This window comes from Pantoea sp. SM3 (assembly GCF_000963995.1).
GTDB classification, from domain to species: domain Bacteria; phylum Pseudomonadota; class Gammaproteobacteria; order Enterobacterales; family Enterobacteriaceae; genus Pantoea; species Pantoea rwandensis_B.
The window spans coordinates 1-57,671 of the sequence record NZ_JZRD01000040.1; the positions used below are offsets into that span (position 1 = coordinate 1).

Annotated in this window: 51 protein-coding genes and 3 tRNA genes; 38 read left to right on the top strand and 16 right to left on the bottom strand. The window is 54.4% G+C overall.

Annotated features, from left to right (window positions below; genetic code table 11):
- Positions 1–43: 43 nt before the first annotated feature.
- The 3 genes from aroQ to msrP all read right to left on the bottom strand — a co-directional run bounded on the left by aroQ (position 44) and on the right by msrP (position 2,336).
- Positions 44–496, bottom strand: coding sequence for a type II 3-dehydroquinate dehydratase (gene aroQ / locus VI01_RS21120; RefSeq protein WP_038644361.1), 453 nt, complete (start codon positions 494–496; stop codon positions 44–46).
- A 232-nt stretch (positions 497–728) separates the two neighbouring features.
- Positions 729–1,331 carry a protein-methionine-sulfoxide reductase heme-binding subunit MsrQ gene (gene msrQ / locus VI01_RS21125; protein WP_045816531.1) on the bottom strand — a complete coding sequence of 201 codons (603 nt, stop codon included), beginning with the start codon at positions 1,329–1,331 and terminating at the stop codon, positions 729–731.
- Entirely contained in the window at positions 1,332–2,336 is a 1,005-nt protein-coding gene (gene msrP, locus VI01_RS21130; RefSeq protein ID WP_045816532.1) for a protein-methionine-sulfoxide reductase catalytic subunit MsrP, read from the bottom strand. It lies immediately after the preceding gene.
- A 324-nt stretch (positions 2,337–2,660) separates the two neighbouring features.
- Here msrP and csrD point away from each other — a divergent pair, with 324 nt between their 5' ends.
- The 8 genes from csrD to tldD all read left to right on the top strand — a co-directional run bounded on the left by csrD (position 2,661) and on the right by tldD (position 15,063).
- Positions 2,661–4,607 (top strand): RNase E specificity factor CsrD, encoded by a 1,947-nt coding sequence (gene csrD, locus VI01_RS21135; protein WP_038644366.1) that lies wholly within the window; start codon positions 2,661–2,663, stop codon positions 4,605–4,607.
- A gap of 310 nt (positions 4,608–4,917) precedes the next feature.
- On the top strand, positions 4,918–5,961 hold the full coding sequence (gene mreB / locus VI01_RS21140; RefSeq protein WP_007891976.1) for a rod shape-determining protein MreB: 1,044 nt from the start codon (positions 4,918–4,920) through the stop codon (positions 5,959–5,961).
- A 145-nt stretch (positions 5,962–6,106) separates the two neighbouring features.
- Positions 6,107–7,141 carry a rod shape-determining protein MreC gene (gene mreC / locus VI01_RS21145; RefSeq protein WP_045816533.1) on the top strand — a complete coding sequence of 345 codons (1,035 nt, stop codon included), beginning with the start codon at positions 6,107–6,109 and terminating at the stop codon, positions 7,139–7,141.
- Entirely contained in the window at positions 7,138–7,626 is a 489-nt protein-coding gene (gene mreD / locus VI01_RS21150) for a rod shape-determining protein MreD (protein ID WP_034830875.1), read from the top strand. The genes mreC and mreD overlap by 4 nt, the downstream gene beginning before the upstream one ends.
- Before the next feature lie 8 nt (positions 7,627–7,634).
- Complete coding sequence (locus VI01_RS21155) at positions 7,635–8,228, top strand: nucleoside triphosphate pyrophosphatase (protein WP_038644368.1); 594 nt, start codon at positions 7,635–7,637, stop codon at positions 8,226–8,228.
- Positions 8,218–9,687, top strand: coding sequence for a ribonuclease G (gene rng, locus VI01_RS21160; protein WP_038644369.1), 1,470 nt, complete (start codon positions 8,218–8,220; stop codon positions 9,685–9,687). Before VI01_RS21155 ends, rng begins: the two co-directional genes overlap by 11 nt.
- A gap of 47 nt (positions 9,688–9,734) precedes the next feature.
- Positions 9,735–13,553, top strand: coding sequence for an AsmA2 domain-containing protein YhdP (yhdP, locus tag VI01_RS21165; RefSeq protein WP_045816534.1), 3,819 nt, complete (start codon positions 9,735–9,737; stop codon positions 13,551–13,553).
- Positions 13,554–13,617: 64 nt separating this feature from the next.
- Positions 13,618–15,063: a metalloprotease TldD gene (tldD, locus tag VI01_RS21170; RefSeq protein WP_038644371.1), complete on the top strand. Its 1,446-nt coding sequence runs from the start codon at positions 13,618–13,620 to the stop codon at positions 15,061–15,063.
- Positions 15,064–15,300: 237 nt separating this feature from the next.
- On the opposite strand, the gene aaeR is transcribed toward tldD, so the two are convergent.
- A complete protein-coding gene (gene aaeR, locus VI01_RS21175) occupies positions 15,301–16,218 on the bottom strand; it encodes an HTH-type transcriptional activator AaeR (protein WP_045816535.1) in 918 nt (305 codons plus the stop codon).
- Between the two features lie 258 nt (positions 16,219–16,476).
- On the opposite strand from aaeR, the gene aaeX reads away from it, so the two are divergent.
- From aaeX to VI01_RS21200, 5 genes are all read left to right on the top strand, one after another.
- The gene (gene aaeX / locus VI01_RS21180; protein ID WP_021508145.1) at positions 16,477–16,680 is read left to right on the top strand and encodes a p-hydroxybenzoic acid efflux pump operon protein AaeX; all 204 of its coding nucleotides are present in this window, start codon (positions 16,477–16,479) and stop codon (positions 16,678–16,680) included.
- A gap of 9 nt (positions 16,681–16,689) precedes the next feature.
- Positions 16,690–17,619, top strand: coding sequence for a p-hydroxybenzoic acid efflux pump subunit AaeA (gene aaeA, locus VI01_RS21185; RefSeq protein WP_045816536.1), 930 nt, complete (start codon positions 16,690–16,692; stop codon positions 17,617–17,619).
- An 11-nt stretch (positions 17,620–17,630) separates the two neighbouring features.
- Positions 17,631–19,583 carry a p-hydroxybenzoic acid efflux pump subunit AaeB gene (aaeB, locus tag VI01_RS21190; protein WP_038644377.1) on the top strand — a complete coding sequence of 651 codons (1,953 nt, stop codon included), beginning with the start codon at positions 17,631–17,633 and terminating at the stop codon, positions 19,581–19,583.
- Between the two features lie 111 nt (positions 19,584–19,694).
- The gene (locus tag VI01_RS21195) at positions 19,695–21,149 is read left to right on the top strand and encodes an NAD-dependent succinate-semialdehyde dehydrogenase (protein ID WP_082082085.1); all 1,455 of its coding nucleotides are present in this window, start codon (positions 19,695–19,697) and stop codon (positions 21,147–21,149) included.
- Between the two features lie 31 nt (positions 21,150–21,180).
- Entirely contained in the window at positions 21,181–21,450 is a 270-nt protein-coding gene (locus VI01_RS21200; protein WP_034831139.1) for a hypothetical protein, read from the top strand.
- 59 nt (positions 21,451–21,509) lie between these two features.
- Here VI01_RS21200 and yhcN (VI01_RS21205) read toward each other — a convergent pair whose 3' ends face one another.
- The 4 genes from yhcN (VI01_RS21205) to argR all read right to left on the bottom strand — a co-directional run bounded on the left by yhcN (VI01_RS21205) (position 21,510) and on the right by argR (position 23,464).
- Complete coding sequence (yhcN, locus tag VI01_RS21205) at positions 21,510–21,776, bottom strand: peroxide/acid stress response protein YhcN (RefSeq protein ID WP_045816538.1); 267 nt, start codon at positions 21,774–21,776, stop codon at positions 21,510–21,512.
- Positions 21,777–21,882: 106 nt separating this feature from the next.
- Positions 21,883–22,149, bottom strand: a complete 267-nt coding sequence (locus VI01_RS21210) for a YdgH/BhsA/McbA-like domain containing protein (protein WP_034831135.1) — start codon at positions 22,147–22,149, stop codon at positions 21,883–21,885.
- Positions 22,150–22,239: 90 nt separating this feature from the next.
- Positions 22,240–22,503 carry a peroxide/acid stress response protein YhcN gene (gene yhcN, locus VI01_RS21215; protein ID WP_034831133.1) on the bottom strand — a complete coding sequence of 88 codons (264 nt, stop codon included), beginning with the start codon at positions 22,501–22,503 and terminating at the stop codon, positions 22,240–22,242.
- Positions 22,504–22,993: 490 nt separating this feature from the next.
- Entirely contained in the window at positions 22,994–23,464 is a 471-nt protein-coding gene (gene argR / locus VI01_RS21220; RefSeq protein WP_034831131.1) for a transcriptional regulator ArgR, read from the bottom strand.
- A gap of 420 nt (positions 23,465–23,884) precedes the next feature.
- On the opposite strand from argR, the gene mdh reads away from it, so the two are divergent.
- A complete protein-coding gene (gene mdh, locus VI01_RS21225) occupies positions 23,885–24,820 on the top strand; it encodes a malate dehydrogenase (protein WP_038644384.1) in 936 nt (311 codons plus the stop codon).
- Positions 24,821–24,866: 46 nt separating this feature from the next.
- On the opposite strand, the gene mscM is transcribed toward mdh, so the two are convergent.
- The 3 genes from mscM to rsgA all read right to left on the bottom strand — a co-directional run bounded on the left by mscM (position 24,867) and on the right by rsgA (position 30,253).
- Positions 24,867–28,202 carry a miniconductance mechanosensitive channel MscM gene (mscM, locus tag VI01_RS21230; protein WP_045816539.1) on the bottom strand — a complete coding sequence of 1,112 codons (3,336 nt, stop codon included), beginning with the start codon at positions 28,200–28,202 and terminating at the stop codon, positions 24,867–24,869.
- A gap of 14 nt (positions 28,203–28,216) precedes the next feature.
- A complete protein-coding gene (asd, locus tag VI01_RS21235; protein ID WP_038644387.1) occupies positions 28,217–29,113 on the bottom strand; it encodes an archaetidylserine decarboxylase in 897 nt (298 codons plus the stop codon).
- Positions 29,114–29,206: 93 nt separating this feature from the next.
- Positions 29,207–30,253 (bottom strand): small ribosomal subunit biogenesis GTPase RsgA, encoded by a 1,047-nt coding sequence (gene rsgA, locus VI01_RS21240; RefSeq protein WP_045816540.1) that lies wholly within the window; start codon positions 30,251–30,253, stop codon positions 29,207–29,209.
- A 103-nt stretch (positions 30,254–30,356) separates the two neighbouring features.
- On the opposite strand from rsgA, the gene orn reads away from it, so the two are divergent.
- The 4 genes from orn to VI01_RS21260 all read left to right on the top strand — a co-directional run bounded on the left by orn (position 30,357) and on the right by VI01_RS21260 (position 31,475).
- Entirely contained in the window at positions 30,357–30,905 is a 549-nt protein-coding gene (orn, locus tag VI01_RS21245) for an oligoribonuclease (RefSeq protein WP_038644391.1), read from the top strand.
- A 293-nt stretch (positions 30,906–31,198) separates the two neighbouring features.
- Positions 31,199–31,274, top strand: a tRNA-Gly gene (locus tag VI01_RS21250).
- Positions 31,275–31,298: 24 nt separating this feature from the next.
- Positions 31,299–31,374 (top strand) — tRNA-Gly (locus VI01_RS21255).
- Between the two features lie 25 nt (positions 31,375–31,399).
- Positions 31,400–31,475: transfer RNA gene (locus VI01_RS21260), tRNA-Gly, on the top strand.
- A gap of 435 nt (positions 31,476–31,910) precedes the next feature.
- Here the strand turns inward: VI01_RS21260 and queG are convergent.
- Entirely contained in the window at positions 31,911–33,050 is a 1,140-nt protein-coding gene (queG, locus tag VI01_RS21265; RefSeq protein WP_045816541.1) for a tRNA epoxyqueuosine(34) reductase QueG, read from the bottom strand.
- Between queG and nnr the strand changes: the two genes are divergently transcribed.
- From nnr to VI01_RS21340, 15 genes are all read left to right on the top strand, one after another.
- On the top strand, positions 33,049–34,566 hold the full coding sequence (gene nnr, locus VI01_RS21270) for a bifunctional ADP-dependent NAD(P)H-hydrate dehydratase/NAD(P)H-hydrate epimerase (RefSeq protein WP_075564125.1): 1,518 nt from the start codon (positions 33,049–33,051) through the stop codon (positions 34,564–34,566). The genes queG and nnr overlap by 2 nt on opposite strands.
- A 3-nt stretch (positions 34,567–34,569) precedes the next feature.
- Positions 34,570–35,046 carry a tRNA (adenosine(37)-N6)-threonylcarbamoyltransferase complex ATPase subunit type 1 TsaE gene (gene tsaE / locus VI01_RS21275; RefSeq protein ID WP_045816542.1) on the top strand — a complete coding sequence of 159 codons (477 nt, stop codon included), beginning with the start codon at positions 34,570–34,572 and terminating at the stop codon, positions 35,044–35,046.
- Between the two features lie 8 nt (positions 35,047–35,054).
- The gene (amiB, locus tag VI01_RS21280) at positions 35,055–36,692 is read left to right on the top strand and encodes an N-acetylmuramoyl-L-alanine amidase AmiB (RefSeq protein ID WP_369800323.1); all 1,638 of its coding nucleotides are present in this window, start codon (positions 35,055–35,057) and stop codon (positions 36,690–36,692) included.
- A gap of 42 nt (positions 36,693–36,734) precedes the next feature.
- Positions 36,735–38,606 carry a DNA mismatch repair endonuclease MutL gene (gene mutL / locus VI01_RS21285; RefSeq protein WP_045816543.1) on the top strand — a complete coding sequence of 624 codons (1,872 nt, stop codon included), beginning with the start codon at positions 36,735–36,737 and terminating at the stop codon, positions 38,604–38,606.
- Positions 38,599–39,540 (top strand): tRNA (adenosine(37)-N6)-dimethylallyltransferase MiaA, encoded by a 942-nt coding sequence (miaA, locus tag VI01_RS21290; protein WP_045816544.1) that lies wholly within the window; start codon positions 38,599–38,601, stop codon positions 39,538–39,540. The genes mutL and miaA overlap by 8 nt, the downstream gene beginning before the upstream one ends.
- 110 nt (positions 39,541–39,650) lie before the next feature.
- Complete coding sequence (gene hfq, locus VI01_RS21295) at positions 39,651–39,968, top strand: RNA chaperone Hfq (protein WP_034829366.1); 318 nt, start codon at positions 39,651–39,653, stop codon at positions 39,966–39,968.
- Between the two features lie 80 nt (positions 39,969–40,048).
- Positions 40,049–41,329 (top strand): ribosome rescue GTPase HflX, encoded by a 1,281-nt coding sequence (hflX, locus tag VI01_RS21300; protein ID WP_038644406.1) that lies wholly within the window; start codon positions 40,049–40,051, stop codon positions 41,327–41,329.
- A 228-nt stretch (positions 41,330–41,557) separates the two neighbouring features.
- On the top strand, positions 41,558–42,796 hold the full coding sequence (hflK, locus tag VI01_RS21305; RefSeq protein ID WP_034829354.1) for an FtsH protease activity modulator HflK: 1,239 nt from the start codon (positions 41,558–41,560) through the stop codon (positions 42,794–42,796).
- A gap of 3 nt (positions 42,797–42,799) precedes the next feature.
- Positions 42,800–43,804 (top strand): protease modulator HflC, encoded by a 1,005-nt coding sequence (gene hflC / locus VI01_RS21310; protein WP_034829352.1) that lies wholly within the window; start codon positions 42,800–42,802, stop codon positions 43,802–43,804.
- A 60-nt stretch (positions 43,805–43,864) separates the two neighbouring features.
- Entirely contained in the window at positions 43,865–44,065 is a 201-nt protein-coding gene (locus VI01_RS21315) for a DUF2065 family protein (protein WP_038644411.1), read from the top strand.
- Between the two features lie 176 nt (positions 44,066–44,241).
- A complete protein-coding gene (locus VI01_RS21320; RefSeq protein ID WP_034829348.1) occupies positions 44,242–45,540 on the top strand; it encodes an adenylosuccinate synthase in 1,299 nt (432 codons plus the stop codon).
- Between the two features lie 192 nt (positions 45,541–45,732).
- On the top strand, positions 45,733–46,176 hold the full coding sequence (gene nsrR, locus VI01_RS21325; protein ID WP_034829346.1) for a nitric oxide-sensing transcriptional repressor NsrR: 444 nt from the start codon (positions 45,733–45,735) through the stop codon (positions 46,174–46,176).
- A gap of 16 nt (positions 46,177–46,192) precedes the next feature.
- Positions 46,193–48,643 carry a ribonuclease R gene (rnr, locus tag VI01_RS21330; protein WP_045816545.1) on the top strand — a complete coding sequence of 817 codons (2,451 nt, stop codon included), beginning with the start codon at positions 46,193–46,195 and terminating at the stop codon, positions 48,641–48,643.
- 337 nt (positions 48,644–48,980) lie between these two features.
- Complete coding sequence (gene rlmB / locus VI01_RS21335; RefSeq protein WP_038644417.1) at positions 48,981–49,715, top strand: 23S rRNA (guanosine(2251)-2'-O)-methyltransferase RlmB; 735 nt, start codon at positions 48,981–48,983, stop codon at positions 49,713–49,715.
- Positions 49,716–49,804: 89 nt separating this feature from the next.
- Positions 49,805–51,433 carry an isovaleryl-CoA dehydrogenase gene (locus VI01_RS21340; protein WP_045816546.1) on the top strand — a complete coding sequence of 543 codons (1,629 nt, stop codon included), beginning with the start codon at positions 49,805–49,807 and terminating at the stop codon, positions 51,431–51,433.
- Here the strand turns inward: VI01_RS21340 and bsmA are convergent.
- Positions 51,407–51,733, bottom strand: coding sequence for a biofilm peroxide resistance protein BsmA (bsmA, locus tag VI01_RS21345; RefSeq protein WP_045816547.1), 327 nt, complete (start codon positions 51,731–51,733; stop codon positions 51,407–51,409). The two genes, VI01_RS21340 and bsmA, sit on opposite strands and share 27 nt — an antisense overlap.
- A 55-nt stretch (positions 51,734–51,788) precedes the next feature.
- Positions 51,789–53,720 (bottom strand): methyl-accepting chemotaxis protein, encoded by a 1,932-nt coding sequence (locus VI01_RS21350; protein WP_045816548.1) that lies wholly within the window; start codon positions 53,718–53,720, stop codon positions 51,789–51,791.
- 160 nt (positions 53,721–53,880) lie between these two features.
- Here VI01_RS21350 and yjfP point away from each other — a divergent pair, with 160 nt between their 5' ends.
- Positions 53,881–54,630 carry an esterase gene (gene yjfP / locus VI01_RS21355; protein ID WP_045816549.1) on the top strand — a complete coding sequence of 250 codons (750 nt, stop codon included), beginning with the start codon at positions 53,881–53,883 and terminating at the stop codon, positions 54,628–54,630.
- Positions 54,631–54,677: 47 nt separating this feature from the next.
- Here yjfP and VI01_RS21360 read toward each other — a convergent pair whose 3' ends face one another.
- On the bottom strand, positions 54,678–54,884 hold the full coding sequence (locus VI01_RS21360; protein WP_038644432.1) for a hypothetical protein: 207 nt from the start codon (positions 54,882–54,884) through the stop codon (positions 54,678–54,680).
- A 383-nt stretch (positions 54,885–55,267) separates the two neighbouring features.
- On the opposite strand from VI01_RS21360, the gene rpsF reads away from it, so the two are divergent.
- Genes rpsF through rplI form a run of 4 tightly spaced genes read left to right on the top strand, consistent with a single transcriptional unit; the run spans position 55,268 to position 56,708 of the window.
- Positions 55,268–55,663 (top strand): 30S ribosomal protein S6, encoded by a 396-nt coding sequence (rpsF, locus tag VI01_RS21365; protein WP_034829324.1) that lies wholly within the window; start codon positions 55,268–55,270, stop codon positions 55,661–55,663.
- Positions 55,664–55,669: 6 nt separating this feature from the next.
- A complete protein-coding gene (gene priB / locus VI01_RS21370) occupies positions 55,670–55,987 on the top strand; it encodes a primosomal replication protein N (RefSeq protein ID WP_034829319.1) in 318 nt (105 codons plus the stop codon).
- Positions 55,988–55,991: 4 nt separating this feature from the next.
- Entirely contained in the window at positions 55,992–56,219 is a 228-nt protein-coding gene (gene rpsR / locus VI01_RS21375; protein WP_002210155.1) for a 30S ribosomal protein S18, read from the top strand.
- Between the two features lie 39 nt (positions 56,220–56,258).
- The gene (gene rplI, locus VI01_RS21380) at positions 56,259–56,708 is read left to right on the top strand and encodes a 50S ribosomal protein L9 (RefSeq protein WP_038644435.1); all 450 of its coding nucleotides are present in this window, start codon (positions 56,259–56,261) and stop codon (positions 56,706–56,708) included.
- Between the two features lie 177 nt (positions 56,709–56,885).
- Here the strand turns inward: rplI and VI01_RS21385 are convergent, their stop codons facing one another.
- Positions 56,886–57,542 (bottom strand): LysM-like peptidoglycan-binding domain-containing protein, encoded by a 657-nt coding sequence (locus tag VI01_RS21385; RefSeq protein ID WP_156102775.1) that lies wholly within the window; start codon positions 57,540–57,542, stop codon positions 56,886–56,888.
- Positions 57,543–57,671: the final 129 nt, after the last annotated feature.

Here is a 57,671-nt window from a genome sequence, read left to right on the forward strand (position 1 = left end):
TCTTAATTTTACGAATATCCATGAGTGTGGTTCCGTACTCTGTTTAATTGGAATGTGACAGGCGTTTTACTGCCGTTTGTAAAGCCCATGAGTATCCATCAGCGCCAAGTCCACAGATGACGCCAGCAGATACATCAGAAAGATAGGAGTGATGTCGGAACGGTTCGCGTGCATGCACGTTTGAGAGATGCACCTCAATAAAAGGTATGCTGACCGCCAACAGGGCATCACGCAGTGCAACGCTGGTGTGCGTGAACGCAGCCGGATTGATGATGATGTAATCCACATTGCCACGGGCTTCGTGAATACGATCAATCAACTGAAACTCTGCGTTCGATTGCAAATGACTTAATTTCACATCGTGCTGTTCAGCCTGTTGCGTCAGATCGCCGACAATTTGCGCCAGCGTGGTATGACCATACTTATCAGGCTCGCGCGTTCCCAACAGATTCAGATTGGGACCGTTCAAAAGCAGTATGTGAAATTTGTGCGCCATCTTGCTGCTATCTCCTGCAATCAGTGAGGCATCGCGTAAAATACCGCGACATCTGCCGTTTGTCACTCCTGAGAGTGAAAAAGGCGACTTCGCTTGCAATAAAGCCGGGCATTATATCCGTTTCGTCGCAATTCGCAGCAAAATACTGGTCTTATCTGCGAAGTTGATCGGATGCGGCCCTTAGGCCACACCTTTTAACAGATCTCGTGACAGGAAAACAACCGTGCGGGGATTATCGACGCAGAAGATTACGCAACTTATTGTAACGCCAGCCTAACAACACTAAAGCCAGCAGCGCATAAATCCAGGGCTGCGGCGAGAAGACTTTCACCGACCAAAGATAGTGGATAGGTGCGAGGATCGCGACAAGATAGATGCCGTTGTGCAGGGTTTGCCAGCGACGACCCAATTTACGTTGCGCACGCTGAAACGAAGTGATGGCCAGCGCAAACAGTACTATCCAGCAGATCATCCCCAGTAACAGATAAGGGCGTGAAACAATCTCTTTACCCAACAGTTGCAGGTGGTTGTACCCCAACTCCAGCAAGTAATAGCTTGTCAGATGCAAACAGGCCCACACAAAACACCACACACCCAGCATGCGGCGGGTGCGGATCAGCAAGGGTTGCTTCAGGTAGCGTGTTAAAGGGCTGACCAACAGCGTAGCCAGCAACAACTTCAGCGCCATCCTGCCGGTAAAATGCTGAATGTCTTTGGCTGGGTCTGCGCTCAGCCAACCCTGGCTGGCTGCCATAAACAAATAGACGAAGGGCAAGAAGGCAGCCAGATGCAGCACCACTTTCAGCAGGGTGATATGACGTAACGTCAGTCGCACTCAGTAGTTCTCCCGTAAATCGAGCCCGCGATAGAGCGATGCCACTTCTTTAGCGTAGCCGTTAAACAGCAGCGTTGGCTGACGTTCCACATTGAGAATGCCGCCAGAACCAATGAAACGCTCCGTCGCCTGTGACCAGCGCGGATGGTCAACGTGCGGATTCACATTGGCGTAGAAACCATATTCATTAGCAGCGATCTGGCTCCATGTCGTCGGTGGTTGATCGCGGGTCAGCGTGATCTTGACGATCGATTTGATCCCTTTAAAGCCATATTTCCACGGCACCGTCAGGCGAATCGGGGCGCCATTCTGTGGTGGCAGCGCTTTACCGTACACGCCGGTGCTTAATAGTGTGAGAGGGTGCATGGCTTCATCGAGGCGTAATCCTTCCACATAGGGGTAATCCAGCCCACCGCCGATAAAGCGATCTTTCTGCCCGGGCATTTGATCCGGCGCATATAACGTCTGAAAGGCGACAAAGCGGGCATTGCTGGTGGGTTCAGCCAATTTGAGTAATTTATTCAGCTCGAAGCCCACCCAGGGGATCACCATCGACCACGCTTCAACACAGCGCATGCGATAAATACGCTGTTCCATGGCAAAACGCTTAAAGATGTCGTCCATATCCAGCGTGATCGGTTTCGCCACTTCACCTTCAATGCGCAACTGCCAGGGTTCGGTTTTCAGCGTGCCGGCGTTGGCGGCAGGATCGGCTTTATCCAGGCCAAACTCATAAAAGTTGTTGTAGCCGGAAACCTTGTCAAACGGCGTCATGGGCAAATCAGCTTGCCACTGCGCGGGTTTGGTAAATTGCAGATCGCGACCTGCGGGGGCAGGTGGGCGGTCATTGCCTTTGAACCAGCTCAGCACATCTGCCTGCGCCGCGCCGGGCAAACTTGCCGCAGCTGCGCCTAATCCTAGCGCTTTCAACACCTGACGGCGGCGCATATTAAAGATGCTCTCGGGCGTCACGTCGGATTCGGTAAGGTATTGCTTCAGCTTCATGACATTCTCCGGCGAAAAAGGTGTGGTACTCAGCATGATCAACTCACGCTGGACACGCCACTTTGCCCGGAAAAATATGAAATTTCCTGGCGAAAGCGCTCTGTTGAGAATAGGACGAAAAAGCCCGTGTGAAACGCAAGCCATCACACTTTGCGGCTATACTCGCGCCGCAGGGCCGATTAGCATGGCGCACCGCCTAATTTGATGCGCGTCTGGCGCTGATTCAGACGATGTTTTGTGCTATTTTGCTCAGGTTTACGCCAATGAGCAGGTTGGCGCCGTTGGATGGCGACCGTTCAGAACCGCAGTGATACAGGCACAGGGATGCGATTAACAACTAAGTTTTCTGCGTTTATTACATTATTAAGCTTACTGGCAATGTTATTGATGCTGGTCGGATGCGCTTTTAGTTTTATCTGGCTATCGCAACAGCGCGTAGAAACACGCGTCAATACGCTAGCGACCGAAGTCGATAAAGCGCTGACAACGCAATCGCCACAAGAACTGACGCAGTGGTTGACGCGCATCATGCCGGTGATCAATGCGGAACAGATTGAGATGCATAACGGCAATACCGTGGTGTTTCAACTCGCTCGCCATGAAAATCCTATGCTCGAAGATGAGCCGAATCGTTTTATCCAGTTCGATCTTCCGTTGGTACACTCTCCCGGCCTTGAACTGCGAGTAGTGGTACTCGATCCTGCGAAAACCTGGTTCCGCTCCTTTACCGGTGCCTATACGCTGATTGTCCTGCTCAGCGTGGTGGCCATTATGTCCGCTTTATTGGTGATGACGCATCGTTGGATCAATCGTCGCTGGCAGCACATGGAGCGTTTAGAAGCACGCTCCGAGCGCATTCTGGCGGGTGAGCGCGTGCCCTCCGTCGGGCATTATGCCGAATGGCCGCCAAAAGCCAGTCGCGCCATTGACACATTACTTAACGATCTTCAGGAAGCGGGCGAGCAGCGCCTGCGCATTGATACGCTTATCCGTACGTTTGCCGCACAGGATTCACGCACCGGCCTGAATAACCGCCTATTCTTTGATAACCAGTTAGCCACGCTGCTGGAAGATCAGGAAGATGTGGGCACGCATGGCGTGGTGATGATGGTGCGTCTGCCCGATCTCGACACGCTGCATGAAACGCTGGGCCAAACGCTGGTGGATGAATACCTGTTTGACCTGATTAATATGCTGTCGACTTTTGTTCTGCGCTATCCAGGCGCTTTACTGGCACGCTACTTCCGCAGCGATTTTGCTGTGTTATTGCCGCACCGCACGCTTAAAGAGGCCAACAGTATCGCCGATCAGTTGATCAACGCGGTCGACTCATTGCCGCCGATGCGTATGGTCGATCGCGATGATTTAATCCACATTGGCATCAGTGCGTGGCGCAGCGGAGAAACCGTGCCGCAGGTGATGGAAAATGTCGAGATGGCGACCCGTCGTGCCGCTTTGCAGGGCGGTAACAGTTGGTCAGTCGGTGAAGGCAATACCTTAGACATGGGGCGTGGTAGCGTGCGCTGGCGAACGCTGCTGGAAAACACCCTTAATCGCGGCGGCCCACGTCTTTACCAAAAACCGGCCGTATTGCTGGATGGCAAAGTACACCACCGTGAAATGCTGGCGCGCGTGTTCGATGGCGACAAAGAAGTGGTGTCGGCCGAGTATATGCCGCTGGTGCTGCAACTTGGTTTGACCGACAGTTGGGATCGCCAACTGGTGACGCGAATCGCGGCACTTTCTGAAGTGTGGCCTGATGAAACACTGGCTTTACCCGTCAATATTGACTCCTTATTACAGCGCCCATTCCAGCGCTGGCTGCAAAAGCTTTTGTTGCAATGTACAAAATCGCAAAGAAAACGTTTTTTATTTGAACTTGCTGAGGCGGATGTTTGTCAACACATCAATCGCTTAGTACCGGTTTTCCAAATGTTGACCGCGTTTGGTTGTCGTGTGGCGGTGGATCAGGCGGGTATGACCGTGGTGAGCAGTGCTTATATCAAGCAGTTCCCAATCGAAGTGATCAAACTCGATCCGGGGCTGGTACGTAATATTGAACGTCGTACTGAAAACCAGTTATTTGTGCAAAGTTTACTGGAAGTATGCAAATCCACCTCGACACAAGTTTTTGCTGCGGGCGTGCGCACGCGCGCGGAGTGGCAAACGCTGGCGAATCTGGGCGTGGCAGGTGGGCAGGGCGACTTCTTTGCCCCATCATTGCCGGTGAACAGTAACGTGAAAAAACATTCACAACGTTATCGAATTTAGGTCTTCAGCCAGTAAAGCGGCGCTGAGTCGCTTTTTTCTGCCATTTGGTGGATAACGTCCGCGCTTATGATGGCTGGAAATGTTAGATTTTATGTCGAAATTCGCCCGGTGATTGAGGGTGAATTTACGTTTAATAGGGCGGCTTAGCGCTATTTAACGGCGGCCAGGGATAAGCGAATCGGCCCAAAAAATTATTCAGCGTATTTTTTCACCGAAGCAGAACGTTTTTGCGCCTTGTAGCGGCTTCGCGTGGTTGGTAAAGTAGGCGGATTTTATTTTCCGCCCCCAGCTTGCAGGATTATCCCTTAGTATGTTTAAAAAATTTCGTGGCATGTTTTCCAATGACTTGTCCATTGACCTGGGTACCGCGAATACCCTGATTTACGTAAAAGGACAAGGCATCGTGCTGAACGAGCCTTCCGTGGTTGCCATTCGTCAGGATCGTGCCGGTTCGCCAAAGAGCGTTGCGGCCGTAGGTCATGACGCCAAGCAGATGCTGGGTCGTACTCCAGGCAACATCGCGGCCATCCGTCCTATGAAAGATGGCGTGATCGCCGACTTCTTCGTGACTGAAAAAATGCTCCAGCACTTCATTAAACAAGTGCACAGCAACAGCTTTATGCGTCCAAGCCCACGTGTGCTGGTCTGCGTACCGGTTGGCGCCACTCAGGTTGAGCGCCGTGCTATCCGTGAATCTGCACAGGGTGCAGGCGCGCGCGAAGTGTTTCTGATTGAAGAGCCGATGGCTGCCGCAATTGGTGCAGGCCTGCCGGTATCAGAAGCAACCGGTTCGATGGTGGTGGATATCGGTGGTGGTACCACTGAAGTGGCCGTCATCTCCCTGAACGGCGTGGTCTACTCTTCTTCTGTACGTATCGGTGGTGATCGCTTCGATGAAGCTATCATTAATTATGTGCGCCGCAACTACGGTTCACTGATTGGTGAAGCCACTGCGGAACGTATCAAACACGGCATTGGTTCTGCCTATCCGGGTGATGAAGTACACGAAATTGAAGTACGTGGTCGTAACCTGGCAGAAGGTGTACCGCGTGGCTTTACCCTGAACTCCAATGAAATCCTCGAAGCGCTGCAAGAGCCGTTGACCGGTATCGTGAGTGCAGTGATGGTCGCGCTGGAACAGTGCCCACCAGAACTGGCTTCTGATATCTCCGAGCGCGGCATGGTGCTGACCGGTGGTGGCGCATTGCTGCGCAATCTGGATCGCCTGCTGATGGAAGAAACCGGTATTCCGGTGGTTGTTGCAGAAGATCCGCTGACCTGCGTCGCGCGCGGCGGTGGTAAAGCGTTGGAAATGATCGACATGCACGGCGGCGATTTGTTCAGCGAGGAGTAAATCCTCATCGGCTGAGACCGTGGTCAAATTGCGCAGGGAGTCGCGCCTATCGACGCTGCGCACGACGGCGAGATGCGTCCAGCCCTGGAGGCGTTAGTCATAAGACTGGCGCTTCTTCCCTGATGTCGAGGAACACGCAGAATTTATGAAGCCGATTTTTAGCAGGGGGCCTTCCCTGCAGTTGCGTCTCTTTCTGGCAGTCATTGTGGCTATCGCGATTATTATCGCAGACAGTCGCGTGAGCTCCTTCTCCCAGATCCGCAACTACCTGGACACGTCGGTAAGTCCATTTTACTTTCTGGCCAATGGGCCGCGACAGCTTCTTGACGGTGTCTCAGAAACGCTGGCTTCACGCCAGCAGCTCGAGCTGGAAAACAAAGCGCTGCGCCGTGAGCTCTTCCTGAAAAACAGTGACCTGCTGATGCTGGGGCAATACAAGCAGGAAAACGCACGTCTGCGTGAGCTGCTCGGCTCGCCGCTGCGTCAGGATGAGCACAAGATGGTGACCCAGGTGATTTCAACCGGCACCGATCCGTATACCGATCAGGTGGTTATCGATAAAGGCAGCGTAAACGGTGTATACGAAGGCCAGCCGGTGATCAGTGATAAAGGTGTAGTGGGTCAGGTGGTGGCTGTGGGTCAGGTGACCAGCCGCGTACTGCTGATTTGTGATGCTTCTCATGCGTTGCCGATTCAGGTGTTACGTAATGATATTCGCGTGATTGCGGCGGGTAACGGCTGCAGCGAAGACTTGCAGCTGGAACATCTGCCGGGCAACACTGACATTCGTGTTGGCGATGTGCTGGTGACGTCAGGCCTCGGTGGACGTTTCCCTGAAGGCTACCCGGTTGGCGTGGTCTCTTCCGTGAAAGTCGATACCCAACGTGCCTACACCGTGATTCAGGCGCATCCGACGGCAGGCCTGCAACGTCTGCGTTACCTGCTGCTGTTGTGGGGCGCGGATAAGAATGGCGACATGCCAATGGCACCCGATGAAGTTCACCGCGTGGCGAATGAGCGTCTGATGCAGATGATGCCGCAGGTCTTGCCGCCAGCGGGCGAAATGGGCCCACCGGCACCGGATATGATGCAACCTGGCCAGCAAATGGGGCCGCCGGCACCCGCTAACAGCAGTCGTTCGCAAGGGATCCCAGCGAACACACGCGGAGGCCAGCCTTGAGTCGATATCGCAGCCAGGGCCGATGGGTTATCTGGCTGTCCTTTCTGATTGCCCTCATTCTGCAAATCATGCCCTGGCCGGAACAAATCTACATGTTCCGGCCTTCATGGCTTTTGTTGATCCTGGTTTACTGGGTTCTGGCATTACCGCACCGGGTTAATGTCGGAACAGGCTTCTTTTTAGGGGCCGTGATGGACCTGGTGGCCGGTTCGACGCTGGGGGTGCGCGCGCTGGCGTTCAGCATCATCGCGTATCTGGTGGCCTTCAAATTTCAGCTATTCCGAAATCTGGCGTTGTGGCAGCAGGCATTAATGGTTATGGTGCTGTCGCTCGCGGTGGATGTAATTGTTTTCTGGGCTGAATTCCTGGTGATCAACGTCTCATTCCGCCCGGAAATCTTCTGGAGCAGTGTGGTCGACGGCATTCTATGGCCCTGGCTATTCTTATTAATGAGAAAGATTCGTCGTCAGTTCGCTGTTCAGTAAGGAAGACTATGATAAGCCTGTATCTCGCATCCGGTTCACCGCGTCGACGTGAACTGCTCACGCAACTGGGTCTGCAGTTTGAGCGTCTGGTTACCGACGTTGAAGAGCAGCGCCAGCCAGAGGAAGCGGCGGAAGTGTATGTTCGCCGTCTGGCTCTGGATAAAGCGCGCGCTGGCGTGGCAGTCGCGCCGCAGGATTTACCGGTGCTGGGTGCAGATACCATCGTGGTACTCAACAATAACGTGCTGGAAAAGCCGCGCGATGCTGCACACGCAGCGCAGATGCTGAGTCAACTCTCCGGGCAAACGCATCAGGTGATGACTGCCGTCGCGCTGGCTGACAGTGCACGCGAGCTGGATTGCCTTGTCACCACTGACGTGACATTCCGCAATATCACGGCAGAAGAAATCTCGCACTATATTGCCAGCGGCGAGCCGATGGACAAAGCCGGCGCGTACGGAATACAGGGTCTGGGCGGCAACTTTGTCCGCAAGATTAATGGAAGCTATCACGCCGTAGTGGGATTACCGCTGGTTGAAACCAATGAGTTGCTGAGCCACTTTCAGTCACTGCGTGCGTTAAGGGGACAAGATGACGGCTGAGCTGCTGGTTAACGTTACACCTTCTGAAACCCGTGTTGCCTATATTGATGGCGGCATTCTGCAGGAAATTCACATCGAGCGCGAAGCACGGCGCGGTATCGTAGGGAATATCTATAAAGGCCGCATTAGCCGCGTTTTGCCCGGCATGCAGGCCGCGTTTGTTGATATTGGCATGGATAAAGCCGCCTTTCTGCACGCTTCTGACATCATGCCGCACACCGAATGCGTGGCGGGTGATGAGAAGAAAAACTTCGTCGTACGCGATATTAGCGAGTTGGTGCGTCCCGGCCAGGATTTAGTGGTACAGGTGGTGAAAGATCCGCTCGGCACCAAAGGCGCGCGCCTTACCACCGATATTACGCTGCCTTCACGTTATCTGGTGTTTATGCCAGGCGCATCGCATGTGGGTGTTTCCCAGCGTATTGAAAGCGAAGCGGAGCGTGATCGCTTGAAAGCGGTCGTTTCCGCCTACTGCGACGACCTCGGCGGTTTCATTATTCGTACTGCTGCTGAAGGCATCTGTGAGGAAGACCTGGCGCAGGATGCCGCGTTCCTCAAGCGTCTCTGGACCAAAGTCAGCGAGCGTAAGAAACGTAACCAGACGCGCTGTCTGCTGTACGGCGAGTTAGCATTGGCACAGCGCGTGTTGCGCGACTTTGCCGGCGCAGCGCTGGATCGCATTCGCGTGGATTCACGTCTGACCTGCGATCTGCTGGTGGAATTTACCGGCGAATATATCCCGGAAATGGCCAGCAAGCTGGAGCTGTACAGCGGCAAACAGCCAATCTTCGATCTGTTTGATGTTGAGAATGAAATCCAGCGCTCACTGGAGCGCAAGGTTGAACTCAAGTCGGGCGGCTATCTGATCATCGATCAAACCGAAGCCATGACCACCGTCGATATCAATACCGGTGCATTTGTTGGGCATCGTAATCTCGACGAAACCATCTTCAACACCAACATTGAAGCCACGCAGGCGATTGCTCGCCAGCTGCGTCTGCGCAATTTGGGCGGCATTATCATCATCGATTTTATCGACATGAGTAATGACGACCATCGTCGCCGCGTACTGCATTCGCTGGAAAGTGCACTGAGCAAAGATCGGGTGAAAACCGGTATCAACGGCTTCTCGGCGCTCGGTTTGGTGGAAATGACGCGTAAACGCACGCGGGAAAGTATTGAACATGTGCTCTGTGCCGATTGCCCGGTGTGCAAAGGGCGCGGCACGCTGAAAACGGTGGAAACGGTCTGCTACGAAATCATGCGCGAAATCGTGCGTGTGCATCATGCTTATGATTCCGATCGCTTCCTCGTTTATGTTTCCCCGGCAGTGGGCGAGGCGTTAAAAAGCGAAGAGTCACATGCGCTGGCTGAAGTGGAAATCTTTGTCGGTAAGCAGGTTAAAGTTCATGTTGAGCCGCTCTATACTCAGGAGCAGTTTGACGTTGTCATGATGTAAGTCGTGATGCTGAACGCCGTTATTCAACGGGAAGCAAGGAGAGGTGCGTGAGGCGGTTGCCGAGGATTTTGTTACTGCTGCTCGCCGCAATCATCGTTATTGTGGCGCTGCTAGTCAGCGGGTTGCGCCTCGTGATGCCGCATCTCAACAGCTATCGCAGCGACATACTGCAGACGATTTCACGCGTCAGCGGAGTGACGGTGGATGCCAGCGAGCTGCAGGGTAAATGGGAGAACTTCGGCCCAACCCTGCAGGTGCGCAATCTCAACGTTGTGATGCCGGAAGATGGCAAACTCACCATTGGCCGTGTAAATCTGGCGCTTAATGTCTGGCAATCGCTGCTGCACTGGCGCTGGCAGTTCCGCGATCTGACCTTCTGGCAACTGCGTCTCGAAACCAATCATCCGCTGCTCACCAGCGATCAACAAAAAAACAGCTTTAAGCCGGCGCAAATCAACGATCTGTTTCTGCGCCAGTTTGACCACTTTGATCTGCGTGATAGCAGCATCCGTTTTCTCACGCCCTCTGGCCAGCACGCTGAGCTGGCGATCCCGCGTCTGACCTGGCTCAACGAAAGCACGCGTCACCGCGCGGAAGGGGAAGTTAATCTCTCCAGCTTTACGGGGCAGCACGGTGTGGTGCAGGTGCGACTCGATCTCAACGATACCAACGGATTACTCAACGATGGCCGCATCTGGATGCAAGCGGATGACGTCGATGTGCGCCCGTGGATCGGTCCGTGGCTGCGTGACAATACCAGCCTCGAAAGTGCCCGCTTCAGCCTTGCAGCGTGGGTGAATCTGCGTGATGGCGATGTCTACGCAGGTGACCTGTTGCTCAGTAAAGGCGGTGCACGCTGGCGCGGCGAACAGGGCGATCACCAGCTGCAGGTCGATGGCTTAACCGCGCATCTGGCGCGTTTCCAAAATGGCTGGAGTTTGTCCGTCCCGCAAACCCGACTCAGCACCGATGGCATCGCCTGGGCGCCGGGGCACTTCTCACTTCTGTGGAAGCCCGAAGACCAGCAGATGCTGGGCGCTAACAGTGGTGCGGAAGTGCGTGTCCGTGCCACCCAACTGGATCTGGAGCGTCTGGCACCATTGGTGCCGCTGTTCAAACCCTTATCCCCTGCGTTACTGGATAACTGGCGTGCATTGCAGCCGCGCGGCAACATCGATGCGCTGGCGCTGGATATTCCGCTCAATCAGCCCGAGCAAACCCGCCTGCAAGCCAAATGGCGCAACCTGGCGTGGCAGCATTGGGAGTTATTGCCGGGGATCAGCAATCTCAACGGTACCGCCAGTGGCAGCGTGAGTAACGGTCGGTTAGATGTGGCGATGGGACAAGCGGAAGTGCCTTATGGCGACATGTTCCAGGCGCCACTGCAAATTCAACAGATCACTGGCAAGCTGAACTGGCAGCGCGATGCCAGCGGCCTGACGCTGGACGGTCAGAATCTTGATGTTCAGGCACGTTCCCTGTGGGCGCGCGGTGATTTCCGCTATCAGCAAAATGTCGGCAAAGCGCCGCAACTGGATATTCTGGCGGGCATTCGCGTCACCGATGCGGGTGATGCCTGGCGCTACTTCCCGGAACCGCTAATGGGCCATGATCTGACCCATTTCCTCAGCGAGTCGATCAAAGGCGGGAAAGTGGACAATGCCACGCTGTTGTTCGCCGGTAATCCCAGCCTGTTCCCGTTTAAGCACAATGACGGCATGTTTGAAGTGTGGGTGCCGCTGCGTCAATCCACTTTCCAGTTCCAGCCCGGTTGGCCAGCGCTGGAAAACCTCGATATCGACCTCGATTTTGTTAACGACGGCCTGTGGATGAAAGCCGAGAAAACCAAATTGGGAGAAGTGGATGCACGTAACGTCAGCGCGGTGATCCCGGACTATCTCAAAGAGAAGTTGATCATCAATGGCGATCTTAGCGGTCAGGGCAAGCAGATTGCCGATTACTTCGAACAGACGCCTTTGAAATCGACGTTGGGCGCGGCACTGCAGCAGCTGCAAATCGGTGGCAATGTGCGCGGTTCATTGAATCTCGATATTCCGCTGGATGGTGAATTGGTGCATGCCAGCGGGAATGTGGTGATGAACAATAACAGCGTGCACATCAAGCCGTTAAACACCACGCTGGAAAATCTCACCGGGCGCTTTCGCTACAACAACGGCAATCTCGAAAGTGAAGAGATGCAGGCTAACTGGTTCGGTCAGCCCACCGGCGTCCGTTTTTCTACCACTGAGAATCCTGACAACTTCGGCGTCAACGTGAAGTTATTGGGCGACTGGCAGCCGTCGAAACTGAAAGTATTGCCGGCCAGTGTCAGCAGTCAGTTGAGCGGCAGTTTGCCGTGGCAGGGCAATGTCGACATCACGCTGCCACACAATGGTGGTGCGACCTATAAAGTCGATTTGCAGGGTGAAGGCAAAACAGTAAGCAGTCACTTACCTGCGCCGCTGGATAAGCAGGCGGGCGAAGCGATGCCCATCGCCATCAACGCCACCGGTGATCTGAAAGGATTCACGCTAAGCGGCAGCGTGCGTGAGCACAACCGTTTTAACAGCCGCTGGATTCTCGAACCCCAGCTGCGCGTGGATCGCGGCATCTGGCTCAACGATGCGAAAAGCACGCCGAAGCTGCCAGAAAAACGCGGGATGGAACTCAATTTACCCCCGTTGGATGGTGAAGCCTGGATGGGGCTACTGGCGGGAAGCAGTGGTTCGCGTAATGCTCAGGGCGAAACGGAAGTGGGCGGCGCGCTGTTACCGGGTGATGTGACTCTGCGGACACCGGCACTGATGCTGGGTGGACAGCAGTGGCATGACGTTAATGCCACCGTCACGCAAGGGCCGACCGGCAACACGCAACTCCAGCTGGAAAGCCGCGAAGCGCGCGGCAGTTTGCAAACCGCACAGCATGCGCCATGGCAGATCGACCTTAGCTATCTTTACTACAATCCAGAATGGGCGAACAGCAGCGAAAACAACGCCTCGCCGTTGGGTGGCAACAGCAGCACAGTCGACTTCAGTAACTGGCCAGCGATGCAGCTAAACTGTGATGAGTGCTGGCTGCGCGGGCAGAAGTTTGGACATATGCAGGCCAGATTACAGCCGCAGGGAGATACGTTAGCACTTACTAACGGTAGCGTGGATTCCGGCAGTGCGAAGCTGAAGATCAACGGCGAATGGGTCAACAAGCCGGGCAATCAGCGTACCTCATTAAAAGGCAGTCTGAGCGGTAAAAACATCAATGACGCCGTTAACTGGTTTGGGATGAATACCCCACTTCGTGACGCGCCGTTTCACGTGGATTATGACCTGCACTGGCGTTCCGCCCCGTGGCAGCCTTCAGCGGAAACGTTGAGCGGTACGCTGAAAACCCATTTTGGCAAAGGCCAGATTGCGGATGTGAATACCGGGCGCGCAGGGCAGTTGCTCCGCCTGATGAGTTTTGACGCCTTACTGCGTAAGCTGCGCTTCGATTTCAGTGACACCTTCAGCGAGGGCTTCTATTTCGATTCAATTAACGGCACGGCGTGGATCGAAAACGGTGTAATGCACACGGATAACCTGCTGGTCGATGGCCTTGAGGCGGATATCGCCATGCAGGGGCAGATCGATCTGGCAAAACGCCAGATTGATATGGAAGCGGTCGTTGCCCCTGAGATCTCCGCTTCGGTGGGTGTGGCGACGGCCTTTGTAGTCAACCCGGTGATCGGGGCCGCCGTATTTGCCGCCAGTAAAGTATTGGGCCCGCTGTGGAATAAGATTTCGCTACTGCGTTATCACATAAGCGGACCGTTGGATAAACCGGAAATCAATGAAGTGCTGCGCAAACCGCGCGAAGACGACAAGAAGTGAATTTGACGCCGTCGGGGAATTGCCGCAGGCTATGACTATCCGAGCACATAATGAGTGAGAAACGATGACTCTGAATCTGGTAAGTGAGCAGTTACTAGCTGCGAACAGCATTAATCAGCAGGACCTTTTTTCCCTGTTAGGGCAGCTTTCAGAACGTCGTCTGGATTATGCCGATCTCTACTTCCAGTCCAGTTTCCATGAATCCTGGGTGCTGGAAGACAAAATCATTAAAGATGGTTCTTACCATATCGACCAGGGTGTCGGTGTGCGTGCTATCAGTGGTGAGAAAACCGGTTTCGCTTACGCAGACCAAATCACCCTGAACGCCCTGCGCCAGTCTTCTGAAGCCGCGCGCAGTATTGTGCGTGAGCAGGGCAATGGCAAAGCGCATACGCTTTCAGCGGTGATCAACCGTTCGCTGTATGCGCCGGTGAATCCGCTGGACAGCCTGACGCGCGAAGACAAAATTGCACTGCTGCATCGTGTTGATACCGTGGCACGTGCGGCCGATCCGCGCGTGCAGGAAGTCAACGCCAGCCTGACAGGCGTGTACGAGCAGGTGCTGGTGGCGGCGACCGATGGCACGCTGGCTGCGGATATCCGTCCGCTGGTGCGTCTGTCGATCAGCGTACAGGTGGAAGATCAGGGGAAACGTGAACGTGGCTCTAGCGGCGGCGGGGCGCGTACCGGCTATGAATTCTTCTATGCCGATGAAAACGGTGATGTCCGTGCCGATGCATGGGCGCGTGAAGCGGTGCGTCTGGCGTTGGTGAACCTCTCTGCTGTTGCTGCGCCTGCGGGCACATTGCCGGTGGTGTTAGGCGCTGGCTGGCCGGGCGTGCTGTTGCATGAAGCCGTTGGTCATGGTCTTGAAGGCGATTTCAACCGCCGTGAAACTTCGGTCTTCAGCGGAAAAATGGGGCAACTGGTGGCCTCTGAACTCTGCACCGTGGTTGACGATGGCACCATCGAAGGCCTGCGCGGCTCACTGGCGGTGGATGATGAAGGCGTGCCAGGCCAATACAACGTATTGATCGAAAACGGCGTGCTGAAAGGTTACATGCAAGACAAGCTTAACGCGCGTCTGATGGGTGTTCCGCCAACCGGTAACGGGCGTCGTGAATCCTATGCGCATCTGCCGATGCCGCGTATGACCAACACCTATATGCTGGCAGGCAAATCCACGCCTCAGGACATCATTTCCAGCGTTGAGTATGGGATTTATGCGCCGAACTTTGGTGGTGGTCAGGTGGATATCACTTCCGGCAAGTTTGTCTTCTCAACCTCGGAAGCCTATCTGATTGAAAACGGCAAAGTGACCACGCCGGTGAAAGGTGCAACGCTGATTGGTTCGGGTATTGAAGCAATGCAGCAGATCTCAATGGTCGGTAACGATCTGGCGCTGGATAAAGGCGTTGGGGTGTGCGGTAAAGAGGGGCAGAGTGTGCCGGTCGGCGTCGGCCAGCCAACCCTGAAGCTGGATAAAATCACCGTCGGCGGTACTGCATAATCATTCCAGGTGCGCATAAATGCGCACCTGACGAATGACCGTAGCGTCTGATATTCCCATGCATAGCGCACGCTACAAAGCCTGATGACTCCATGGCGCCCACTCTGAAGGCCGTGGAGTCTGATATTCGCATGGCGAACTCTGCACATTATCGAACAGTCTGAGTTTCCCTATGGCGTAACTGCCGAATGGCGGCATCGCCCATCGGAAACTCACCTTCTAGGGCGACCAGAATCATCAGCTCTTACGATGCTGCTGATACTGCTGCGCCACCTGCTTAAAGTACTCGGTCAGATAATCGATACATACCTGCACCTTCAACGGCATCTTGTCCTTCTCGGTATACAGCGCATACACCGGACGCGGTTCTGAGTGATATTGCGGGAACAGAATATCGATCTCCCCGGCGTTAATCTCATCAATCACCCACATCAGGGGGACATAGGCGATGCCGCAACCGGCTTTCAGCCAGCGAATCAGCGTCTGTGAATCATTGGTGACGAAGCGACCCTGCGGCGTCAATCGCGTCACCAGGCCTTCCGGCGCGACCAGTTCAAAGGTGTTATCCGGGCGAACGCTGTACTCCAGCCATGAAAAATTATCGATTTCACCCGGTTTGTCTGGCGTGCCATGCTGTGCCAGATAACTTTTTGCGGCACAGACCACCATCGGCATTGCGCCCAGTCGGCGTGAGAACAGGTTTGAATCTTGCAACGCGCCTACGCGGACCACGAGATCCAAGCCGTTAGCGATCAAATCTGGCGCGGGAATGCCGGTAACCAGATTGACGCTCAAACCAGGATATTCACGCAGCATATCGCTGGTCATGGCAGACAACACGTTTTGCGCCATGGTGGAGGAGCAGCCGATGCGCAGAACACCGATCGGCGTATTGTTAAAGGCATAAAGCTGTTCGTGCACCTGAGACGCTTCAGCCAGCATGCGGCGGCAACCCTGATAGTAGATCTTACCTGCTTCGGTCAGACCAATACTGCGCGTACTGCGATTTAACAATTTGACCTGCAACTCATCTTCCAGTTTAGCGACAATTTGGCTGATTGACGAAACGCTAAGATGAAGCTGGCGTGCCGCGGCGGTAAAAGAACCTAATTCAACCACTTTGGCGAAAATGGACATGCCTTTAAGTCGTTCCATTGTTTACTCTGGCTAAAAAGTGATTTAGCTCACAATATGTAGAAAACGTATAGTCATGCGCGTTACTATACGCACGCTGGGTCTGTTCACCGCACCTTAACACGGCTGTGTTTAAACGATGATACGCTATCATTAGCTCAACGCGGCCTGAATGTTGCCATCAGTCTCCCAATCATCCCCTGATTCTCAACCCGACGTGCCATACGGCATGAGGGCAGGTATCGGTGCAATCCGGCAAGGTCGAACTAAGGAACCGTAATGAGTGTGCTTCCGGTATTTGTCGTATTCGGGCTGAGTTTTCCGCCCATCTTCATTGAACTACTGGTTTCGCTGGCGCTGTTCTGGCTGGTGAAACGCGTGCTGACGCCCAGCGGAATTTATGACCTGGTGTGGCATCCGGCACTTTTTAACACAGCGTTGTATTGCTGCGTGTTTTACCTTGTATCCCGTCTATTCGTCTGAGGTTTTTAAGTGAAAGCGCTCATAAGAAAAATCGCGCGTTACGCGATTACTATCCTGCTGGTTATCATCGCAATCGTGATCATCTTCCGCGCCTGGGTGTTCTACACCGAATCGCCCTGGACGCGTGACGCCAAATTCTCCGCTGATGTGGTGGCGATCTCGCCGGACGTGACCGGCCTTATCACTGACGTGCCGGTGCACGACAACCAACTGGTGAAACAGGGTGATACGCTGTTTGTCGTGGATCGCCCGCGCTACCAGAAAGCGCTGGATGAAGCCCAGGCGGATGTCGAATATTACCAGGCATTGGTCAATGAAAAGCGTCGTGAAGCGGCGCGCCGTAACCAACTCGGCACCAGTGCCATGTCACGTGAAGCGATCGATCAGGCTAATAACGATCTGCAAACCAGCGAACATCAGTTGGCGAAATCGGTGGCAACGCGCGATTTGGCGGTGATCGACCTGGATCGCACCACCATCAAAGCGCCTTCAGATGGCTGGGTCACTAACCTGAACGTTTATCAGGGCGAGTTCATCACCCGTGGTTCCGTTGCCGTGGCATTGGTACAGCAGCACTCATTCTACGTGCTGGCGTATATGGAAGAGACCAAGCTGGATGGCGTGCGTCCGGGCTTCCGCGCCGAAATCACCCCGCTGGGCAGTAATACCGTATTGCGCGGCACGGTGGACAGCATTGCTGCGGGCGTGACCAACAGCAGCAGCAGCGTGGACAGCAAAGGTATGGCGACCATCGATTCCAACCTCGAATGGGTACGACTGGCACAGCGCGTACCGGTGCGCATTCATCTTGACGATCAACCGGGCAACCGTTTCCCGGCGGGCACTACCGCCACGGTGGTGATCACCGGTGATAAAGATCGTCAAACCAAAGTCTCGCCGATGACGCAGTTCTTTAACCGCCTGCGCGAGTTTGGTTAAGCGAGGGCGTTATGATTGAGTTTTTGCGTTTCCCGGTGAAGCTGACATTTGCGCTGGTTGCAGCGCTGATGATTGGCTTTCACTTTAATCTGGAAACGCCGCGTTGGGCGGTGATGACCGCCGGCATTGTGGCCGGTGGTACCGCCTTTGCTGCGGGGGGCGATCCCTATTCTGGCGCACTGCGCTATCGCGGCATTCTGCGCATCATTGGTACATTTATTGGCTGTATTGCCGCCCTCACTATCATGATCGCCACGGTGCGTGCACCGGTGGTGATGCTGCTGCTGTGCTGTTTATGGGCGGGGATGTGCGTCTGGCTCTCTTCGCTGATTAAAGTCGAGAACTCTTACGCGCTAGGTTTGGCTGGTTACACTGCGCTGATCATCGTGGTCACCGCCGATGCCAGCGGTGGCTTAACGCTGGCACCGCAATATGCCGTTGAACGTTGCAGTGAAATCGTCATTGGCATTCTGTGTGCGATTCTTGCGGATATGCTGTTTTCGCCGCGCTCGATCAAAAAAGTGATTGATGCCGAAGTCGATTCGCTGCTGGTGGCGCATTACAAACTGCTGCAACTCTGTGTCGCCCACGCGGATAAAGACGAGGTGGATCGCACCTGGAGCGCGCTGGTACGTCGCACAACGGCACTCAACGGCATGCGCAGCCAATTGTTGATGGAATCTTCGCGCTGGAAAAATACCAGCCGCCGATTGCAGATGCTGAATACGCTGTCGCTGACGTTGATTACGCAAGCAGCTGAAACCTTCCTGATTCAAAACGCTCGTCCGGATTATATTCCGACGCAGTATCGCCTGCTGATTGAGAAAGACGTTCATAACGTCGATGACGTGCATAAGCGCATGAAGGTGATGCGTCGTTTAATCAGTGTCAGCAATAAAACCGTGCCGATGACGGTGGCAAGCTGGGTCGGTGCAGCAACAGAGTATCTGCTGCTGATTAATGGTGTGCGCAGTAACAGCCGCATTACCACGCTGGAAGAGAGTATCCTGCAGCGCGAAGTGGTGATTCAGGCACGTTCGGCGGAAACCCATCATGCGATGATCAACGGCGTGCGTACCTTTGTGGCGACCGCGCTCGGTTCTCTGTTTTGGCTCTATACCGGCTGGACTTCGGGCAGTGGCTGTATGGTGATGCTGGCCGTCATCACCGCACTGGCGATGCGTATGCCGAATCCGCTGATGATGGCGAAAGACTTCTTCTACGGTATGGCCTTCGCCGTGCCACTCGGTATGCTCTACTTCGTCTATATCCTGCCAGCCACCCAGCAAAGCGCGTTGCTGTTGTGTATCGCGATTGGCGCACTCGGCTTTATCGGCGGTATCTTCGTGCAACGACGTCAGATTGGTACGTTAGGTGCGTTGATTGGCACCATCAATGTGCTGGTGCTGGATAATCCGATGAAGTTTGAGTTCAACGTCTTCCTCGATAACGCCCTGGGCCAGTGGATCGGCAGCTTTGTGGCGATGATGGTCATTCTGCTGATTCGCGATAAATCCAAAGCACGTACCGGCCGTAAATTGTTGAATCGCTTTATGTATGCGGCTGTGGCGGCCTTGACCACTAATCAGGCGCGCCGTCGCGAGAACCATCTGCCCGCGCTCTATCAGCAGCTGTTTCTGCTGCTCAATCTGTTCCCCGGCGATATCGACAAATACCGCATCGCGCTGACGCTGATTATCGGCCATCAGCGACTGCGTAATGCCGAGGTCCCGGTTAACGCGGAGCTTTCGGCTTATCACCGTCAGTTGCGATACACCGCCGATCGCGTGATTTCAGCCACCAGCGATGACAAGCGGCGCTACTACTTTGAGCGTTTGTTGAAGGAGCTGGAGATTTATCAGGAAAAGCTCCATCACTATTCGGCACCGGAGAGTGTTACCGAACCGGTGAAACGGCTCTCGTTGATGCTGGATAAATACCAGAACACCCTCATCCAAATCTGAAATCGGCCGCTGCACCTTGCAGCGGCCTTTTTGATCCCACGCTGACACAAAACCCGATGATATTGGCATCTATACTTTCCTGACAGGATGCAAACTAGCAGGAGAAGAATGATGTCCACCTCTCTACAACAACACGCGCTGTTTAAAACCGGCTATTTCGCTGCGGGCCAATGGCACAACGCCAGTGCTACCTTTGACGTCACTAACCCGGCAACCGGCGAAGTGCTGGCCAAAGTCGCCCGAGCGGGTAAGGCGGAAACCGAGCAGGCCATCGCTGCCGCTCAGCAGGCTTTTCCGGCATGGCGTGATAAAACCGCGAAACAGCGCGCGGAGATCCTTCATCGCTGGTATCAACTGATCATTGAGAACAAAAGCTGGCTCGGGCAGCTCATGACGGCCGAGCAGGGCAAACCCCTGAAGGAAGCCGAAGGTGAAGTCGAGTACGCCGCCAGCTTTATTCAATGGTTTGCCGAGCAAGCTAAACGTGCCAACGGCGAAATCATCCCGCCGGCGAAACCCGGATCACGTATTTTGGCAACACGTGAACCGATTGGTGTGGTGGCGGCTATCACGCCATGGAATTTCCCGATGGCGATGCTGACACGCAAGCTTGGCCCGGCGCTGGCAGCAGGCTGCACCGGCATCATCAAACCGGCGAATAATACGCCGCTGTGTGCCTTTGCACTGTTGGCTCTGGCACAAGAAGCCGGTGTACCTGATGGCGTGTTAAATGCGGTGGCGGGCGATACCCATGCCATCAGCGACGCCATTATGGCTAGCCAGGCGGTGCGTAAAATCTCGTTTACCGGGTCGACCGCCGTGGGCAAAACGCTGATGCGCAACGCAGCAGACACCATGAAGAAAGTCTCGATGGAGCTGGGCGGCAATGCACCTTATATCGTGTTTGAGGATGCAGATATTGAGGCGGCGGTACAGGGCGCAATAGCCAACAAATTCCGCAATGCGGGCCAGGCTTGTGTCAGCGTGAACCGTTTCTATGTGCACAACGCGGTCTACGATCGTTTCGTCAATCAACTGGCCGATGCCGTGGGCAAGCTGAAAGTGGGGAATGGCGTTGAAGAAGGCGTGATTGTCGGCCCGCTGATCGAGCGCTCGGCGCTGGAGAAAGTAGAAGAGCACGTGAAGGATGCGCTGAGCAAAAGCGGTAAGTTGCTGATCGGCGGCGAGCGTCATCCGCTGGGAGGCAACTTCTGGCAGCCGACGGTGATTGCCGAGGCGCATGAGGGGATGAAGCTGGCCCAGGAAGAGACCTTTGGTCCGGTCGCCGCCTGCTTCCGCTTTGATGATGAAGCCGATGTCATTCAGCGCGCCAATAACACAGAATACGGATTAGCCGCCTATTTCTACACGCAAAATCTGCAACGGGTGTTCCGCGTCTCGACGGCGCTGGAGGCCGGGATGATTGGCATTAATGAGTGTGCCGTATCCACCGAACTGGCACCGTTTGGCGGTGTAAAAGAGTCCGGTTTGGGACGTGAAGGATCGGTGCTGGGAATGGAAGAGTACCTGGAAGTGAAAGCGCTGCATATTGGTGGGCTGGCCTGACGGGCGGCCCTGCCTGCAAGAGGGAATCACGATGAGAACCGAGCGTTTTGATTTTGACGAAATCGTCGATCAAGCCCATTTCTATCGCCAGTTCAGCGATCGTTTTGCGCTGGCGGATCTGGCCATCAGCGATCTTGACGATCTCTGGGATGCGATACTTGGGGAGCAGTTGCCATTGCCGCTGGAAATTGAGTTTGTGAATCTGGGGACAGGGCAGAAACGCCGGTATGGCGCATTAATCCTGCTGTTTGATGAAGCAGAAGAGGAGCTGGAAGGCCAGCTCCGCTTTAATGTGAAGTGACAAGCCGAAAAAGGGCCCCGGCGAGCGGGGCCAAAGGGTTCGTCAGAATTGACGAGGAATTATTTATACAGCTCGGCGGTCACGTGATAGCTGTCGCCGGTTTTCGCTTCAATCACTTTATAAGCACTGGCACCTTGTGCATCGGCTTTCTGAGAAAGCTCAGAACGGTAATCCATTGGCGAACCGCCGGTACCGCTGATGGTGATAGTGCTGCCGGTAGGTTGCAGATTTTGCGCCTGCTCATCAGTTACCAGTTGTGCTGCTGATGCACCAAAGGCAAACAGGGAAAGAAGGCTGGCGGCTGCGATGGTTGATTTGATTTTCATGATTTTTTCTCCTCGTTGTAATCAACAACCTGCGGCAAAAAGTGGGTGAGGCGGGTCGTCGATCAATTGTCTGGCGCCGTTCAGGCGCCCGACGTTCGATGTATTCTTATTTGTACAGTTCTGCAGTCACGTGGAAGGTGTCGCCACGGTTATTCTCAATGATGCGGTAATGGCTGGCACCCTGAGCATCGGCTTTCTGCGACAGTTCCTGACGGACGTTAGTCTGATCACCGTCAACACCGCTCACACTGATGGTTTGATTCAGCGGTTGCAGTTGTTCGGCTTGTTCGTTAGAAACCAGGCTGGCGGCACTGGCACCGAAGGACAATACGGAAGCCAGACCTACGATGGCGATAGCTAATTTGGTTTTCATGATTCACTCTCCTGAAATGGGATTTGGCAACCTGAGAGGCAAATGCGTCTCAAATGGGTCGCCGTTCACACTGCGTCTTGTTCGGTCAACTTATTTATAAAGCTCAGCGGTGGCGTGATAGCTGTCGCCGGTATTCGCTTCGATCACACGGTAGGCTTTAGCACCTTCCTGATCGGCTTTAGCATTCAGCTGCTCATGGATATCCATCGGAGAACCGCCCACGCCGCTCACACTAATGGTGCCGGCAGGTTGCAGATTCGCTGCCTGTTGGGCATTGATAGAATCTGCTGCAAAAGCACCAAATGACAGGGCAGATAGAACACTCAGGGTTGCGATAGTAGTTTTAACGTTCATGGTATTTTTCCTCGTCTTCTGTTTTTATCTTTTTCTTTCGTGTGATTTGCATCACGAAAACAAGTATAGATCTAATCACCCATGAAATTAATATCTGGCTAATAATGTTTGGTTGTTATTCTTTATCCTTATGGCACCTTTTTAGAACTGGAAGTTATTAAAAACGGTCAAACATTAACCATTGACTGTTATTTATTCGTAAAAACAATGATCTGCATCAAATTATCTTTTCGTGCGAAAGATCATGGTTGATCCGGCTGGCTGATACGCCATAAGAAGCTATAACCACTGAGCACAATATGTAAAGCAGTGTAAAATAGCGCGAATGGTTAAGCAGGGGAAAAGGTCGTACCAATATTTCGGCGGATGCAGAACCGGCAGCTATATCGATAACTTATTATTAAAAAAGGATTTTGTAACAAGCGTGGCGGGTAACGAGTCATCAGGAAGGATGTTACCGGCAGATTATCTGCCGGTTAAGACCAGGGTTTTATAGTTCCTGTTCGAATAAAACCAGTACGGCATCGTGCAGCTGTTTTACGGAGAAGCTACGCGCAGGGGTAATAAAGATGGTGTCATCCCCCGCGATAGTCCCGAGAATGCCTTCCGCTTTACCGAGTGAATCCAGCAGGCGTGCAATCAGCTGCGCAGCACCCGGGCTGGTGTGAATCACCACTAAGGCATCATTGTAATCGATATCCAGCACCAGATTCTTCAATGGGCTGGTGGTGGTCGGCACGCCCAGTTCGGCTGGCAAACAATAAACCATTTCCATTTTGGCATTGCGGGTGCGTACGGCACCAAACTTGGTCAGCATACGAGAAACTTTTGACTGATTGATGTTCTCGAAGCCGTCTTCCTGCAGCGCCTGTACGATTTCGCCCTGAGAGCTGAATTTTTCTTCTTTTAATAACGCTTTGAACGCTTTGATCAAGTCGTCTTGTTTTGATGGGTTTCGCATAAGCTACCAATAAAAGAGGGGTGCAGCAGGCAACAGGCCAGCGGCAGATAAATTATTATGCATTTAGATGAATTTTTATGCAATAAGCGTAGTGAGAGAATCGCGCTAATCAACTGCGGACAGGCATCATAGCAGAGTTTTGTGTTGCGCCAAAATCGCGGGCTGACGCGCAAAGCGAAGGTTGCAATGTTGTTATAGTATTGAAGTGGTAACAACTATATCGATGATCATTGCCGTCCATTGTCTTCTGGCTGCGATTGTATCATTCAGGCGACTTCTGAAGTGGAGATGTCTCGGGAGCCGATTGCGGCGTCATGTTATTGCGCGACAGGTTTGTCGCTATCGCCTGAGAAGTTGATTAAACTCGTAACCTGATGGATTTTCGGCATATCTCTGCCCCACCTTCATAAGGAGTTCAGGATGAAAGTTGCCGTTCTCGGTGCAGCCGGTGGTATTGGCCAGGCGCTCGCACTGCTGCTCAAGACTCAATTACCCGCAGGTTCCGCTCTCTCACTTTATGATATCGCCCCGGTTACCCCCGGGGTGGCGGTTGATCTCAGCCATATTCCTACCTCAGTGAAGGTGGAAGGGTTCAGTGGCGAAGACGCGACACCTGCGCTGCAGGGCGCCGATATTGTGCTGATTTCTGCGGGTGTGGCACGTAAACCCGGCATGGATCGCGCCGACCTGTTTAACGTTAACGCAGGCATTGTGCGTAACCTGATCGAGCAGGTTGCCAGCACCGCGCCGAAAGCGCTGATTGGTGTGATTACTAATCCGGTTAACACCACGGTGGCGATTGCGGCTGAAGTGTTGAAGAAAGCCGGCGTGTATGACAAGAACCGCCTGTTTGGTGTCTCAACCCTCGACATTATCCGCGCCAACACCTTTGTTGCAGCGTTGAAAGGCAAGCAGCCTACCGAGATCGAGGTCCCGGTGGTGGGGGGGCACTCAGGCGTGACAATTTTGCCGCTGCTGTCGCAGGTTAAAGGCATCAGCTTCAGCGAACAGGAAGTGGCTGACCTCACTAAGCGTATTCAAAACGCCGGCACCGAAGTGGTGGAAGCGAAAGCTGGTGGTGGATCGGCGACCTTATCCATGGGGCAGGCTGCTGCGCGCTTTGGTCTCTCACTGGTGCGTGCGCTGCAGGGCGAAGCAAACGTGGTCGAATGCGCTTATGTTGAAGGGGACGGTGAGTATGCGCGCTTCTTCTCTCAGCCGCTGCTTATCGGCAAGAACGGTATCGTGGAACGTCGCCCGTTGGGTTCTTTGAGTGCGTTTGAACAGCAGGCACTTAACGGTATGCTGGAAACGCTGAAGAAAGATATCGCGCAGGGCGAAGAGTTTGTGAAGTAACGCTCAGCAGAAAAAACAACGCCCGGTCATTGCCGGGCGTTGTCATTTATAAGCCGCCAGATTTAAAGGTCTGGCTGGACGGTGAGCCATTGCTGGCCGGTGTTTTACGCCCCAGCGTTTCCATACGCACCTGGAATGGTGGGAACGGCATCTCAATACCGTGCTCTTCAAAGCCGCGCAGAATCAACTGATGCAACTCATGACGCAGCGGCATGCGGTGGCCCATCTCAGCCGCGTGCACACGCAATTCAAACAGCTGAATGCCTTGCTGTAAATCCACCAGGAATACATCCGGTGCGGGCATATCCAGCACGTAGGTACAGCGCTCGGCCGCCTGCTTGAGAATGTTGGTGACTTCATCACTGTTAACATGAGCCGGAGCCGGAATGGTCAGCACCACACGCGTGACAGAATCCGACAACGACCAGTTAACGAACTGCTCAGTGATAAAGGCCTTGTTCGGCACGATGATCTCTTTACGGTCCCAATCGGTAATCGTCGTAGCGCGGGTATTGATGCGGGTAATGCTGCCGGTCAGATCGCGAATGGTAACGGTATCGCCGATACGAATTGGCTTTTCGAACAGGATAATCAGACCAGAAATAAAGTTGGCGAAGATCTCCTGCATACCAAAGCCCAACCCCAGACCTAACGCCGCCACCAGCCACTGCAGTTTTGCCCACTCAACGCCAATGATCGAGAAGCCGACTAATCCGCCAATCAGCATCAGCACGTACTTGGTCAGGGTAGTGATGGCATAACCGGTGCCAGGTGACAGGCTGATGTGTTGCAGTAACGCCAGTTCCAGCAGGGCAGGCATATTACGCACCAGCTGAGTGGTGATAATGAATACCAGGATGGCAATCAGCACCGCGCCCAACGTAATCGGCTGCACGCTCTCTACGCCCTGCACCGTGGTGCTGGCATCCCACAGTGGGATGTTGTCGAGGAAACTAAAGGCCGAGTGAATTTCTGACCACAGTACAATCACCGATACCAGTGCGATCAACGTGAGAATAGAGCGCACCAGACGCAACGACTGCGCACTGATCTCATCCAGATCCAGGCTCGGTTCATCGATCTCAATCGTATCGGCGTTGGCGGGAGTCTGTTGCTCTTTCTCTTCTTCACTGCGCGCGCGGTTCGCCAGCATATCGGCACGGCGTTGGCGGGCGCGATCAAAGGCGATGCGACGGCGTTGGATCAGCATCCAGCGGCGGATAATGTGGTAAATCACCAGCAGGAAGAACCAAATGCCTACCGAGGTTTCCAGGCGCGCCAGCAGCGCCTGCGCCGTCGCCAGATAGCCGATGCAGGAAGCCAACGCCGCCACCAGCGGGATGGCAATCATCAGGTTCCACAGAATGCGGTTAACGAAGTTGTCGCCGTTGCCCTCTTTATCCAGATACAGCGGAATGCCTGCACGTTTGAGGCTGACGGTGACAATACTTAACGCACCGCAAATCAAAATGAAGCACAGGCGACCGAGCGTGCCGGAGAACTGCGGATCGTCGAGATTGGCAAAGGCAATCAGCAGCATGATCAGCGGCACAATCAGGCCAACCGTCAGAGAGTAGTAACGCATAGCACGCGCTACCCGCGCCTGCGGCCAGCGGAAGTGCACCACAAATAGCCCATCATGACGCGCAAAAGCAGCACTGATCATAAAGGCCCACAGCAGCGGCAGTGTGGCGGTGATGCCATCTCCAATCGCAACGGCAAACGGATAAGGCCAGGCGTGCTGCAAACCAAAGCCCAGCGCGGCCCACAATACTGGCAGCGGCACGGCGACCAGAATAGACCAGAACACGGTGCGCAATGTCAGGCTAAAGCGGTCCTGGGTCACTTTGCCCACTTTGCTGGCGGAACGCGCCATAAAGGCATTGTAATGACGGCGCGAGCTGATGCTGAAGCCCACCAACAGCACTGCGCAGATGATTGGCATCACGGTTTCTTTGCTGGTAAACATCATCGCCAGCGCTTTACCCAGTTGCCCTAAGGTATCCAGCGACAGCAGGCGGGTTAAGTCACGCGCCACGTCAATCGGATACTTCAGGTCGATGGCGCTGACATCCGCCGTCCAGAACAGATAACGGTGCGTAGCTTCCTTCACTTCACCCAGGGCGTCCTGCAACTGCGTGTTCGACACCTTCAGCTTGGTGATTTCCAGAATCAGTGTATCGCAGCCGGAGATCAGTGAATTGAGCAGCTCGCGCTGGGTTTTCAACTGGGCATCAAGAATACGGGTTTGCTCGCTGGTGAACGGCGTGCCGTCATCCTGCTTCTCTTTGCGCAGATCCTTTTGCCGCTCCAGCAAATCTTCATAATGCAGCCGTTGCACACGCAGTTGGCCCATCTCGCTGTCAATCTGCTGCGACTTCGGCATATCCGGCAATCTGGCGACTTGCGCACGCAAGGCTTCACCCAGCAGATTCGAGGCGCCCAGCCATTGTGATTGTTCGCGCAGCGTGCTGAGAGCCTGGCGCACCTGTAGCGTTTGGTTGGTGGCCAGACGTTGCTGCGAAGCGACCAAATCCATACGTTGAGCCTGCTCATTCAGGTCGGCTGATAGCTCACGGTTGACGCGGAATTGATCGCTGATCGAAGCCGGTAAATCGCCACTGTTTTCCGCCAGCTGTTCAGTGCGTTCGAGCGCCAGTTCCGCTTCTCGCTGACGCTGGTTATTCAGTTGATTGCGCAGCGATTGCAGATAGTTATCCAGCTGCGTCACTTTGCGCTGATGCACCTCCGCCCGCATACGCGCCAGCTCCTGGCGATTATTGGCGGAGAGCTGTGCCAGTTCTAACTCATCCACACGCGCTTTATTGGCGGCATTCTCGGCCAGTCGGGCATAAATCTGCGCCTGAGCCAGCGGCGTAGCGGCCGCAGAAAAGCCCTGAGCACGGCGATCGCTTTCGGTCATCGCCCGGCGTGCGTCAGTCTGCTGCTGCGGTAACTGTGAAAGTGAATCGCTGATCTCACGTGCGCGGTCCTGCTCTTGCTGCGCCTGGCGGCCTTCTTCCAGCAGCTGGCTGCTGATTTGCAGGATTTCCTGATCCAGCTCGGCGCTGCTCATGTTGGTGCGAACCGTTTTACTGCTGTCGGTCAGCGTGGCAATCTGCTGACGCAGTTCACGTGCCAGCCGTGGGAAATCATCAATCACCTGCTGATACTGTTTGGCACGCTCCAGCGATTCATCACGCTCAGCGAGGAAATTGATCGCCGCTTCAATCGCCTGAACTTGCTCGGCTTGAGCGGGAGAGGCTTTGGCGGATTTGGCCGCATCCAGTTCCTGCTTCAGTTGACTCGCAGGAGGAACGGTGGCTGCCAATACAGAACTGCTGAGCACCAGGCTCAGCAGCAGAGAGAGAAAAACGCGCACGGGATAGGTTCCGGTTATTCAGCGAGCGGGGCGCTTTCGCCGGGCTGCGGCAGGGCAATCGCCAGCGGTTGGCCAAGACGGGTTTTACTCTCGGCTTCGAGACTTTCCGCCAGCTTGACGCGGCCCGGTGCGAACAAGTTAATCACTGTCGAACCGAGTTTGAAACGCCCCATTTCCTGACCTTTCAACAGCACAACAGCGCCGTCATGATCGGCTGAAGGATAACGCCAACGTTTAATCACCCCTTCACGTGGTGGCGTAATGGTGCCCGCCCACACGGTTTCGATGCTGCCCACAATGGTCGCTCCCACCAGGATCTGCACCATCGGGCCATGATCGGTATCGAAGACGCAGATCACACGCTCATTGCGTGCAAACAGGTTCGGGATGTTACGTGCTGTCAGCGGGTTGACGGAGTAAAGGTCGCCCGGCACATAAATCATTTCGCGCAGAATGCCGTTACAGGGCATGTGCACACGGTGATAATCGCGCGGTGCGAGATAGGTGGTGATGAACTCGCCATCGACGAACTTTTCCGCCAGATCGTCGTTACCGGCCAGCAAGGCCTGCAACGAATAGTAATGGCCTTTCGCCTGGAAGATCTGATCGCCTTCGATGCGGCCTAACTGGCTCACCGCGCCATCGGCTGGCAGCGCCAGCAAGGTCGCGTCGGGATCAATCGGTCGCGCTCCCTCTTTTAGCGGACGCACGAAGAAGTCATTGAAGGTGCGATAGCTACCGGTATGGGGTTTGCTGGCTTCGGCCATATCCACTTTGTAGTACCAGACAAAAATGTCGATGACCGCTTTGGTCAGCCAGCCACCGCGACGACTGGCGCCCCAGCCGGCAAGTTCGGTCAGCCCTTTTTTAGGCAGAATATGATTCAGGCCGAGTTTAAAACGATCAAACACCGTTGCCTCCTGGCTTAATTACGCTTGGTTTACACAAAAGGGGGCGGATTGTAGCAGCGCCCCGGTCAGTTGGCGAATGTGCCGTTGTACCCGTTAATCTTCGCTGGCGGAAAAGTTTTTACGCGTTTTTACCTGCGCCATACTCTCCAGAATCCGGTGGTAGTTATCGAAGCGCGAGATGTTGATTGTTCCATCCTCTACCGCTTCGCGAATGGCGCAGCCGGGATCGGTATCATGCTTGCAGTCGCGGAAACGGCAACCGCCGATAAACTCACGAAATTCGACAAATCCACGGGTGATTTGTTCCGGCTCCAGATGCCATAAACCGAATTCACGTACGCCTGGAGAATCAATCACGTCGCCGCCGTGCGGGAAGTGATACAGGCGTGAGGCTGTGGTGGTGTGTTGGCCCAGACCGGAGTTATCAGAGACATCGTTGGTCAGAATCTCATCGCCCGCCAATTCCAGTCCCAGCAGATTGTTCAGCAAACTGGATTTACCCACACCAGATTGACCCGCAAAAATGCTCACGCGATCGGTTAAGGCCTGTTCCAGCTCCGCCAGGCCATCTTTGGCACGGCTGGAGACCATCAACACGCGATAGCCAATTTTGCGATAGATATCCATCTGCTCATCCACAAATGCGCGGGCTTCCGCGTCGAGCAGATCGGTTTTGTTCAGGACCAGCAGCGGCTCAACGCCCAGGGTTTCACTGGCCACCAGATAACGATCGATGATATTGAGCGAAAGTTCCGGCAGGATCGCCGACACAATGATGATCTGATCGATGTTCGCCGCGATCGGTTTAACGCCATCATAGAAGTCCGGACGGGTCAGCACCGTTTTACGTTCGTGAACCGCTTCTACGATGCCTTTGCCGCCGCCAATCGCCGCACGCCACAGCACCCGGTCACCGGTGACCAGCGAGCGAATGGTGCGACGGATATTGCAGCGATGCACTTCGCCCACGCCATCTTCCACATCTGCGTGCATGCCGAAACGGCTGATCACCACGCCTTCGCTCGCTTCTCCAAACAGGTTGTCATCCGGTTCCGGCTTTTCATTCCGTTGCTGCAGACGACGCTGATGGTTAGCGCTTACGCGACGTTGTTGACCCTTCGACAGTTTATTTTTGCTCACGCATCCTCTCACGGCTTTCGCCAGGCTTCGCCCCGCTGGGCAAAACGTCTATGATACACCTGAAACGAGTGTAATGACGACTTTGGCAACAGGCGGGAAACGCATGACAGCTGGAAATGAAAATAATCTGATTTGGATCGACCTGGAAATGACCGGATTGGATCCGGAGCAGGATCGCATTATTGAGATCGCCACGATCGTCACCGATGCCAACCTGAACATTCTGGCAGAAGGCCCGGTGTTTGCGGTGCATCAGTCTGATGAGCAATTGGCATTGATGGATGAGTGGAATGTGCGTACGCACACCAACAGTGGCTTGGTCGAACGTGTGAAAGCCAGCCAATACGACGACCGTGCTGCAGAGCGGGCGACCATCGAATTTCTCAAGCAGTGGGTGCCGGCCAACACTTCTCCGATTTGCGGCAACAGCATCGGTCAGGATCGTCGCTTCCTGTTCAAATACATGCCGGAGCTGGAAGCCTACTTCCATTACCGTTATCTGGATGTCAGCACGCTGAAAGAACTGGCGCGTCGCTGGAAACCGGATATCTTGCCAGGCTTCAAAAAAGCCGGCAGCCATCAGGCGCTGGACGATATTCGCGAGTCCGTTGCTGAGTTGGCGTATTACCGCGAGCACTTCTTGCAGCTTTAATCGGCAAAGGGTGCGCAGGAAATCATCAGGTTGCCGATTAAAGCAGCAAACGAACTGAAAGCGCAAAATTTTGCTTTTAGACTCTTGCGACTGAAAGGATTTCTCGTATAATGCGCACCCCGTACCGGTGAAGAATTTACAACGGTGCGCAGCAGTAACACGAAGTTCCAGAATCAAGTATTTCGGTTTGCGGCAAGGCAGCAACGGAACGAATCACAGAGAGCTTACTTCAGTAAGTGACCCGTGTGAGTGAAGGAAGCTAACGCAGCAGCAAATTGAAAGACGAAGATTATGCGGGAATAGCTCAGTTGGTAGAGCACGACCTTGCCAAGGTCGGGGTCGCGAGTTCGAGTCTCGTTTCCCGCTCCAAACTTCGTAAGCAGTAACCTCTTTGCGGGAATAGCTCAGTTGGTAGAGCACGACCTTGCCAAGGTCGGGGTCGCGAGTTCGAGTCTCGTTTCCCGCTCCAAAATCTGTTTAGTAGTAACCTCTTTGCGGGAATAGCTCAGTTGGTAGAGCACGACCTTGCCAAGGTCGGGGTCGCGAGTTCGAGTCTCGTTTCCCGCTCCAGATTTTCATATTCACTAATGTTATTTGCTCTCGGGCGTAATCAGACTTAAAACTGCTGCAGTCTTTATCGATCTTATGCGGCCTGTTTTTCTTTCTGGAAATTTTACGTACCGCATTAGCACCAATGATGCCTGTAGTCTGTTGCAGTTATCTTACAGGTTATCCACAATGCGCGTGCAACGTGCTGACGGCGTTTTACCTTATATGCAAAACTGTTTTAAACAGAGTTATCCACAAGCTCTGGACAAGCCCCTGCGCGCTAAACTCTACATTAATGTTTACAGTAATTACCTAATTAGTTGTTTTTATTGTATTTATAGGTATTTCAGTCTGTGAATAGTCTTGCTAGACGATATAACGATCCCCGTCACTATTCGGCTCTATAATTTTATTCACAGCATGTGGAAAAGGATTTTATCCTGCGCGATTGGTCAATCACGCATCACGCACCAGGCCTTTCTCGACGGCGCGCACTAAGCGCTGTTTCTTCGCGGGCTGAACCTCTACCCCCTGTGCTGCACGTTTCTGTAACTGCTGCGCGATGGCCCAGTCAATATGCTCATCCAGCATGGCGTGTTCACCGCTACGCATTTGCAACGCCGCCAGATTTTCTTCTGCCCAGGGCGCATTGCCCAATGCCACCGCGATGTTCCTCAGCCAGCGCAAGTGGCCGATGCGACGAATCGCCGAGCCTTCCGTGACACGCAAGAATTTCGCTTCGTCCCACTGAAAAAGATCCACCAACGGTGGCGCGTGCAGCACCGCACGCGGTGAGAAATCATCTTCATCGGTTAACTGACCGTAACGATTCCACGGACAGATAAGCTGGCAATCGTCACATCCGTAGATGCGGTTACCAATCAGCGGGCGGAACTCTTCCGGTATCGCGCCTTCGAGTTCGATGGTGAGATAGGAAATACAGCGCCGCGCGTCAACCACATAAGGCTCAACGATGGCGGAAGTAGGGCAAATAGTGATGCAGGCGACGCAGCGACCGCACTGTTCTTCCTGTGGCTGATCGACGGGCAGCGGCAAATCAATCAGCAACTCGCCGAGAAAGAACCAGGAACCGGCTTCGCGATTGAGAATGAGCGAGTGTTTACCGGTCCAGCCCAGGCCTGCTTTAGCGGCAATCGGGCGCTCGAGAATCGGTGCGGAATCGACAAATGGGCGGAAATTGAGTTCGCCACAATGCGCCTGAATCATCTCTCCAAGCTTTTTCAGTCGATTGCGCAATACTTTGTGATAATCGCGGCCCAGCGCATAGCGGCTGACATAACCCAACTGGGGATTTTTTAAGGTGCTGGCAAACGCTGCTTTCGCGGGAAGATAGTTCATGCGCACGCTGATCACGCGCAGTGTGCCGGGCAGGAGTTCGTGTGGGCGGGCACGCATCATGCCGTGGCGCGCCATCCAGTCCATCTCTCCGTGATACTGCTTCTCCAGCCAATCCTGTAATTTGGGCTCTTCAGCGCTGAGATCGGTATCGCAAATACCAACCTGCTGAAAGCCAAGTTCGCGCCCCCACAGTTTAATTTGGTGGGCAAGCTGTTGAAGATCGAGAGGGTATGACATGAGAAACCAGGCAATTGAAGCAAACCCGCGCAGTTTACCACACTCTGTCTGGCCTGCGCAGGCAATAGGGCAACTGGAGCGCAATGCGGCGGATAGCCTGGGTTTAACCTTGTACGAATTAATGCTGCGCGCCGGGCAGGCGAGCTATGAGCGAGCGCGGGCACAGTGGCCGCAGGCGCAGCACTGGCTGATTCTCTGCGGACAGGGTAATAACGGGGGCGATGGCTATGTGGTGGCGCGGCTGGCACAGGCGGCGGGATTGCGCGTCACATTGCTGGCGTGTAGCGGCAATAAACCCTTGCCGGAAGAAGCACAGCAGGCGCAAGAAGCCTGGCTGGCGGCGGGAGGGGTGATACATGCCCCGGATGCGCCATGGCCGCAAAACATTGATGTGATCGTCGATGCATTGCTCGGTACTGGCATCAATCGTGCGCCAGCCGCACCTTACGCTGAATTGATTGATCTGGCCAATGCACATGCCGCACCCATCTTCGCGATAGATATCCCATCGGGATTGGATGCCGCCACTGGCACCACGCCTGGCAACGCCATCAACGCGGATGTCACCCTGAGTATGATTGTGCTGAAACCGGGATTGTTGACCGGTAAAGCTCGCGATCACGTGGGCCGGTTACATTGTGATGCGCTAGGGCTGAACACCTTCCTCGCAGGCGAGACGGCCCCCATTCAACGCTACGATGCGGCTGATCTGGCGCACTGGCTGAAACCACGAAAAGCCACTTCGCACAAAGGCGACCATGGACGTTTAGTGGTGGTGGGAGGGGATACTGGCACCGCCGGGGCAATCCGAATGACGGCAGAAGCAGCGCTGCGCAGTGGTGCTGGGCTTGTGCGCGTGCTCACGCATGAAGATAATATCGGCCCGATTCTGACGGCACGGCCGGAGCTCATGGTCGATGCGTTGGGTGAAGAAACGCTGGAGCAAGCCCTGCAATGGGCTGACGTGATCGCTATCGGACCCGGACTGGGACAACGAGATTGGGCTCAGAAGGCACTGAAAAAAGTCGCGGCCAGTGAAAAGCCGATGCTTTGGGATGCTGATGCGCTTAACCTGCTGGCAATCAAGCCGGATTACCGTCAGAATCGCATCATTACTCCGCATCCTGGCGAGGCCGCACGACTGTTAGGCGTTAAGACCCGTGAGGTCGAGCGCGATCGCTTACAGGCGGCACAAACGCTGGCAAAACGCTATGGCGGGGTGGTGGTGCTGAAAGGCGCAGGCACGATCGTGGCCAGCGCGGCAGGTGACATCGCGATTGCGGATGTAGGCAATGCGGGGATGGCATCCGGCGGCATGGGCGATGTACTGAGCGGTGTCATTGCGGCCATGCTGGGCCAGAAACTGACTTTACTTGAGGCAGCCTGCGCGGGCTGTGTCGCACACGGTGCAGCGGCAGATGCGGTTGCCCGGCAGCGCGGTACGCGCGGCATGTTAGCCACTGATTTGTTCGAACTGCTGTGGCAGTTTGTTAATCCAGAGATGATCCAACAATAAAGCATGAAGACCTGTGTTATCCCTTTGCCCGATGAGGCGGCAACCCTAAATCTGGGTGCGCAACTGGCCCGCGTTTGCAGCAGCGCGTTGGTGATCTATCTTTATGGCGATCTCGGCGCCGGTAAAACCACGTTTAGCCGCGGCTTTTTGCAGGCGCTTGGCCATCAGGGTAATGTCAAAAGCCCAACTTATACGCTGGTGGAGCCGTACGAACTCGGCTCACGCACGCTGTATCACTTCGATCTTTATCGCCTGGCCGATCCTGAAGAGCTGGAGTTTATGGGTATCCGCGATTACTTCAGCGGGGATGCATTGTGTCTGGTCGAATGGCCGCAGCAGGGAGCCGGCGTATTGCCCGAACCCGATCTGGCATTGACGCTGCGCTACGTGGACGCGGCGCGAGAAGCGGAGATCCGCGCGGTATCTGCGGTGGGTGAAACGTTGCTGTCTCAGTTCCAACAAGGCAGGGAATCGGCATGACCGCATGGATGAAAGGGATTGTGCTGGCTGCGCTCTGTATCGTTTCTGCTTCTGCGTTATCTGCCACCTTGTCAGATATCAAAGTCGATAACGGCGACAGCCAGGCAACCGTCACGCTGAGTTTTAATGGTCAACCCGTGTATGGTTTCTTCCCGCTGCATAATCCCAATCGTGTGGTGCTGGATATTCGGCAAAGCGGCGCGATTAAGGGCTTACCGCTGAACTTTAGCGGCGAAAATATCGTACAACGTATTCGTAATAGCCAGCCGAAAGACAAACAGAGTATTCGTTTGGTGTTCGAACTGACCCAGGCGGCACACACGCGTGCCAGCACCCAACGTGACGGCAATCAGTATCGCGTGGTGTTTACCATTCGCGGTACGCAACCGGCAAAACGCAGCACTGCTGCCGCACCGGTGACCACCGCCCGCCAAAGCGAAAGTGCCGCGAATCCGTTTAATGCCAATCCGGTGACCACCGTCACCAGCAGCAACACCACGGTACGTCCGGGTGGCGCCGTTTCACGCAATGACACGGTGATTGTGGCGATTGACGCCGGCCACGGTGGTCAGGACCCCGGCGCATCGGGCCAGCATGGCCTGCACGAGAAGAACGTCACCATTGCCATTGCGCGCAAACTGAAAGCGCTGATGGATCAGGACCCGATGTTTAAGCCTGTGCTGACGCGAAACGGCGATTACTTTATCTCGGTGATGGGGCGTTCCGAGGTGGCGCGAAAAGAGAATGCCAACTTACTGGTATCGATTCACGCTGATGCCGCGCCCAACCATTCGGCGACCGGCGCATCCGTTTGGGTGTTGTCAAACCGTCGCGCCAATAACGAAATGGCGAACTGGCTGGAACAGAAAGAGAAGCAGTCCGAATTGCTGGGCGGTGCCGGTGATTTACTGGCAAACAGCCAGGCTGATCCTTACTTAAGCCAGGCGGTACTGGATCTGCAATTCGGTCATTCACAGCGCGTTGGCTATGATGTTGCGGTGAAAGTGCTGCAGCAACTGCGCGGAGTGACGCCGTTGCACAAACGTTTACCGGAGCATGCCAGCTTAGGCGTGTTGCGTTCCCCGGATATCCCTTCTTTACTGGTTGAGACTGGCTTTATCAGTAACGCGGCGGAGGAGCGGCTGCTTGGCAGCAGCGCGTATCAGGAGAAAATTGCTCAGTCGATCTATAAAGGACTGCGCAACTATTTCCTCGCGCATCCGCTGCAATCCATCCCAAAGGAGGAAAACCGGCCGCTGGACAGCGCACCAGCGGTTAGCGTGGCCAGCAACCCGGCAACCGGAACCGTGCAATACACTGGCGCGACGCAGCGCCATACGGTGACGCGGGGTGAGACGTTGTCAGGTATTGCCGCCAAATACGGTGTCAGCATGGCAACCCTGCGTGACCTCAATAGCCTGAAGCGCGATGTGGTGTGGGTCGGGCAACGTTTGAAAGTCCCGGCAAAATCGGGCGTTAGCGTGACCGCTGCGAGTCGTCCTACCCGACACAAAGTGGTACGCGGTGACTCACTCACTGGGATTGCCGCTCATTATGGTGTCAGCCCCAAAGCCATCATGCAGGCGAATAATATGAAGTCGAGCAACGTGATGCTGGGGCAAAACTTAAAGATTCCACAATCCTGATTGCTGGCGCTGCGGCGCCAGTCTGCTTAAAGGATCACCACCATGCCAATACAGATTTTACCGCCGCAGCTGGCGAACCAGATTGCCGCCGGCGAAGTGGTTGAGCGCCCGGCATCGGTCGTAAAAGAGCTGGTGGAAAACAGTCTTGATGCCGGCGCAACGCGCATTGACGTTGATATCGAAAAAGGCGGCGCGAAGTTGATTCGCATCCGCGACAACGGTTGTGGCATCGCCAAAGCCGAACTGGCCATGGCATTGGCTCGCCATGCCACCAGTAAAATTGCTTCGCTGGATGATCTTGAGGCGATTATGAGCCTCGGTTTTCGCGGCGAAGCCCTCGCCAGTATCAGTTCGGTTTCACGCCTCACGCTAACTTCTCGCACTGCGGATCAACACGAAGCCTGGCAAGCCTATGCGGAAGGACGTGATATGGATGTCACGGTGAAACCCGCAGCACATCCTGTCGGGACGTCGCTGGAAGTGCTCGATCTGTTTTACAACACCCCGGCGCGGCGCAAGTTCATGCGCACTGAGAAGACCGAATTTACCCATATTGATGAAGTGATTCGCCGTATCGCGTTGGCGCGCTTTGACGTGGCAATTTCGCTGACCCACAACGGCAAGATGATTCGCCAGTATCGCGCCGTGGATCAGGAAGCGCAGCGTGAACGCCGTCTTGGCGCCATCTGTGGCACCCCCTTTATGCAGCATGCTCTGCGCATTGACTGGCAACATGACGATCTGGCGTTACGTGGATGGGTGGCCGATCCCGCCGGGTCACGTCAGGTCACAGACCTGCAATATTGCTACGTCAATGGACGCATGATGCGTGACAAGCTGATCAACCATGCGATTCGGCAGGCGTATCAGACGCAGTTGGGGGAAGATCAACAGCCCGCTTATGTGCTCTATCTGGAGATCGATCCCCATCAGGTGGATGTCAACGTTCATCCCGCCAAGCACGAAGTGCGTTTTCATCAGTCACGACTGGTGCATGATTTCATCTGGCAAGGCGTGATGAGCGCTTTGCAGGCGAGCCGTGTCGCAGAGTTGCCAATCGCGCATGCGGAAGAGCCCGCGCCGAAGTGGCAGCCAGAGAACCGACAGGCTGCGGGGACGAATCATTTTGCGCAACCGGCGAGCACACCACGCAGTAGCACCAGCTCCATCAGCAGCGGTGCGGCTGCGGCGGGAACACACGCGGGTTGGCAGAATAAAGAGCCGGTCTATCGCGCACGTGAAGGTGCTGCTTATCAGCAGCTCATGAAAACGCCTGCGGCCGACACGCCTCGCGCCGCCGCGCCGCAACCGGCACCTGTGCGTCAACCTGAAGCACGGGAAGCGCCGTTGGCCGCACATGCACAAAGTTTTGGTCGCGTGCTGAGTGTGATGCATGAGCAATATGCGCTGTTAGAACGTGGCCCACAGTTACAGTTGTTGTCACTCAGTGTGGCCTCACGCTGGCTGAAACAGGCCCAGTTACAACCGGGAGAAGAGGGCTTAAAACCCCAACCTTTACTTATTCCGGTGCGGCTGAAAATTGCCAAAGAAGAGTTGAATGTGATCGATACTCAGGGCGCACTGTTACGGCTGATGGGCATTGATTTACAACGAGAAGGTCAGCACGTCACCTTGCGCGCTGTCCCTTTACCGTTACGCACACAAAATTTACAAATCTTGATTCCAGAACTGTTAGGCTATCTCGCCCGGCAGCAAGAGGTTTCTGCATCGGCGCTGGCCCAATGGCTGGCACGTCGTGATGATGCAGAAAACGCTCACTGGAATCACTCGCAGGCGATTGCACTGTTGGCAGAGCTCGAACGACTTTGCCCGCACTTGCTTAAATCGCCGCCTTCAGGTCTGTTACAGACCATTGAGATTGAGAGCGCGATAAACGCGTTGAAGCATGAGTGAACTAAACCAGGCTAGCCGGCCTAAGGCAATTTTTTTGATGGGGCCTACCGCCTCCGGTAAGACGGCATTAGCGATTTCGCTGCGTCAGCAACTTCCGGTGGAACTTATCAGCGTTGACTCTGCCTTAATCTATCGCGGGATGGATATTGGCACGGCGAAACCGTCGGCAGAGGAGTTAGCACAGGCGCCCCATCGTTTGCTGGACATTCGCGATCCAGCGGAAGCGTATTCCGCTGCTGAGTTTCGTCGCGATGCGCTGGCAGAAATGGCGGAGATTACTCAAAAGGGTAAGATTCCGTTGCTTGTTGGTGGAACCATGCTCTACTTCAAGGCGTTGCTTGAAGGATTGTCGCCGCTGCCCTCGGCCGATCCCGACGTGCGTCAGCGGATAGAGCAAATGGCGGCGGAGAAAGGGTGGGATGCCCTGCACCGCCAGCTGTGTGAAATCGATCCGGTCGCCGGTAGTCGTATTCATCCGAATGATCCGCAGAGACTTTCGCGAGCACTGGAAGTTTTTTTTATTTCGGGTAAAACTTTAACGGAACTGACAAAAACATCCGGCGAAGCGTTACCCTACGACGTGTACCAGTTTGCTATCGCTCCGGCGAATCGTGAACTTATACATCAACGCATTGCGTTGCGTTACGACCAGATGCTAGCGTCAGGATTTGAAGCGGAGGCTCGTGAACTGTTTGCACGAGGTGATTTGCATACGGATATGCCTTCCATTCGTTGTGTAGGTTATCGCCAGATGTGGTCTTATCTCTCTGGTGAAATCGATTACGACGAAATGGTTTATCGGGGAATTTGCGCCACCCGGCAGCTCGCTAAACGCCAGATGACCTGGTTACGTGGCTGGCCCAACGTCCACTGGTTAGACAGTGACGAGCCAGAATTAGCCCGTAATGCGGTGCTTCAGGTAGTTAGTGCGTAGCAGGGACGATTGTGTACAATTGGTCCGTTATCGTGCGCAAATTTTTACGCAGTTTTTCTGAACCACGGTTCTTAAAGTAACAAACAACAAGCATATAAGGAAAAGATAGAATGGCTAAGGGGCAATCATTACAAGACCCGTTTTTGAACGCATTGCGTCGTGAACGTGTACCGGTTTCGATCTATTTGGTGAATGGTATTAAGCTGCAAGGACAAATTGAATCCTTTGATCAGTTCGTCATTCTGTTGAAAAACACGGTTAGTCAGATGGTGTACAAGCACGCCATCTCTACAGTGGTTCCTTCTCGTCCGGTTTCGCACCATAGCAACAACCCGGGCGGTAGCGGTGGCAGCAGCAATTACCACCATAGCGGAAGCAACCAGGGCGCTCAGTCGCAGCCACAACAAGACGGCGATAACGCAGAATAATTTTGCGCTGCCGTAAAGCCAGGGCTGGGGAGCGAAAGCGTTTTCCCGTCCTGGTTATTTTATTTTAGCGAGGTTATAGCTTGTTTGACCGTTATGATGCCGGTGAGCAGGCCGTACTGGTACACATCTGGTTCTCCCAAGACAAAGAGCTGGAAGATTTGCAGGAGTTCGAAACTCTTGTCTCTTCTGCGGGCGTCGAAGCGCTGCAAGTCATTACGGGCAGCCGTAAAGCGCCACATCCCAAATATTTTGTCGGTGAAGGAAAGGCAGTTGAAATTGCCGATGCGGTGAAAGCGAGTGGAGCATCGGTCGTATTATTCGATCATGCCTTATCGCCTGCCCAGGAACGTAATCTCGAGCGAGTGTGTGAATGTCGCGTTGTCGACCGCACTGGCTTAATTCTCGATATTTTTGCTCAGCGCGCCCGTACCCATGAGGGTAAATTACAGGTCGAGCTGGCACAGTTGCGCCACATGGCAACCCGTTTGGTGCGTGGATGGACGCACCTTGAGCGCCAAAAAGGCGGTATTGGTTTGCGTGGTCCCGGTGAAACGCAGCTGGAAACGGACCGCCGCTTACTGCGTAATCGCATTAGTCTCATCCTTTCTCGCCTTGAGCGTGTAGAGAAGCAGCGCGAACAGGGCCGACAAGCACGCGCCAAAGCCGATGTGCCGACCGTTTCGCTGGTGGGATACACCAACGCCGGCAAATCTACCCTGTTCAATGCGGTGACGTCAGCCAATGTGTATGCGGCCGATCAGCTGTTTGCGACCCTCGATCCGACACTGCGTCGCCTGAATGTGGCAGACGTGGGTGAGGTGGTTTTAGCGGATACCGTTGGGTTTATTCGCCACTTACCGCATGATTTAGTGGCGGCCTTTAAAGCCACACTGCAGGAAACACGTCAGGCGACGCTCTTGCTGCACGTGATTGACGCTGCCGATTTGCGCGTCAACGACAACATCGACGCTGTTAATGAAGTATTGGCAGAAATCGAATCGGATGAAATTCCCGCGCTGTTGATTATGAATAAAATCGACATGCTGGACGGTTTTGTGCCGCGTATTGATCGTGATGAAGAGAATAAGCCGACACGCGTCTGGCTTTCTGCTCAGAGCGGTGAAGGTCTACCCTTACTTTGGCAGGCGCTGTCTGAACGCTTAGCCGGTGAAATTGCGCAGTATGATTTACGTCTGCCGCCAGAAGCGGGCCGTTTGCGCAGCCGCTTCTACCAACTGCAGGCGATTGAGAAAGAATGGAATGAAGATGATGGTTCTGTCGGTATGCATGTGCGAATGCCGATCGTTGACTGGCGTCGTTTGTGCAAACAGGAACCGTCATTAGCCAGTTATATTGTTTGATATTGCCCTAACGCCTTTACCCAACTTATTGAAAAATGCAGTGATGATTGCTGTGAGCCGCAAATTAGCAGGTTATACCCGACTATTTCGGATTTCAGCATGGCGGCAACTGAGTGAATCTTCGGGCACTTACGTCAGTCAGTGACCGGAGTGCGCGAAGACAGCCAACGCAGCTGCAATTCGCAAGAGAAGGGTAAAAAACGTAAATACAATAAATGGAGTAGAGACATGGCGTGGAATCAGCCCGGAAATAACGGACAGGACCGCGACCCGTGGGGAAGCAGCAATAATCAAGGCGGCAACTCTGGGGGAAATAAGGGAGGGCGCGATCAGGGGCCTCCTGATCTGGATGATATCTTCCGTAAGCTGAGTAAAAAACTCGGCGGACTGGGCGGTGGCAAACAGAGTGACAACAACGGCCAGCGCGGCGGCGGTAGCGGTGGCAAACTGGTTGGCATCGTTGCCGTAGCTGCAGTGGTCATCTGGGCTGCCAGCGGTTTCTACACCATTAAAGAAGCAGAACGTGGGGTTGTGACTCGTTTTGGTAAGTTCAGCCATCTGGTTGAGCCGGGCCTGAACTGGAAGCCAACCTTTATCGATCAGGTGCGTGCCGTTAACGTTGAAGCGGTGCGTGAGCTGGCTGCTTCTGGCGTAATGCTGACTTCGGACGAAAACGTGGTGCGCGTGGAAATGAACGTGCAGTACCGCGTAACCAATCCTGAGCAGTATTTGTACGCGGTCACCAGCGCTGACGACAGTTTGCGTCAGGCCACCGACAGTGCACTGCGCGGGGTGATTGGTCGTTCTACCATGGACCGTATCCTCACTGAAGGTCGTACCGTGGTGCGTAGCGAGACGCAACGTGAGTTGGATGAAACCATCCGCCCTTACAACATGGGGATTACGCTGCTTGACGTTAACTTCCAGGCGGCACGTCCACCGGAAGAAGTGAAGGCCTCGTTTGACGATGCCATCGCCGCGCGTGAAAACCGTGAGCAGTACGTGCGTGAAGCAGAAGCTTATTCGAATGAAGTGCAGCCACGTGCGAACGGTCAGGCGCAGCGTATTCTGGAAGAGGCCCGTGCATACAAAGAGCGCACGGTGTTAGAAGCGCAGGGTGAAGTGGCACGCTTTGCTTTACTGCTGCCGGAATACAAAGCCGCACCGCAAATCACCAAAGAGCGTCTGTATATCGAAAGCATGGAACGTGTGCTGAGCCATACGCGCAAAGTTCTGGTTAACGACCGTGGTAACAGCCTGATGGTGCTGCCGCTGGATCAACTGATGCGTGGTGGTCAGATTTCTGGCAGCCAGGCAGGCCAGAAAAACACTAATTTGATGAAGCTGCCTTCGTCTGGCAGCAGTGCCAGCAATGATGACTCTTCGTCTTACAGTCCGAGCAGCATCATGGACCAGCGTCGCGCCAATGCGTTACGCAACGATACCCAGCGCGCAGGGAGGGAGTAATCGATGCGTAAGCCAATTATTGCCGTAATTATTGTCGTCCTGGTGGCGCTGTACGCATCACTGTTCGTGGTGCAGGAAGGTGAGCGCGGTATCGTGCTGCGCTTCGGTAAAGTTCTGCGCGATAGCGAGAACAAGCCGCAGGTTTACGAGCCGGGCCTGCACTTCAAGATCCCGTTTATTGAAACCGTGAAGTCGCTGGATGCGCGTATCCAGACCATGGACAACCAGGCCGATCGCTTTGTTACCAAAGAGAAGAAAGACCTGATCGTTGATTCCTACATCAAGTGGCGTATCAGTGATTTTAGCCGCTACTACCTGGCAACCGGCGGTGGTGATGTTTCTCAGGCGGAAGTGCTGCTGAAACGTAAGTTCAGTGACCGTCTGCGTTCTGAGATGGGTCGCCTGGATGTGAAAGACATCGTGACGGATTCACGTGGTCGTTTGACCACCGACGTGCGTGATGCGTTGAACACCGGTACTGCAGGCAGTGATGACGAAGTACAAACGCCAGCTGCTGATGATGCGATTGCCAGCGCGGCAGCCCGCGTTGAGCGTGAAACCAACAGCAGCGAGCCAGCACCGAACCCGAACAGTATGGCTGCATTGGGTATCCAGGTAGTTGACGTGCGCATCAAGCAGATCAACCTGCCGGCGGAAGTGTCTGATGCTATCTACAACCGTATGCGCGCAGAGCGTGAAGCGGTTGCCCGTAGCCAGCGTTCACAAGGTCAGGAAGAGGCAGAAAAACTGCGTGCTCAGGCGGATTACCAGGTCACACGTACTTTGGCTGAAGCTCAGCGTCAGGCATTGATTTCACGTGGTGAAGGTGATGCGCAGGCAGCAAAACTGTTTGCAGATGCTTTCGGTCAGGATCCTGATTTCTATGCCTTTATCCGCAGCCTGCGTGCTTACGAGAACAGCTTCTCTGATAACCAGGATGTGATGGTGTTGAGCCCGGATAGCGATTTCTTCCGCTTTATGAAGGCACCGACTAACACCGCGCGTTAAGAACTGATATAACCTTGAGGCCGACAATGTTGTCGGCCTTTTTTTTTGGGGAAAATTAGAATGAACACAACCATCTGGATGGCGCTGGCATTAGTTCTGGTGCTGGAAGGGCTGGGTCCGATGTTTCTGCCGCGTGTCTGGCGCCGCATGATTCTGTCGATGGCGCAGTTGCCCGATCGCATCCTGCATCGTTTTGGTGGTGGATTAGTGGTAGCGGGCGTGGTGATTTATTACATGCTGAGTGTGCATGCGAGCGCATAGCGTTAAATTTGAGCGGTGACGCACGGCTAAATTGTGTCTTGCGGTCGATGTTTCCCCCAACATGTTGTATTGATCAAAACGCGGGCAAAAAACCGCGCAATCGTATGCTAAAAGTGCTGAAAGTGAGCAAAACCGATGGTAGAATCCATTTTTAAGCAATCGGTGATTTTGAAAAAATGGGTAAGAACGTCGTCGTACTGGGCACCCAATGGGGTGACGAAGGTAAAGGTAAGATCGTAGACCTTCTGACTGAACGCGCGAATTTCGTTGTGCGTTACCAGGGTGGCCACAATGCAGGCCATACACTTGTCATCAACGGTGAAAAAACCGTCCTCCATTTAATTCCATCTGGCATCCTGCGTGATAACGTGACCAGCATCATTGGTAATGGTGTTGTACTGTCGCCTGAAGCGCTGATGAAAGAGATGAAAGGTCTGGAAGAGCGCGGTGTGCCGGTACGTGAACGTCTGCTGATCTCTGAAGCATGTCCACTGATTCTGCAATATCACGTCGCGATGGACGTGGCGCGCGAAAAAGCGCGTGGCGCCAAAGCGATTGGTACCACCGGTCGTGGTATCGGTCCAGCTTACGAAGATAAAGTTGCACGTCGCGGTCTGCGCGTGAGCGATCTCTTCAACAAAGAAACCTTCGCCGTTAAGCTGAAAGAAATCGTCGATTTCTACAACTTCCAGCTGGTTAACTACTACAAAACTGATGCGGTTGACTACGAAAAAGTGCTGAGCGATACGTTGGCTGTGGCTGACATTCTGACCAGCATGGTGGTTGACGTTTCTGACCTGTTGGACGGTGCGCGCAAGCGTGGCGATCTGATCATGTTCGAAGGCGCACAGGGTACGCTGCTGGATATCGACCACGGTACTTATCCGTACGTGACCTCGTCTAACACCACCGCAGGTGGCGTGGCGACCGGTTCCGGTATTGGCCCACGTTATGTCGATTACGTGCTGGGTATCGTTAAAGCTTACTCAACGCGTGTTGGTGCGGGTCCATTCCCTACCGAACTGTTTGATGAAACTGGCGAGTTCCTGTGTGCTCAGGGCCACGAGTTTGGCGCGACTACCGGTCGCCGTCGTCGTACTGGCTGGCTGGATGCGGTTGCCGTACGTCGCGCAGTACAGATCAACTCCCTGTCAGGTTTCTGCATGACCAAACTGGACGTGCTGGATGGCCTGAAAGAAGTGAAAATCTGTGTGGCTTATCGCATGCCGGATGGCCGCGAGATGACCACCACGCCACTGGCAGCGGAAGGTTGGGAAGGTATTGAGCCAATCTACGAAACCATGCCAGGCTGGAGCGAAACCACCTTTGGTGTGAAAACGCTGGAAGGTCTGCCGCAGGCCGCGCGTGACTACATCAAGCGTGTAGAAGAAGTGACCGGTGTGCCGATTGATATTATTTCAACTGGCCCGGACCGTAGTGAGACCATGATTCTGCGCGACCCGTTCGACGCATAATCTTACATGGCCGGACACTGTCCGGCCTTTGTTTATCCGCTCTTTGACTCCGCTCACTCTCTTTTTTCTTGCAATTATCGATACTTGCTTAAGAAAAAACGCACCGGCTTCCACGCTCTGGTTTATCATCATATTTAAATACCACGCCGACCGGCGCATAACCCTAACGCCCGATGGTTCACCGAGGTATATGTGCAGCTAACGAGTTTCACCGATTATGGTCTGCGTGCGCTGATTTACATGGCGACGTTGCCGGAAGGTAAGCAGACCAACATTACCGAAGTCACCGATACCTACGGGGTGTCGCGTAACCATATGGTTAAAATCATCAACCAACTAAGCCGGGCTGGCTTTGTCGCCGCAACACGCGGTAAAAACGGCGGAATTCGTTTAGGCATGGACCCGGAAAAAATCGTTATTGGTCAGGTCGTGAGAAAAATGGAGCCATTGCAGTTGGTGAACTGTGAGGAGTGCGCCATCACACCGGCCTGTCGTCTGCGCAAGGCGCTGCACGATGCGGTCCAGTTATTCCTCAAAGAGCTGGATAACTATACGTTGGCCGATCTGGTCAAAGATAACGATTCACTGTACCAAATTTTATTGTCCGAACCGCCGGTGGCAATCCAAATTAAATGACATCGGAGGAACCGTAATGTCAAAAGATCCTTACCAGGATAGAGAAGCAGAAAAGTACGACAACCCCATTCCAAGCCGCGAATTTATTCTGGCGCTGTTAGAAAAGCGTGAGAAACCCATCAATCGCGATGAAATTGCCCAGGAATTGAATATCACCAGCGAAGAGCAGCTTGAAGCGCTGCGCCGTCGTCTGCGCGCCATGGAGCGTGACGGTCAGCTGGTGTTTACCCGTCGTCAATGTTACGCCCTGCCAGAACGCCTCGACTTACTGCGCGGTAAAGTGATTGGTCACCGTGATGGCTATGGCTTCCTGCGCGTCGAAGGCCAGAAAGATGATTTCTATCTGTCTGCTGAGCAGATGAAATTTTGCCTGCACGGTGATGTGATTCTCGCACAGCCGGGCAGTGCAGACCGTAAAGGTCGCCGTGAAGCGCGCGTGGTGCGCGTGCTGGAACCACGCAACAGCCAGATTGTTGGCCGTTACTTTACCGATGCCGGCACCGGTTTTGTGGTGCCGGATGACAGCCGCCTGAGCTTCGACATCCTGATCCCGCAGGAAGAAACCCAGGGCGCGCGCATGGGCTCGGTGGTGGTTGTAGAGATCGTTCAGCGCTCAACTCGTCGCACCAAAGCCATCGGTAAGGTCACCGAAATTCTCGGCGATAACATGGGCACCGGTCTGGCGGTCGATATGGCGCTGCGCACCCACGAGATCCCTCATACCTGGCCGGAAGAAGTTGAGAAAGAGATCTCGAAACTGAAAGAGCAGGTGCCAGAGGCGGCAAAAAAAGGCCGCGTCGATCTGCGTGAATTACCGCTCGTTACCATTGATGGTGAAGATGCGCGTGACTTTGACGATGCCGTCTACTGTGAGAAAAAGCGCGGTGGTGGCTGGCGTCTATGGGTGGCGATTGCTGACGTCAGTTATTACGTGCGCCCAGGCACAGCGTTAGATGACGAAGCGCATCAACGCGGCACCTCAGTCTACTTCCCATCGCAAGTGGTGCCGATGCTGCCGGAGATCCTCTCCAACGGACTGTGCTCGCTGAACCCGCAGGTTGATCGCCTGTGCATGGTATGCGAGATGACCATCTCTTCCAGCGGTAAGCTCACTGGCTATAAGCACTACGAAGCGGTGATGAACTCCCATGCGCGTCTGACTTACACCAAAGTGTGGAACATTCTGCAGGGTGATACCGAACTGCGTGAGCAGTATGCCGCTCAGGTGAAACACCTTGAAGAGCTGCATCACATGTATCAGGAGTTGGAAACCGCACGTGAGCAGCGTGGTGGCATCTCCTTCGAAACTGAAGAAGCCAAATTTATCTTCAATGCGGAGCGCCGTATTGATCGCGTTGAACGAACCGTGCGTAACGATGCGCACAAGCTGATCGAAGAGTGCATGATTCTCGCCAACATCGCCTCGGCGCGTTATGTTGAGAAGCATCAGGAACCGTCACTGTTCCGCGATCACGATCGTCCAACCGAAGACAGCATCAAAAGCTTCCGCACTGTATTGAACGAGCTGGGGTTGAGCCTGCCAGGTGGCGCGAAACCGCAGCCTGTCGACTATGCCGAATTGCTCAAGCAAGTGGCCGATCGCCCCGATGCAGAAATGCTGCAAACCATGTTGCTGCGCTCAATGAAGCAAGCGGTGTACGATCCTGAAAACCGTGGTCACTTTGGCCTGGCGTTGCAGTCCTATGCGCACTTCACCTCACCGATTCGTCGTTACCCTGATCTGCTGCTGCACCGTGCGATCAAATACCTGCTGGCGAAAGAGCAGGGCACGCTGAAAGGTAACACCACGCCAAACGGCGGTTATCACTACGATATGCAGCAGATGTTGCAGCTCGGTCAGCACTGCTCGATGACTGAACGCCGTGCTGATGAAGCCACGCGTGATGTCGCGGACTGGCTGAAATGTGACTTCATGCAGGATCAGGTTGGCAACGTGTTTAGCGGCGTGATCTCCAGCGTGACCGGTTTTGGCTTCTTCGTGCGTCTCAACGATCTGTTTATCGATGGCCTGGTGCACGTCTCTTCACTGGACAACGATTACTATCGTTTCGATCCGATTGGTCAGCGTCTGATTGGCGAATCTGGTGGCCGTACTTATCGTTTAGGCGATACGGTGGAAGTGCGTGTGGAAGCGGTGCACATGGATGAGCGCAAAATCGACTTTGCGCTGATCTCCAGCAAGCGCGTACCGCGCGGCGAGGGTAAAACCGAGCGCGAACGTGAGAAGCGCGGCGGCAAGCCGCCCGCAAGACGTCGTCGTGATGCGGGTAAAAAGGGCACCTTCGAGCCAGATTCAGCGTTCCGCAGCGAGAAGAAGCAGCCTGCGCCTGCTGAAAAATCGGCAAAAAATGAGAAAAAAGGCAAAAAAATCTCTGAGAAAACCCGTAAAATCGCCGCCGCCACCAAGGCCAAGCGCGGGTCGAAGAAGAAACCTAACGAAGCTTGAGGGTTGGCTCGCGAAGTCTAAAGACCTGATCGCACTTTGAAGCTGGGGCCGCCTTAAACGGCGCCCCTAAGCCAGGCCAGCGTGCTGAGATGGCGCCCGTAGGGCAGATCATGGATAAGTGCGTAGTGATGGCGACCCTAAGTTATGCCAGCGTGCTGTGATAGCGCCCGCACGACAGATCATAGATAAGTGCGTAGTGATGGCGGCCCTAAGTTAGTTCAGCGTGTTATGACGACGAGCGTACGTTAAATCGGCGCGTTTTGTAGGGTGCGCATTAATGTGCATCGAAATTAATACCCTTATATTCAGATATATACATCCAACCTTGAGCAAACAAATGAGTGAAATAATTTTTGGTATTCATGCCGTGCAGGCGCTGCTGGAACGTGATCCTCAGCGTTTCCAGGAAGTCTTTATTCTCAAAGGCCGTGACGATCGTCGCCTGCAGCCGCTGATTGCCGCACTGGAAGCTCAGGGAATTGTGGTTCAGGTGGCTAATCGCCAATGGCTCGACAGCCAGGTGGAAGGCGGTGTGCACCAGGGTATCGTGGCACGCGTAAAGCAGGGTAAAAATTATCAGGAAGGTGATTTGCCTGATCTGCTGCAAAGTCTGGATAAACCTTTCCTGCTGGTACTGGACGGCGTCACCGATCCGCATAACCTCGGTGCTTGCCTGCGTAGCGCCGACGCTGCGGGCGTACATGCCGTCATCGTGCCGAAAGATCGTGCCGCACCGCTGAATGCTACGGCGAAAAAAGTCGCCAGCGGCGCAGCTGAGAACGTGCCACTGATCCGCGTCACCAACCTGGCGCGTACACTGCGTTTACTGCAGGAGTACAACATCTGGGTAGTGGGCACCGCAGGTGAGGCCGATCACACCGTGTACCAGAGCAAAATGACCGGCCCGATGGCGCTGGTGATGGGCGCGGAAGGCGAAGGCATGCGTCGTCTGACCCGTGAACACTGCGATGAGCTGATCAGCATCCCAATGGCGGGCAGCGTCTCTTCTCTGAACGTCTCTGTCGCAACCGGTGTCTGCCTGTTCGAAGCGGTGCGTCAGCGTTTGGCGTGATCCCCGCCGCAAAAGTGTTTCTGAGCCAGGCATAACTGCACATCCCCCTCATACTTGAACCATGCGTTTTATGAGGGAGATGCCACATTATGACCTGGACAACCCACAGCGTTTTCAATCAGCCCCATCCTCTTAGTCATAGCAATTTATTCACCCGCGATATCGCCTTGTGCGAGGCCGTCGTGCGCGAAGGTGCAGGCTGGGATCGCGAATGGCTGGCTTCTGTTGGACTGCAACTCGGCAGCGCTGAATCGCTGGAATTAGGTCGGCTGGCGAATACCCAACCGCCTGAGCTGCAGCGCTATGACGCACGCGGTGAGCGGCTGGACGAAGTGCGCTTTCATCCCGCCTGGCATCTGCTCATGCAGGGATTATGCGCCAGCCGCTTGCACAACCTCAGCTGGCAACCTGATGTTCAGCCTAATGCGATGGTAGCGCGTGCCGCGCGCTTTATTCTGCATGCTCAGGTCGAAGCGGGTTCACTCTGCCCGGTCACCATGACGCATGCCGCCATTCCGCTACTGCAAAACCATCTGCCGGAAGCCTACGATGATTGGCGCGAAGCGCTGCTGAGCGATCGCTACGATGCGCATCATCAGCCGGGCAATAAAAAGCGCGGCCTGTTGATTGGCATGGGCATGACCGAGAAGCAGGGCGGAACCGATGTGCTCAGCAATAGCACGCGCGCGGAACCCATTGGGTCACGCGGTACGGGTGAACCTTATCGCATCACCGGTCACAAATGGTTTTTCTCTGTGCCGCAAAGCGATGCGCATCTCATTCTGGCGCAGACTTCGCAAGGGCTGAGCTGTTTCTTTCTGCCGCGTCTGCTGCCTGATGGCACGCGCAACGCGATTCGCATTGAGCGCCTGAAGGACAAGCTCGGCAACCGATCCAACGCCAGCGCCGAGGTGGAATTCCAGGATGCGATTGGCTGGCTGATGGGCGAAGAGGGCGATGGCGTGCGGCTGATCTTAAAGATGGGCGGCATGACGCGCTTTGATTGCGCGCTGGCCAGCCATGGCTTGATGCGCCGCGCCTTATCGATTGCCCTGCATCATGCGCAGCAGCGTCAGGTGATGGGCAAAAACCTTAGCGATCAACCGCTAATGCGCACCGTGCTGGCGCAGCAGGCCTTGCAGCTGGAAGGGCAAACCGCGCTACTGATGCGATTAGCACGCGCATGGTCCACGCCTGCCAGCGAGCACGAACGTTTGTACGCACGGCTATTCACGCCCGCCGCCAAGTTTGGCATTTGCAAAGCCGGCATACCGTTTGTGGCAGAGTCGATGGAGGTGCTGGGCGGTATCGGCTACTGCGAAGAGAGTGAACTGCCACGTCTGTACCGCGAGATGCCAGTCAACAGCATTTGGGAAGGCTCAGGTAACGTGATGTGCCTCGACGTGCTCCGCGTGCTGGGTCGCCAGGCCGATGTGATGACCATGCTTAACGATGAATTTGAAGCGGTAAAAGGCAGCAATCGCCACTTTGATCGTCGCTGGCGCCAGTTAAGGCTGCAGCTTAACCATGTGCGAGAAGGCACGGCGCGTGAGGTGACGCAGGAACTGTTACAACTGGCGAGCGCGGCGATTCTGTTGAAAGTGGCTGAACCGCCGTTGGCCGATGGCTGGTGCGATCAACACCTGGATATGCGGGGGCGACGTTCGCTGAGTGACGATCTCAGCACGCGCTTACTGCTGCGAGCCAGCACTGGCTGAAGGCGCGCCATAGAGAATGGCGGTGCCGTACCAAAAGCCAGGCAGTGTGGTTTCATCCAGCATCAGGATTTGGTAGTAAACCGCGCCCGCCTGATTCGCTCGTGCGCCTAATGCGCGCTCGGCATCATCCGGTGAGCCACGGGTGGAGACCGTGATATTACCCAGTTTGCGCAAGCCATAGCTTTGCGCGCGGCTGATTTCCTGCGCGTGGCTGGTCGGCGGCGGTGGGGCTTCCGGTGTGGTTTTAAACGCGGCACAACCGGTTAGTAACAGGCTCAACACCAGTAAAAAGCGACGCATAATACGCTCCTGATAAGGAAGATGGCTCCAGTTTAGGCCATCTTCCCCGTTCACATCAGTCTTTCAAATGAAAAACACTCACCAGCTGGGTTAAATGATGACCCTGCTGGCTCAACGTCTGCGCTGTGGTTTCCGATTGGGTAACCATATCGCTGCTTTGGTGCGTCGCCTGGCCAATATGATTCATCGCCAGATTCACCTGACCAATGCCCGCCGCCTGCTCTTGCGCAGCGATATTGATCTCGCCCATCAGCGTCTTGACCTGGTCAATATGGCTAACAATATGCTGCATTGCATCGCGCGTTTGCTCGGACAGCGCATGGCCGGCCGCGACTTTATCGATGGAGGTGGCGATCAAGTTATCGATCTCTTTCGCCGCATTGGCACTGCGTTGCGCCAGCGCGCGGACTTCCGCTGCGACCACCGCAAAGCCTTTGCCATGCTCACCGGCACGCGCCGCTTCCACTGCCGCGTTCAGCGCCAGAATATTGGTCTGGAATGCTATGGATTCAATTACATGGGTGATATCAGCGATGCTTTGTGAAGCCACGCGGATCTCCGCCATAGTTTCGACCGAGCGCGCTACCGTACTGCCGCCATGATTGACGGTGCTGGCCGCCTCACCGACCAGCGCCATCGCCTGGCGGACGTTGGCCGCAGTTTGCGCCACGGTGGCACCAAACTGCTCCATGCTGGCAGAGGTCTCTTCCACGCTACTCGCCTGACGATTGATCTGTTCGCTGATGCTGGAGCTGCTGGCGGCGATAGTGTCAGTGCCACGGCTGATATCGCGTGCCGCATGACGAACCTGACTCACCACTTTTTCCAGTCCATCGCCGATACCGTTTATGGCCGCGACCAGTTGACCAATTTCATCACGGCGGGTGGAATCAAGATGCGCCTGCAAATTACCGGCCGCATACTGCTCTGCCAGATGAATCACCTGCTGCAACGGGCGCGTAATGGCGCGTCGGCTATACCAGATAAAGCCCACGGCGAAAGCGATGACCAGGGCAAGGCCAATGACGATAAACAGGTTACGGCTCTGGGTTATCGGTGCCAGCAGGCTGGCGCGACTGACTTCGCCAGCAATAATCCAGTTCCAGCCCGGCAGCTGCTGCCACGCCAGCAGCTTAGTCTCGCCATCCAGTCGAATACTCAGCAACCCTTTGGATTGGGTTAACAGCTGTTGCTGGACAGACTGATCCCAGCTCGGCAGCTTGCCTTCGGATTGACGATCAAACAGATACTGTCCTTGCGTGCTGCCGGGGGCGCCGTTGAGTACAAAGAAGGTGCCGCTGTCGCCGAGATGGCGTGCCAGCACTTTGTCGCGCATCAGGGCATATTGCGCATCGATCTGCACGCCGACAAACAGAATGGCGATCACCGCGCCGCTCTCATCCTGTACCGGCTGATACTGAGTGATATAGCGATGGCCAAACAGCGTGGCCAGCCCACGATAGACTTCACCCTGATTAACGCTGCGCCAGGCTGCGCTGCTGCGGTCAAGTCGGGTGCCAATGGCGCGATTGCCATCCTCTTTTTTCAGCGAGGTGGCAATACGAACATAGTCTTCACCATCACGCACAAAGATGGTCGACACTGCACCGGTACGATCGAGAAAATCATCCACTGCGATTTGATCCAGATTGAGGGTTTTCAGCCCGGCGCGCAGGGTCGGCGTGCTGAGTTCGCCGACCTGAATACGCTCATTCTCATCACGGCTAAAGCGCTTGGGCAGGAAACTCTGGAACAATTTGGTGTAGTTCGCCACTTCTTCAGACAACGTGGCGTTAAACATGGTGGCCATTTCATTAATGCCCAGCACCTGATTCTGCATATCATCGGTCGCCAGCTGTTCCAGTTGGCGAGCCGCGTTATGGCTCAGGGTTAAGGTCAGGGTAAACAGCACAATTGCCACGCTTAAAGACGTCAATACAGACAGTTTAATGCCGAGACCCATGGCGCTGAGAGAGAGACGCTTCATAAAGTACCTATTTCAAGACTATTGGAGGGGTACAAGATCAACGGCAAATGCGGCAAAAGGTTTAGTACAGAAATTATTCTGATTAAATGTGAAGTCGCTCGCGTTTTGTCGCTCAGCGCTTACACTGTGACGGGTGATAATCATTCTCAACGGAGGCGATATGATTGAGTTGGCAACGGAAAACCTGGCAGGTATTGAGTGTATTCATGCGGCTCCCGCAGGACAGCGGCAGGCACGTTTACCCACCATCCTGTTTTATCACGGGTTCACCTCATCCAAAGAAGTGTACAGCTACTTCGCGGTGGCACTAGCGCAGGCTGGGTTTCGCGTAGTGATGCCGGATGCCGATATGCACGGAGCGCGCTACAACGGAGATACCGAAACGCGTATGACGCACTTCTGGGAGATCCTCAAACAGAACATCGACGAAGTACCGCTGTTAGAAGCGGCGCTGCGTGAGAAAGATTTGATTGCCGATGAGCGCTTTGCGGTGGCTGGTGCTTCGATGGGCGGCATGACCGCATTGGGCGCGATGGCACGCTATCCGCAGATTCATAGCGTCGCTTGTATGATGGGCTCCGGTTACTTTATGCAGCTCAGCCATACGTTGTTCCCACCGCTGGTGGCGCGCACGCCAGAGCAGAAAGAGACGCTAGCCGCCCGCCTCGCGCCGCTGGCACCTTACGACCCCAGCCAGCAGCTGGATAAACTGGCTAATCGCCCGCTGCTGTTATGGCACGGTGAAGCCGATGAAGTGGTGCCGTTCGCTGAAACTGTCAGGCTGGAGAAAGCGCTGCGTGAAGCCGCATTGAATGAAAAAATGACTTACCTGTCGGAAAAGCAAATCGGCCACAAAATCACGCCTTCAGCCCTGACTGCACTGGTGAGTTTTTTCAAGCATCAGCTGTAGAAACAACTCGGGCTGGCAAAGATGCCAGCCCGTTACGTCATCCGATTTTACAGCTGTGAAGACAGACGATCTGCTGCACTGGTATTCGCACTGACTGGGTTGCTGCCAGGCGTATCCAGCCGGTTGACATAGACATAGCCTGAAGCCGCATTGCTGCTGTTACTTCTCATCTGCTGCGCGTAGTCAGCGGAGCTGGCGAAAGCGGGTGGAGACAGGAAGAGACCCAGTAAAGTGGCGAAAATGATGGTTTTCATATTCGACTCCTCACTCCAGGGATTGCACTCTCAGACGCCGCGAATAAGCCAAACCGTTGCGCCTGTAAATAGTTTAGTTCTTCGCCACATTGATGCCAGATCGCCCTGTTGAACGCCTCCATCAGCGATTTTGAACAAACCTTCGCTAACCTGCTGAATCTTAATCCTTAGCACAAAAGGTGCGCTTAACTGGCATGACCCAAGGGATTTGATGAATTGTGCGCTTGAGTTTCCAGGGGGACGCCAGTATGATTACGCGTCAATTTTTCAGCTGCATTCAGAGGTGTGTTTCATTTAAATGATTCACAACCTATAACGTTCCTTGCTTCCATGGGCCGCAGCTGACCCCGACAGGAGGCTGAATAATCCGTAAGGAGCTATCGATGCGTCATTACGAAATCGTATTTATGGTCCATCCTGACCAGAGCGAACAGGTTCCAGGTATGATCGAGCGTTACACTGGTGCTATCACCGGTGCACAGGGCACGATTCACCGTCTGGAAGACTGGGGCCGCCGTCAGCTGGCTTACCCAATCAACAAACTGCACAAAGCTCACTATGTTCTGCTGAACGTAGAAGCACCGCAGGAAGTGATTGACGAGCTGGAAACTAACTTCCGCTTCAACGACGCCGTTATCCGCAGCATGGTTATGCGCGTTAAGCACGCGGTAACTGAAGCATCTCCGATGGTTAAAGCGAAAGATGAGCGTCGTGATCGTCGCGAAGACTTCGCTAACGAATCATCAGATGACTCAGATGCTGGGGATTCTGAAGAGTAATCCGACATGACGGCAAATCGACTGCGCCTGTCAGGCACTGTGTGCAAGACGCCAGTTCGAAAAGTCAGTCCGTCAGGGATTCCTCACTGCCAGTTCGTGCTTGAGCACCGTTCTGTGCAGGAGGAAGCCGGTTTTCACCGGCAAGCCTGGTGTCAGATGCCGGTGATTATCAGCGGCAGCACCCATCAGGTGATTACTCAACATATAACGGTCGGTACGCAACTCGTTCTCGAAGGTTTCATTAGCTGCCATCAGGCACGCAATGGTCAGAGCAGAATGGTGTTACATGCCGAGCAGATTGAATTGATAGATTCTGGAGACTAGCCAAATGGCACGTTATTTCCGTCGTCGCAAATTCTGCCGTTTCACCGCGGAAGGCGTTGTAGAGATTGATTACAAAGATATCGCTACACTGAAAAACTACATTACCGAAAGCGGTAAAATTGTCCCGAGCCGTATTACCGGTACTCGTGCAAAATACCAGCGTCAGCTCGCTCGTTGCATCAAGCGCGCTCGCTACCTGTCCCTGCTGCCATACACTGATCGTCATCAGTAATTGGTAGTTGTCCATTAACGACTTTAAGAGGATAAGGTAATGCAAGTTATTCTGCTTGATAAAGTAGCAAACCTGGGCAGCCTGGGTGATCAGGTTAACGTTAAAGCGGGCTACGCTCGTAACTTCCTGGTTCCACAGGGTAAAGCTGTTCCTGCTACCAAGAAAAACGTTGAGTTCTTCGAAACACGTCGCGCTGAACTGGAAGCCAAACTGGCTGACGTTCTGGCTGCTGCTAACGCACGTGCAGAGAAAATCAACGCACTGGGCACCGTTACCATCGCGTCTAAATCAGGCGACGAAGGTAAACTGTTCGGTTCAATCGGTACTCGCGACATCGCTGATGCAGTGACTGCAGCTGGCGTTGAAGTGGCTAAGAGCGAAGTGCGTCTGCCAAACGGCGTTCTGCGTTCTACCGGTGAGCACGAAGTTGACTTCCAGGTTCATAGCGAAGTGTTCGCTAAACTGGTTGTGAATGTAGTGGCTGAGTAATCTACTCTAAATAATTCAAGGTGCGGTAAGGCGGCAAGGGAAGGAATTTCAGGAGCTTACTTAGGTAAGTGACTGAGGTGAATGAGCGAAGCCAACGCATCAGCAACTTGAAGTATGACGAGTATACTCGGTAACGCGAAAACGCCGGCCCTGTGCCGGCGTTTTTGTTTCTGCAATTTACTGGGCGCGGATAAAGCTGCCGTCGGGCTGACGGGTAAACAGCACCGGGCCGTTGCTGCCATCCACCGTTAATCCTGTCACCACGCCTTGCGCGTTCTGACGAATCTTCACCTGTTGTCCATTCTTCAGTGCGCTAAGAGGCTGATCGTCGCCCTCAACGCGTGCCATGGCGAACACATCATTGACCGGCAGATTATTGTCGCGGAACAGCTGTGCCAGCGTCTGACCTGATGCCACGGTATAGTTGTGCCACTCACCCTGAGAATCGGTTTTCGGTTGGGTGTTCTGCGGCTGCTTGTTGTCGTAAATCTCCGCCTGCAACGGCACCTCTTTGCTGCTGTTATCTGCCGGGCGCTCAATCGGATATTGCGGCGTACTGCTCGGCCACAGAAACGCCAATAGCAGAACCAACAAGGCAATCACAATGCCACGGCGATGGAAGGCCGGCAGTGGGTTCATCCAGCGCACATCATCCAGCAGATGCCAGACGCGCAGCAGCACGGCGGGAACGCGGGAAGGGGTATCAGAAGCCATTCGTGAATCCTCCTCGCTGGCGGCCTTGCGCGGAAATTGCGGCAGCCAACGTTGCAACCTCGATAAAGTAAAAGCACGCGGTGCGCGCGTCCTGCGGCGTCGTGGGGCAATCTGGCCCATGTATTCTCTCTTTCTTAGCGCTGTACGACGAAAACGTTGCCACAGCTATAGTATGGGCAATGCGGGCACGAAGTGCCTGCCAGCATTGAAAAATTTGACCTGCGTATTGTTTCTCTTTCGCTGAGAAAT

Excerpts from the sequence above, each read along its gene's own strand:
- aroQ (WP_038644361.1), bottom strand. The coding sequence starts at position 496 with ATGGCGCACAAATTTCACATACTGCTTTTGAACGGTCCCAATCTGAAT.
- msrP (WP_045816532.1), bottom strand. The coding sequence starts at position 2,336 with ATGAAGCTGAAGCAATACCTTACCGAATCCGACGTGACGCCCGAGAGC.
- csrD (WP_038644366.1), top strand. The coding sequence starts at position 2,661 with ATGCGATTAACAACTAAGTTTTCTGCGTTTATTACATTATTAAGCTTA.
- mreB (WP_007891976.1), top strand. The coding sequence starts at position 4,918 with ATGTTTAAAAAATTTCGTGGCATGTTTTCCAATGACTTGTCCATTGAC.
- mreC (WP_045816533.1), top strand. The coding sequence starts at position 6,107 with ATGAAGCCGATTTTTAGCAGGGGGCCTTCCCTGCAGTTGCGTCTCTTT.
- VI01_RS21155 (WP_038644368.1), top strand. The coding sequence starts at position 7,635 with ATGATAAGCCTGTATCTCGCATCCGGTTCACCGCGTCGACGTGAACTG.
- rng (WP_038644369.1), top strand. The coding sequence starts at position 8,218 with ATGACGGCTGAGCTGCTGGTTAACGTTACACCTTCTGAAACCCGTGTT.
- tldD (WP_038644371.1), top strand. The coding sequence starts at position 13,618 with ATGACTCTGAATCTGGTAAGTGAGCAGTTACTAGCTGCGAACAGCATT.
- aaeR (WP_045816535.1), bottom strand. The coding sequence starts at position 16,218 with ATGGAACGACTTAAAGGCATGTCCATTTTCGCCAAAGTGGTTGAATTA.
- aaeX (WP_021508145.1), top strand. The coding sequence starts at position 16,477 with ATGAGTGTGCTTCCGGTATTTGTCGTATTCGGGCTGAGTTTTCCGCCC.
- aaeB (WP_038644377.1), top strand. The coding sequence starts at position 17,631 with ATGATTGAGTTTTTGCGTTTCCCGGTGAAGCTGACATTTGCGCTGGTT.
- VI01_RS21195 (WP_082082085.1), top strand. The coding sequence starts at position 19,695 with ATGTCCACCTCTCTACAACAACACGCGCTGTTTAAAACCGGCTATTTC.
- VI01_RS21200 (WP_034831139.1), top strand. The coding sequence starts at position 21,181 with ATGAGAACCGAGCGTTTTGATTTTGACGAAATCGTCGATCAAGCCCAT.
- yhcN (WP_045816538.1), bottom strand. The coding sequence starts at position 21,776 with ATGAAAATCAAATCAACCATCGCAGCCGCCAGCCTTCTTTCCCTGTTT.
- VI01_RS21210 (WP_034831135.1), bottom strand. The coding sequence starts at position 22,149 with ATGAAAACCAAATTAGCTATCGCCATCGTAGGTCTGGCTTCCGTATTG.
- yhcN (WP_034831133.1), bottom strand. The coding sequence starts at position 22,503 with ATGAACGTTAAAACTACTATCGCAACCCTGAGTGTTCTATCTGCCCTG.
- argR (WP_034831131.1), bottom strand. The coding sequence starts at position 23,464 with ATGCGAAACCCATCAAAACAAGACGACTTGATCAAAGCGTTCAAAGCG.
- mdh (WP_038644384.1), top strand. The coding sequence starts at position 23,885 with ATGAAAGTTGCCGTTCTCGGTGCAGCCGGTGGTATTGGCCAGGCGCTC.
- orn (WP_038644391.1), top strand. The coding sequence starts at position 30,357 with ATGACAGCTGGAAATGAAAATAATCTGATTTGGATCGACCTGGAAATG.
- nnr (WP_075564125.1), top strand. The coding sequence starts at position 33,049 with ATGAGAAACCAGGCAATTGAAGCAAACCCGCGCAGTTTACCACACTCT.
- queG (WP_045816541.1), bottom strand. The coding sequence starts at position 33,050 with ATGTCATACCCTCTCGATCTTCAACAGCTTGCCCACCAAATTAAACTG.
- tsaE (WP_045816542.1), top strand. The coding sequence starts at position 34,570 with ATGAAGACCTGTGTTATCCCTTTGCCCGATGAGGCGGCAACCCTAAAT.
- amiB (WP_369800323.1), top strand. The coding sequence starts at position 35,055 with ATGAAAGGGATTGTGCTGGCTGCGCTCTGTATCGTTTCTGCTTCTGCG.
- mutL (WP_045816543.1), top strand. The coding sequence starts at position 36,735 with ATGCCAATACAGATTTTACCGCCGCAGCTGGCGAACCAGATTGCCGCC.
- miaA (WP_045816544.1), top strand. The coding sequence starts at position 38,599 with ATGAGTGAACTAAACCAGGCTAGCCGGCCTAAGGCAATTTTTTTGATG.
- hfq (WP_034829366.1), top strand. The coding sequence starts at position 39,651 with ATGGCTAAGGGGCAATCATTACAAGACCCGTTTTTGAACGCATTGCGT.
- hflK (WP_034829354.1), top strand. The coding sequence starts at position 41,558 with ATGGCGTGGAATCAGCCCGGAAATAACGGACAGGACCGCGACCCGTGG.
- hflC (WP_034829352.1), top strand. The coding sequence starts at position 42,800 with ATGCGTAAGCCAATTATTGCCGTAATTATTGTCGTCCTGGTGGCGCTG.
- VI01_RS21315 (WP_038644411.1), top strand. The coding sequence starts at position 43,865 with ATGAACACAACCATCTGGATGGCGCTGGCATTAGTTCTGGTGCTGGAA.
- VI01_RS21320 (WP_034829348.1), top strand. The coding sequence starts at position 44,242 with ATGGGTAAGAACGTCGTCGTACTGGGCACCCAATGGGGTGACGAAGGT.
- rnr (WP_045816545.1), top strand. The coding sequence starts at position 46,193 with ATGTCAAAAGATCCTTACCAGGATAGAGAAGCAGAAAAGTACGACAAC.
- rlmB (WP_038644417.1), top strand. The coding sequence starts at position 48,981 with ATGAGTGAAATAATTTTTGGTATTCATGCCGTGCAGGCGCTGCTGGAA.
- VI01_RS21340 (WP_045816546.1), top strand. The coding sequence starts at position 49,805 with ATGACCTGGACAACCCACAGCGTTTTCAATCAGCCCCATCCTCTTAGT.
- bsmA (WP_045816547.1), bottom strand. The coding sequence starts at position 51,733 with ATGCGTCGCTTTTTACTGGTGTTGAGCCTGTTACTAACCGGTTGTGCC.
- VI01_RS21350 (WP_045816548.1), bottom strand. The coding sequence starts at position 53,720 with ATGAAGCGTCTCTCTCTCAGCGCCATGGGTCTCGGCATTAAACTGTCT.
- yjfP (WP_045816549.1), top strand. The coding sequence starts at position 53,881 with ATGATTGAGTTGGCAACGGAAAACCTGGCAGGTATTGAGTGTATTCAT.
- VI01_RS21360 (WP_038644432.1), bottom strand. The coding sequence starts at position 54,884 with ATGAAAACCATCATTTTCGCCACTTTACTGGGTCTCTTCCTGTCTCCA.
- rpsF (WP_034829324.1), top strand. The coding sequence starts at position 55,268 with ATGCGTCATTACGAAATCGTATTTATGGTCCATCCTGACCAGAGCGAA.
- priB (WP_034829319.1), top strand. The coding sequence starts at position 55,670 with ATGACGGCAAATCGACTGCGCCTGTCAGGCACTGTGTGCAAGACGCCA.
- rpsR (WP_002210155.1), top strand. The coding sequence starts at position 55,992 with ATGGCACGTTATTTCCGTCGTCGCAAATTCTGCCGTTTCACCGCGGAA.
- rplI (WP_038644435.1), top strand. The coding sequence starts at position 56,259 with ATGCAAGTTATTCTGCTTGATAAAGTAGCAAACCTGGGCAGCCTGGGT.
- VI01_RS21385 (WP_156102775.1), bottom strand. The coding sequence starts at position 57,542 with ATGGGCCAGATTGCCCCACGACGCCGCAGGACGCGCGCACCGCGTGCT.